This window comes from Marinilabilia salmonicolor JCM 21150, assembly GCF_000259075.1.
Taxonomy (GTDB): domain Bacteria; phylum Bacteroidota; class Bacteroidia; order Bacteroidales; family Marinilabiliaceae; genus Marinilabilia; species Marinilabilia salmonicolor.
Map to the genome: position 1 here is coordinate 1 of NZ_AJKI01000035.1, position 46,986 is coordinate 46,986.

Here is a 46,986-nt window from a genome sequence, read left to right on the forward strand (position 1 = left end):
GATGAATGCCTTAAATATCAAGGAGTTTAATGATTGTATAAATATTTTGTCATGTACTTAGATATTTTTTATACCATTTTACTAAAACTTTATTACGTCGTTCTTGATAATTGGAAACAGACATTCTTTGATATTCTTCAGCAGTATCAAATGTTTTGGGGGTTATAACCGGAGCATCCACTAAAAAACAGGAAATAAAACTCATTATACCATAAACATTTTCAAAATCAGAATTACGATCTACTGGATGAGGCCCCCTTGCCCAGCTAGGAACATCTTTATAATGTATATCATAAAATTGAAGCCTTAATTTCTGACTTCTAATATCAATATACTTTCCCGATTGGTTATATACAACCAATAACTTTTGCTTATTAAAAGAAACTTTTGGCATCCTTTCACTCCAGCATCGACCTTCATAAGGCCCCGCATCAATTGCTGCACCAGAAATTGCATCGACATCACTTAATAAACCATGCTCTTCCCTACTAACATTCTTCCCTTTACCTATACCATTTATTTTTTCTTGAAAACTAAGATAGTCCAGCAATTCCAATTCTTCCCCAGACAAAATCCGGTCACCTCGTCTCTCCCCCTCCCAATCGATACCGGAATTCGCATCTTTAATAGATTGAATTGAAATACCATAACACTCAATGCTAATTAGAAGGCTTGCTATACTGTTGACGTCCATACTTCTCGTTAAGATGATCCAATATTCCTAAAAAATTTTCATTTAGCAAGTTGTCATCATACCCGAAGGCCTTTAGAAAATATTTCATATGTTGTTCAAATAAATCGAAATCCTCTGTAGGAACATAATTGTTTGCCTCACTTGCAAACCAAACAAAACAATATATACTATTAAAATATTTATAGGGATTAAGACTAGCCTTGCAGTAATTGTATAACAAAAGCCAATAACTTCCTTTAAAACTAAAGAAATCGTTAAAATTATCATTAAGATATTTAATCAACGTTGTGGCTCTTAATATTTTTTCATAGCCTAAATTTGCAAACGAATAATCTACAAAATCATAATAATTTGGGGCATTATCAAAATAGCACTTAATCCTGGTTAACTCCTGGTGATCATAAATTACGCTTAAATCATCATCATATCCCAAAAAATTCATTCTAAACTTAACAGAATCATAATCCTGAAATTCTGCATAATAAGTATAACATAGCATTGATAAAACTACCTTATGCGACTCATAATCGAGATAAAATCCCTGCATGCTACTTGCTTTGTATAAAATATTTATATAAAGGCAGTTAGAAGCCTCATTTACATGAGTTGTATTATTAAGTTGCCATTCGTTAAGCTGATCCGTTATTTCTAAACTAAATCTCTGATTGTATCGCTTTTCAGACAAAAAAACACATGAAATAATACCCCCAATAAGAAGAAAACAAGATATGCTCAAAATTAAATTATGCTTCATCATTACTTATACTTCTCAAGTTCATTTTCTCCAATTCCTTTTTCACGAAGAAAGTCATCCCTACCAGTAAGGGTAGGATCATTGGCAGCTCTCTTTAACGAATCTCTAGGTGAAAGTCCATACACCACTTCATTAGGGTACCTATCATGCCTATAATAGAAATCCCCATTTCTGTATTCATTTACTGAGCGACTTCCTGAATAACCAATTGATAACCCACAACCAAATCCCCTGGCGACCCAAATCTTTTCCTGTGTTTTTGGATCTAAGCCTGTAAATTTTGAATAATTCAATAAAAACTGCCCTGATGCGATTGAAACAAGTCCTGACTTGTTTGCCCAATCCATCAATGATGAAGCTTCTATATTTTTTAGAATTTTTATTTCACCTCCCATCGCAGTTACAACTCCGGAAGATGGACTTAAACCAGTACTGAAATTAATCCCGGTAGTTAAAGTTGTTTCCCAAAAGCCAGTAACTGCATCCATGTCAGACATTATTGCCATTTCCCCAAGAGAACCAAATGGTACACTAACTGCATCCATTACCTCAATTCTAAATTTTCCATTATGCGTTTTAGCTGAAACTGTAACTTTTGTATTTTCACATTCATTTTTTTTATTTCCAATAGGTTGTTTTAGTGCTCTCGGCAACTCCAACTTCTCTCCGGCAAAAATCCGGTCACCCTTCCTCTCCCCCTCCCAATCAATACCAGAATTTGCATCCATAATAGACTGAATGGAAACACCATACTTACCAGAAATCGAAGTTAGCGTATCACCCGTTTTTACCTTATGTTGATACTTTACGCTCATCAAACACACCTCAGATGATGTATCAAGATACTGAACAAAACCGTTTTGGAAAAAACTCTCATCATCGGAAACTCTGCCGGGTGGGTTATATTTCTGAAAGTGTATTGGAGGGATGGTAAAATTGCTTGTGTATGCGTATCCTAGTCCTTCTACAAATCCATCGTAACGCATTCCATGGTGCAGGCATATTTCAAAGTCTTGTGGACTAATGTAAACATCGTTGTAATGTGGCATACCGTTAATACTTTACCCAATGATTATCAAAACTTCTCCCGTTAATGATTATTTCCTCAGGCGAAATGGTCAGTGATGTTGAAACGCCACCGCCTATTGAGTTGATTGAACGATTAAAATTTAGACAATAAGCGTTGGAGAACTCAATTTTCATAGGTGAACTGCCACTTTCTATACGGAAATCTATTTTGCCCTCCTTTGTGCTTGACTGCATAGCCCAATTGTACAGACTTTCCGGCAATGTTTGATTTAAAGTCATCGTCATTTGACCACCGCGAACATGATCTTGAGGTTCTCCTTTGCCATCAACTCCCTGGAAAAACGAAATGTCGAATTGAGAAACTTCATATTCTTGTCCGTCCAATGAAAACCAAACGGTAACTTTGCTATCAACTTGTGGTAAATTATACATGATTCAATTATTTAATGTTAACCCATCTTTTTTCAATTGAGACATTACCAACAGAAATTTTTCGAACATCAACCTGGATATTAGTTGACACATATCCGTTTCCACTTTGTTGATATCCAACTTTCATATTGGTACATACCCCTTTCTCAAAATACACCTTCTCCAGCGGCACATCATTCGAATCGCAAATTACAATGGCACCGTCTTCTACTTTGCCAGATTTCAGCATCCAATCAACAATCTCTTGTGGGGGAACATTGGGATATACCATATTTATAGTTCCTCCACGTACTTCCGACTGGGCTTTACCATTGCGGTCGGCCCCCTGTGCAAACCCATACTCGCACGAGAGCAGTTCGTAGCTGTCGCGATAAAGGCCGTTGATGCTGCTGTCTTCGAGCGGTCCTATGCGTAAAAAACATTTGTGTCCAAACATATCTTTAAGTATTAGAATTCATAAGATTTTTAGATATAAGTAATTTAGTCGTTAGGCAGTAGGCAGTAGGCAGTAGGCAGTAGTTATTTCTCTTGATAAAGACATACCCAAAGAACAAACAAAATCATATAAATTGCACATTATAAAATGCTTATGACTTTACTTAGATGAAAGATTTAAGTAGCCAGGCAGAAGCGAATCAGGCAGAAGGCAGAAGAAAACAACCGAAGCATTACAAATTCCTGACAACTGAAAAGTCATGGCAGCCTGATAAGCAAAAATCCAACCCTCTTATTATTCAAGTGTGAATAAGCACCTTGTGACTTAAACCACATAAAAGACAATTAATATCACCCTGATATTCTGTGGCTTAACAAACAGCACCCACTAAAAACAAATACCTGACTTGAAACATGTTGAAAAAGCACAGCGGGGTGTCACTACCATCAATAAAGACTAATATTCAACGACTTACACCATTCATCAACAGCCAAGATATCATTCAAAAAAAGATAAGTCTTCGACACGGACAGTCCCAAAGTATTTCTTTGCTGACGTCACAATTGCTTCTCCAAAAAATTTAGATGATAGAACTTTGCACTTAATCTTATTCACATGCAAAGTTCTGTAAAGGACTCCGGCCGGGAATGTTTACAAGCAATACAGCCAGAGACTTTTACAAAACGGCCCTTGATAATTAATAAGTTCATTCAACAAGCTAAACACTGGGTATTAGGCTTGCTCATAATCCGAATTCCATTCGGCACCATCATCCCCTTTAATACCATCGAGTTTAATCACAAAGCTCTTTGCAGGAAAATAAGGAGTTAGATGAATATCCAGGAAAATGCGGTCTTTCTGGTTTGGATCCTGCTCGAAACGCTTAATTTTAAACTTCTCAATCAAACGATCAGGGCCCTGCACACTGTCCAGAAACTTAACAATCTGTCCGCGCAGGTCACGCTCAGTCTTTGAACTCCAGTTTTCAAAAGAACGCCGGTTTAAGAAATCAAATAACACCTTGGTAATGTAATCGAACACCCGAACCACAGAGTAAGTCTGGAGACCAAGGTTATCACCGTTAAATAAAGTCTTTGCAGAAAAAGCCATCACTTTTCCGTATTCATTAACCATGGGAATGAGTCCCATTTTTTCGAGTTGCGATATTTCACTCTTTTTCAGGGGAAAGACCACGCCGTCAACTTCGTTGATGCTACCGAATTTCTTACCGGCAGTAACCTGCGACATCAGGGTTTGATATACCTTTCCTGCCAGTGCGGCAGAAGGTGAAATATGCAGATCATCCTCTTCGCCCAACTCCTGGTATTTTGATCTTCCTACCAACCAGTTACAAGACATGGTGGTATTACATTTAAAAGTATCACCACCGGCAAGATTGGAGGCAAAAAACATCTCAACAACATCATCAGGCTTATCCAGGTCGGCAAAGTCGGTAAACAACATGGCCTTATTGTCATGTGCAATTTTGGACCATTTTTCAACCACCTTGTTGGATCCCAGATACCCGGGAACTGCCAGGATGGAATAGTTCATTCTCAGGTCGAGTTTATCAAAATTTTGCTTCAATTCATTGGCTACAAAATCGATAAAACGGGTATTGTCCAGGTCGGTAATCTGCTCTTCCGAAGCGTTTACAATAGAAAGGTTGGGCACCTTATCAGCTTCGGTATTTCTGTAAAAAAGCATAACGCCCCTGTAAGCCTTTTCCAGGTCACGCACAGCATTTACCGCAGTAAACAGCGATTCGGCAAGTTTTTGAGTAACAACCTCAGATTTTTCCTTACATGCTTCAATCATGTCGTTGATACTCTCAGAGTCCTTCAACATCTCTATCCAGAGACCAATCTTGCTATTAAGACTGTCTCTCTCAACTTTCTTCTGACTATCCGTTAAAAATATACGTTTTCTGGCCTTTCTTTCAGGATTCAGGTTTTGAATACCATCCACAGAAGATTCCAAAAAATTAAAACCTCCATATTTGGCCAGATTATTTATGGATTCCTCAAATCGTGATTGCTTACCATTTCCTTCGGCTTTACCGACGGCAGCTTCAGCGGTTTGAGCAGCTTTAGCAGTTGTTTCAGCCATTGTACTGTGATTTAAAACATTAATAATTTCAAGATTTCAATGAATCGTTGGATAGCCTCTATTTTTCTGCATCCAGTTCTTTCTTCAACTCTTCAAGGGCAGCAATTAAAGCCTGACGCGATTCTTCATTTTGGAGTGCTCTTTGCAAAACTTTATTGGTACGAAGTTGCTTCATAAAGCTTGCATAGAAGTTCTTCTTTTCGTTCAGATCATTCAGAAATTTACTCTGAACAGTCAGGTTCTTCAGGTTAAAGTCTCCAACATTTGAAAACTTAAAATTTTCCTTCACGGGTTGTCCTGTTTCATCCTGAAATTCAACATCCACATTGGGTTTGAAGTGATCAAAAACATCCTCAACGGAGGTAAGCCCTTCAGCTTTTTCAGGATTTACTGGGTCATCCGAAGTAAGCTTCTCAACCAGAAGCGTTCTGTTTTGTGGAATATCCGCAATACCTTCTCCTCCTTCAATCTTCACTTCATTTCCACCTATTTCATAATCAAGAATTGCCATCTCAATTTTTTTTATAAGATTTGTAACACATTAAATTAAAACGAGGGAGGTGCCGGAAGCTAAATCAGTTTCAGCGCGCAAGCTTTATTCTGAAAAAGTTTCCGGCTGCCTTCCTCTTCACAGTACTATCGTTACTGAGGCCAGTTCTGCTCAAATTCAGCACCACCAATTTTCAACACCTGCGCAGAGACTTCAAATGTCGTTGACATAGGAGAGCTGCCACTAATGTCGATACCCTCTTCAAAAGATGTGATGTAGCCATTTTCCCACATCAGTTCTTTCATTTTGGATTCTTCATCGCCTTTTTTGAAGATAACGCTGCCCGAAACCGGCTTGAACTGGTTTACCATTTGTTCAAGAATGGAGGTATCGTCAGTAGATTCAACGCGAACGCGAACTTTTCCACCGTAGATGTTAGACGCGGGACGTCCTTTAACATCCACATCTCTTTCCAGTTTGTAATTACAGTCCAGGACATCAAACTCTTTGCCTCCCAGACTTAAAGTTGCTCTAAAAGCCATAAGTAAAAATTTAAATAATTAAACAATTAAACAATTAAAAAAAACATCTCTGCGCAGAGATAAAACATTGTATTTCAATATATTAATCGAAACCAGAATACATTATTAGTCAAAGGCATAACCCAAACTCATCCCTTCAAAATTTCCCTGTCAAACTGGGACGTAAACCAGAGGCATACCAGGATAGTGCTTCTCACCCCTACATAATAAATCAGTCTCATTGTCGGAACAATTTTCAAAATCAGAATCCCCTGTTCGTTTCATAACAGACTGTTTTGTGTAACCCAGTAATAACTTTGCCCCAAAGAGTTAAAACCCTCAAAATCAGCGGATTCATATTTGTCTTTTTGATCTTCGAAGTAGCCGATTATTTCTTCCAGAGTTTTATCTGAAAGGGTATTTTTATCCATCAAATCCCGAATCCTAAATTGATTCAAAAACTTCCAGTTAACAGGCATTCCCGTACTCATCTCCAATGCATAACCAATGCTTAGATTCTGAACAACAGGCGCAAGCGAGGATTTTATTTTTCCATGCAACAACCTTCGTGTAAGCAGTTCTTTCAGATGGCCCCGTACTTTTACATTGGAATGGTAAACAGGAGATGGAGTGGTCACATTAGTCCCAACCCCCTGATCTGCCGGGAGAGAAAACATCTCTGCCCCGGAGACCCGGTGGGCCGATGAATTAGAAGTCACCGTGAAACGGGTTAACTCATCATAAAAATTCTGTAAGTCATCAAATTCCTGCTGATTCAGCAAAAGAGAGAAATCAATTTCCTTTTTAAAAAACGATTTTTCCTGAGGATATACCCAGAACGGGGTAACCTGTTTAAAGTTCTGTGACAACTCCTCTTTAAACAGATCGGGCGAAGTCAATTCAAAACTTCTGAGAAAATCTTCATCACAACGATTCTTGCTGTTTCCCAAATCGCGAAAAGCATTTTGATAACTATCAATAAGAAGCTGATTGTCCGCTTTCACTTCAGTGATAAAAGAATCCAGCGAAGAAGAAAACATTTCAAGAGATAACATCTTTTCTTTCTCCGGAAAAACAATTGCACCCTGAGTCATACTTCGCTCAGGATAATCCAGCCTGAAATAATTCTTCTGACTTTCGGTAAAAACATTTTCAGAACAAAACTGGCTGGCATCCACAATTAGGTCTTTCTTTTTGTCCGACACTAAATGAGCATACTTTTCAATTATTTCAGTCAATTGCAGGGAAAAGTTATTATACCTGTTTGCACCGCCACTATATACCTGATTACAAAATAAGCGGCAGTTATTATTTCCCAATTGAAAAATCAATGATGAATACGATTGATTATAGTATTGTCCGTTTTCTCCGATAAGCACAATGACATTGGTAGCATCAGGATCCTGACCAGCCATTTTCACAGCTTTCCTCAAACCACTCCAGGCATTTGTACTATTAATAGGTTTGTAGTGGCTCAACTGTAACAATCTGCCAGACACAAAATTGAATATCCCCGCATAATCATCAACAAGACCATAACTATCAACCATCAAATCATTTCCCATTTTCATTGCCATAACTGCTCCAAACCGGTAATTAAATTCAGTGGTATCGTTGGCAAAAAGCATCTGAAGATTTTGTACACTATTCACGAGAGAAGGAAACTGCTCCATCGTATTTTGGGCCGCCTCAAAAACAAAAATCACATTGATGTCATGCAATTTTCGCTCGAGTTCTTTATATTCCGGATAATAAACAGGATTACCATTCACATTAAGAATAAAGTTCTCAGACCGGTCAATCACAGGATGAAAATCACCGGTTTTAATTCTGACACTGTCTTCGAGCCCTGATCTGGAATAAACCGGGCTGTATGTCGTTATACCGGAGTAATATTCAACCATTGAATTGGCTGAATCAGGTTTACTCCAACGGCAAAACAATCGTTCTCCCAAATTCTGAATAAGCGAAACACTGGTCCACCCGGCAGTTATCTGATCAATTTCCTCCACTGATATCTCCGGTTTATTTGTAATAAAAACCTTCTTCCGGTCGACCGATTTTTGCATCACATATACAACCTCATGAAAACCGATCTTACCGACAGGCTTTTTAAGATTCTGATTTGCAAAAAGAAGCACAGAATCGTTTTGAATTAACCTGGAAGCATTTGAAAGAGAAAATGTATCGGTAATGGCAGTAATTGTTTTGTTTTTAAAGCCCGAATGAGGATTTGTAAAGGAAGATGATGAAAGAATCATTTTAGATTGATGAATCCATCCCATATACTCAGCCTTTTTCCGATCAGGTCTTCTACCTCTTACGATTTCAGGATTATACTTTATCAATTTAAGAAAATCCCCTCTTTGCCTTATCACATAAAATGGTTCCAGTAAAGAAATATCTTCCTTCTTTTCCAGCTTCCGGGGCCGCGTCACAGTCTGATTGGACAGATTGGCAGAATAGACAATCCATGGGTCATTGTTTTTATCACTTTTAGACTCAACCTGATGGGAGCCGTAAAAATTGTGGGAATACTCTCGGGGATAAGGATTAATCCGCGTGATTCTGTTCACCGGAGCGCAGGCTCCCATAATAATCAGGAAAGCAAACAGAGAAAAGCTATAACAAAAAGTTGAGCCTTTCGTGCTAGCGGCAGCTTTTAGGATCCGTTTCATTCCGGGATGATTGATCCCCTGAAAGAAACATTTGATTTTACCTTTAAAAGCACCACTGATTCCCGGGGAAACAATAGAAAATCCGCCTTCAGGATAAATATGAAAGTCTTTGGGTCGGGTCATAATATCATGATTTAACAAGCATTACCTGCTAACTATCCAATTGAAATACAAAAATTTTACTGATTTTCTTCTCTTCTTTATCTGATAACTCCACAGAAACTTTTTCAATAATGGTATTGTTGTTTCGTCCAACAATGCGCAATCCCTGGCAATAGGAATAAAAATCATTGTAACGCTCATTATTAACAATAACTATCTTATCCGGATTATTGTCCAGATATTCATGAAGAATATAATTGTAGTTAATGTTAAAGGACTTGCCATCGACAATATTTTGAAGTTTCTCTTTGATTTCTCTACAAATTCCGGCCAATACATCGCTGGTGTCATCTTCGTGATATTTGGGCAGAATTTCTATCTGATGTCTGACCGGATATTTTGTTTTTTCGGTGTTAATCATCACCTCATAAATTCCAGGTTCTGAATACACATAAACAGCACTCCTGGATCTGGCATCCACCATACCACTTTTGCCAAATTCCCAGCGCCATTGCTCTGCATCTCCAAACCCCTCAAACAAAATCAATTCTCCTTCAAAGGCAACATCAGGTGCATGAATTGAAATCATTTGATCCTTCATTTCCTGAAATCCGGAATTCACTGTAATAAAAAAATAACTTTCCATCTTTTTATTCACTGTCAGCCTCACCTTATATCTTCCGGGATTTTGAAACATATAACTCACCTGTTGCCTAGTGGAGGAATTCCCATCTCCAAACTCCCATAACCATTCCTGAGCATTATAGGTACTATCTGAAAACATAATCGTTTCCCCAGAATCCACAATTGTCTTTGACACCTCAGCATCAATAATATTCTGCGGAGCAAATGACCTGAGGATGAAGATAAATAGAACCATCGTCGCGATCACGCCGAAAACAATCCAAAACACGAACGTATTGTACTTATTTTTCATCTTTTGCTTTTAATACTAATTCGTCTGATTAATTTTTCTTCAGTTCCCGCACTCCCATTTCACAATCCTGCAAGTTGATGGTAAAATCTCTCAGGTTTTCTTTTTGACACCAAAGTTCTTTCCTGTCCGTCAACCACATATCGTACAGAGTAGAAATCTGCTCAAACATCTTATATCGCCGGTCCCAACTGTTTTTCAAATAGATACCCTTCAAATCGTTTAATTCATACCTGATGTCATTCTCCTCATAACTGGCATAAACATTCGGTTTAAATTTTTTGATACCGGCGTATAACGTATCACACTGCAGTGCGGCCATCGTTTGCAATTCTTTAAATCTTTCAATATTCTCCATTCTTGAAACCAGCTTTTCTTTTCTTCCAAAAATCCTTGAACTACTATTGTTCTTCAGGAAGAAAAAACCAGTAATACTAAAAAGCACTATAAAACAAACTGAAACATAGACCATAGCTATACGCTTCTCTCGCTGATTTACATAGTGTTTAGAAACTACTCGCTCTTCTTTCTTCATTGCTTTCCTTTGTTTTGAACTATTCAATCTCAGTATTATACACAGTGGCATTTTTATTGGACTCAATGCATCTGATTAAATCCTCTTTAACCATTCTAAGTTCTGTAGAAACACTACGAATAGAATCTTTAACTCTCAGAAAATCGGACAACTGCAAAACCATCATTAAATGCAATCTGATATTTTCATCTTCAGTATTTTCGAGAAACTTTTGAAGTGACAATTTTTTCCTGCTTACAACATCCAACAACAACCCCTCATTGAGATTCTTGTTGCTTCCCAGTAAAGAGAGCTGATCTATTAAAGAGTCAACCTTTGTAACCGCGTCCAACTGAACTGATCTAATGGCATCATACTCTCTGGTTTTTAATGCAATATTCATATATTCTGCATCAGCAGTTCTGAAAAAAAAGAACATTGACAAAACAGTGATAAATACTGTCACAACTAAAAAAACTGCAAACTTCAGATAGGAATTAACAATCTCCTTGTGATTTTTTGCTCTCATTTGCTTAAAATATCATTTTGTATTTATCCAAATCTAATTGATCATAGTCGTATTGATGCCCAGGAAATTATAGGACACCCCTCCCTTCTGTCCTAAAATAAATCTGTTAGATTCAGTACTCATCTTGTATTTCACTTCAATATGTTTATTTGCTGAAAACAGATTGTCTGACAAACAGTTGACAATCTTACAATCAATACCTCCAGGTAAAAAATTTGGCATTCGATTAGCATCAACGGGGCCAATCATCACTTGGATGTCCTGAAGCCCTTCATCACAAGCCCCCTTGAACACAAAATTTTGTCCAAGTTTTATTTCCCCTAGTCCCCCATTATCCAATTCTATCAATTGTCTGTACTGTTTCCGCACAATTCTGATTTCAACATCAACCCCGGTAATTAAAGACATCACATCAGAAATTTTACCAAAGCTGTTTCGAATAGATGAAAAGAAAGGCACCATCCTGAGAAATAAGATTGCCTTGTGCAAAGGAATCTCACTCAAAACCGGCCAATAATCTGAAAAGATTTCAACAAAATTCCTCCTATGGTTTTTCTTATCATAAAACAATTCAAGTCGATGCGCCAATACCGAGGTTCGATCACATTCAACTTCAAACAAGCAAAAAAACCTTCGGGCAAAAAACTCCTCTTCACGGTGCTTGTTAAACTCATACAAGACCTGTTGCTTTGACTTCCCCTGATTGTGTTGAGTGGTCTTGTGAAAAATTCCTTCAGGTAACCCGTCGTAAATCCCCCTTCTGTTAACACCTATTTCAACATACTTTTCATAAAATCCTTCACCAAGGTTTTTTAGTTTTACCATATTGATGTCTTTCGAGAAGCCTCGCTTTGCACCTCCTTTTCGCAGAAAAACAAACTGGTCATAACCAAACCCCTGATCAACCAGTAAGGCGGCAACCACTTCCGGTTTAAAATCAGATCCGGAGCGGTTAATATTCTGTAGGAATCCTATTTTCTTCAGGTCAGGTTTCATCAATATAAATTCATCTAAGTTATTGATCTTATGGAACTCGCGAATATTTTACACATGGCTTTGTTTGGCTGGTTTCTTTGTAAACAAAGCAGCAAAGCCGATGGAGAAATCAAAGCTCCATGTTCGTATCATTCGTTTAAAATTTTATTTACGCATAAACTAATTATAAATCTAAAGACAACTAGAGCCGCTTTGCTCTTGCATAATATTTAATCAAGGAAAGTATATCCGGTTTTGGACTCCTTTCCTGCCATTTGAATTCTTTCCGAAACAACGATATTCTCTTTATGCTTTCCAATAAATTCAAGCTGATTGAGCTTACCCCATAATTCGGTAAAAACCCTTAAAAATCCTTCCACCTGTAACATCACAGTTCTGAGATTTTCGTGATCATACTTTAGATCAACCATATTCGTAAGAATCTCTTCAAAGGAACCCGGTGTAACATCACTCCACTCATAAAAATATTTCAATAACTCCTCTTTATCAGATTCTTTAAAAAAGCTAAGAGACACATAAATGGTATGTGCAAGAGATGAAAAATGAATAACCGTTTTAAGTGGAGATTCCTTTAGACCGTTGTTTCGAAAGTCAAAATAAATCCCTGAACAATAACGCAATATCTCTTTACAAACAAGATTTATATTATCGGCCAGAATCTGATCCCTGGGTGAATTTTGAATTTTAGAGATAATAGCTTTGGAGCTTCGAATAAGACTCTGCAATAAATCACTAAACTGATGATAATAGCTATTCAATGCTTCATTTCCTGACATTGTAATACAGGCAGGTATATAATTATGATCTATTTCATAATGGTGAGAATTCTTCCTGATACGTCCAATTACAAGAGAATGCCCTTTTATTTCTATGGCAGATCCATCAGTCGGAACAACGGTCAGCGAATAGGAGAAATCAGTATCCGGCTGACGAGGGGGAGTTTCCATGGGATCCAGTTGTCCTGATGGTGTGCGATTGAAAGGCTCTGATGTTAGAATAATATTCCAAAACTGCAGCTTTTTATGATAGTTGTTTTCTTTGGATGTATTATTTAAAACAGCATTCAATCTGTATCCGTCAGTTTTTGCATTAAAATCGAACAATATCCCTGAAGAGGTGATCGCCTGACAAAACAAAACTTCTATCACAACACTTTCATCAGCTTTTCCGGTAATCCTTATCATTTCCTCCGCGACAAGGCCGGAAGATGGTAAAAAACCATATACTCCGGGCAGTAGATTCAGCTTGAAGGCATTGCTTATATAATCCAGAAAGAAATCTTCAGTCTGACGAAAATGCATAGAAGATACATTCATACAGTCCTGCCAGTTTACTAACTTTAAATTTTGGTGCTGTCCCATAATTTATTCCTCATCAATTTTATACAATTCAACCCTCTTGGCGACAATTTTATATCGTTCTCCAATTTTATTCTCCTTGAAGGTCTTATCATAATCAATATAATTCCTTGATTTAAAAAATGATTCTTTAATGTAAAATATCCATCCCTCTTCATCTCCCTGAGTTTGATAAACAATGGGTTCGGAAGGTGATTTCTTATTATAATCCATAAGTACCTGTTTAAACCACATTCCTAATGGAATATCTTCCGGGGCTTTTGCATTAATTGTAATGGGGCCGGAATCACTTTGCTTTTTAAAGAGTTCAAGCTGAATTACCTGTAGCTTATTGTAATCTATATAATCATACCCTTCAAACTTCTTACTTTTATTGTAATCCCAAACTTTATGTATCTCAGCAGGAATGTCGGTAAACGCCAGAAATGTCTTTCTAAAAAAGGAAGGAAGAATAAAGAGAATCAAAGAAGTTGAAGCCCAAAAACCATAATTCAACTCATTGAAAAGATTGAACAGAAAACCATAAGCAATCATTGCAATTAACATAAGAAAACTAAGGAGTATTATCTCAAACAGAAATTCAGATTTGTTTTTTTTTACCCATTTCACTATAGGTAAAGCAATTAAACCAAAAAATAAATAAATGAAAGCGGATAAAATATAGCCATAAGGCATAAAATTATAATCCAACAAGGCCAATAGTACCGGAACACAAAGAAGAATCATAGACAACAGAATAAACAATATTAGTCTCTTGTTTTTTAAAAGTTTATTTTTCCTGGCAACGATGATACCAATCAAAATTAAAAGGATTCCCAGTATTGGATATAAGATATATTTAATTAACATAGTATTTAACAATTTTCTTTTCCGACAGTTGACTAGATATCAACAAAAAATACAGAAATATCCTGTCCCAAGGGGTACTTAAAACATGTCCTTAGAGCATTTAAAGCGAAAAACACAAGAAATAGACCTCTCTCCTACAATCACTTCAAACAATCAAAAAAATGAATTATTAGATGTCTGGAATTTCTATAATTCCGGTACTCACAAATATTTATTTTATGCTAAACCTCTTTCATGAAAACCTGTCAGGCCCAAAAAACAGATTGAGAGAGTTTTTAATGAACAAAGCTTGTTCTATCCTGAATATCCACTACTGAATCAATCTGAAAAGCATTCGTAAAGTTACTTTCTGTGGATTAACACTCAAAAATAAGACAGTATGCTATTTTTCAGAATGTAACAGAAGAAAGAATAATTACCTTTAAATTCAATGACACCAGTAACCAAGGAAAACATCACTACTTATTCTTTTCTGCAATAATTAAGAGGGAGTAAATTGTTTTGTACAATTCAGGTAATGAAAAAAAGATTGGATAAATCCGGAGAACAGCAGACGCTGATTTTGATTCCTTCTCATTTGGGTTAGTTTTATTTAGGATTAGTAATTAAAATCTTGAGCAAAAATATTGCGGACTATTTTAAATGTCAAGGGTAATTAAAAAAAAACCAATAATCGATTTGCCAAAAGAATCCTTCACACGGCTATATTAAAGGGAAAGTCGGTTTGCAAAAAAATCTATCACCAAAAATATTTTTAACCTGGTCTATTAATAAGTTTTCGTTATGAGATGTTCAAATACCAATAAATACGGACAACCGCAAAGAAAATTAATGAAGGGAATAATAATTTATTTTTAAGTCATTTTTTTTGAGGGCGCCTGTATTCTGCCGGTAGTTGAACATTGTAATAGATAATCTATGAATAGTTGAGGTTAAGATTATCGGTGATCGGAGAAAATTATTTCTTAAATAAAACCTGATCAGGGATTTTATCCATAACAAATTTATATCCCAAAGAAAAATCAAATAAATAATAGAAATAAAGCACTAACAGGTCAATTTTGGCCATAAAGCATTAAAAAAGGGATTATTCCCAAATCGGAATAATCCCTTTCACAAATTCTTTATACTCCTTTACTCTTCAAAACCCAGTTTCTCCAGCAGCGGCTCGATAGAGGGCTCCTGTCCACGGAATTTCTTATATTGTTCCATGCCTTCGCCTTCTCCAACTTCCTGCAGACAGTGTTTGCGGAATTTGGCAGCCAGTTCTTTGTTAAACAAATCACCAGACTCTTTGAATGCATTGAAAGCATCAGAATCCAACACTTCGGCCCACTTGTACACATAGTAACCGGCAGAATAACCACCACTGAAAATGTGGGCAAAATACGTGGAACGGTAACGAGGCAGGATCTCAGGAATCAGCCCTATTTCGTTCATGGAAGCCTCTTCAAAAGCATTGACATCTTCCACCTGATCTTTGGAGGCAAGCGTATGCCAGTCCATATCAAGCAATGAAGCAGCCAGATACTCCACATTGGCAAAACCCTGATTAAACAGGCTGCTGTTTTGCAATTTCTCAATCAACTCATCGGGCAACACTTCACCTGTTTCATAATGCTTGGCGTATTGGCGAAGCACCTCTGGCTCTCCACACCAATTTTCCATGATCTGAGAGGGTAACTCTACAAAATCACGGGGTACATTACCGGCGGTACGGTTGTATTTTCCTTCCGTGAAAAGTCCATGCAAACCATGTCCAAACTCATGGAAAAGGGTGTTCACCTCATCCCAGGTAAGTAATGAAGGGGTATCCCCCGTAGGTTTGGTGAAATTACAAACAATAGATACCAACGGGTCTACCACTTCACTGGTTTCATGATTGTATCCGGCATCGCGGAACCCGGTACACCAGGCTCCTACCCGCTTGCTCTTTCTGGGGAAATAATCAAGATAGAGCAATCCAATATGTGAGCCATCACTCTCTTTAACTTCAAAAACCTCCACATCTTGGTGGTAAACAGGAATATCTGAACGTTTCTCAAAAGTAATATCGTACAACTGATTGGCGACCCAAAACATACCATCCCTTACATTCTCTAATTTGAAGTAAGGCTGCATTTGTGATTCATCAAGATCATATTTTTGTTTTCTAAGTTTTTCGGCAAAATACCACCAATCCCAGGGTTCAATATCAAAGTTCCCGCCTTCAGCATCAACGATAGCCTGCATTTCAGCCAGTTCTTCTTTTGATTTTTCCAAAGCAGGATTCCAGAGTTTGTGAAGGAAATCATAAACCGCTTCCGGCTCTTTGGCCATATTAACATCAATCACATAATCAGCATGATTCTCAAAACCTAACAGTTCAGCTTTTTCAGCACGCAAAGCAACAATTTGTTTGATGATCTCCTTATTATCATACGCATCGTTGCGATCTCCACGCATGAAATAACCACGATACAACTCTTCACGCAACTCACGGTTTTCGCCATAAGTCAAAAAGGGAATCCAACTTGGTTTCTGAGCATTGAACAACCATTTACCCTCGTATCCGGCAGCTTTGGCAGCATCGGAAGCTGCACTTTTCACGCCATCAGGCAATCCGGCAAGTTTGGATTCATCATCAATCACCAACTCAAAATTTTCATTCGTCTCAGCCAGCAAATGCTCTCCAAACTCCAATGTAAGCGAAGAAAGTTCAGTATTAATTGCCTTCAGACGCTCTTGTTCCTGCGGATTCAAGTTGGCACCACTGCGTACAAAATCCTGATAGTACTTGGTAACAACACGTTTTTGAGAGTCATTTAATCCGGCAGCATCCATATTTTCATAGACCTCTTTTACCCTTGCAAAAAGATCCATGTTCATCATCACTGCGTCACGGTGTTGACTCATCAAAGGAGAAATTTCGCGTGCGATGGACTGTATGCTGTCGTTACTCACGGCAGAACGTAAAGGATAAAACACGCTGCTTACTTTGGTCAGCAACTCACCGGATTCGTCAAGCGCCAGGATTGTATTCTCAAAAGTTGGTGCCTCGGGGTTAACAGCAATGGTTTCCACCTCTTCCTGTGCCTGTTTGACACCTTCCTTAAAGGCCGGTAAATAGTGTGATTCCTCAATTTCATCGAAAGGAGGTGCCTCAAAAGGCGTCTCATACTCTGCAAAAAAAGGATTCAACTTCTCCTCAGAGTCCTTACTCTGGCAGGAAGCTAAAACCCCTACTGCCAGAGGGATTAAAAATAGTCTCTTCATAGTCATTTTTTTTGTATAATCTCAAAAATAAAAAATATGAGAAATATCAACAATGACATTGTGCAGGTAGGGACAGAAAAAAAGGTTGCCGGCAAGCCGGCAACCTTTTTTCTGTTCTGGTGTCATGATTGTATTAAATCAAATCGATGCTTCTTTTTACGAAACGGTTCAATGCTTCACCTTTCAGCATGTTATTGGACAACAATGCCAGGTCAATAAGTTGTGAAACCAGTTTGTTTTTAGAAGCAAAGCCTTTGAGCGATTCATCTTTCTTACCACGGAGTTCAGTGATTTTTTTCTCCACATCTTCCAGCTCTTCTTTCTCGGCCTGGGGAATTTCTTCCTCTTTCTTGTCTGCTTTTGCTTTCTCAAGTTCGGATTTACGTGATTCCAGACTCTCCATTTTTTTACGGACAGAACCAACACTTTCACCTACCTCTTCTTCACAATCCTTCACAATACGCTGAACAAGAGAATGATTACCATTGACCACAAGATTGTAGCTATCAGGCATTTCGCCATAGAAAGCCATGGGGCCGCCACCATTCTGACTCATCTCTTTCATCCGGCGCATAAACTCCTGCTGGGTAATCATCACCGGTTTGTCATTTGCCGACAACGCCTCAAATGAAACGACAAAATTGGCCTTGTCCATATTAGGAATCTGAGAACTGAAAATGGTTGTCAGATTGTCTTTCTCAGCATCAGACAATTTAAGTTCTGTGGCTTCTTCCTGAGGAATCAGTTTCTCGGGAACATCACTGTCCACTCTCACAAAACGAGCTCCTTCAAATTTCTGCTCCAGATGATTGATGAAATGTGTATCCAACTGACCATCCATCAGCAACACATCATATCCTTTGTTTTTGGCAGCTTCGATGAAAGAGTACTGCTCTTCGGCATCGGTCGCATATAGATATACCAGCTGCTTGTCTTTGTCGGTCTGACTGTCTTTGATGATGTCCTTGTATTCATCGAAAGTAAAGAACTTACCATCTGTATTTTTCAGCAGGGTAAATTTCTGCGCACGATCGTAAAATTTCTCATCGGTCAGCATTCCGTACTCAATAAAAACTTTCAGGTCGTCCCATTTAGCTTCGAAAGAAGCACGGTCAGTTTTGAAAATCTCATCCAGTCGGTCAGCTACTTTTTTAGTGATGTGACTGGAAATTTTCTTGACATTAGAATCACTCTGCAGGTAAGACCGCGATACGTTCAGTGGAATATCAGGAGAATCAATTACTCCGTGCAACAAAGTGAGAAATTCAGGTACAATACCTTCAACCGAATCGGTTACATACACCTGGTTACAGTAGAGCTGAATCTTATTTCGCTGAATTTCAATATTGTTTTTAATCTTGGGAAAATAGAGAATCCCGGTCAGATTAAAAGGATAATCCACATTCAGGTGAATATTGAACAACGGATCCTCGGCCATTGGGTAGAGCTTCCGGTAAAATTCCTTATAGTCTTCATCTTTCAGGTTGGAAGGAGACTGTGTCCACAATGGATTGGTATCATTAATGATATTCTCCTCGTCTTTCTCAACCTCTTTTCCGTCCTTCCACTCGGTTTGCTTACCAAAGGCGACAGGTACAGGCAGGAATCCGCAATATTTCTTCAGCAAACGATTGATTTCATCCTTACTGACAAAATGCTGATTCTCATCGTCAATAAAAAGCACTATATCGGTACCCCGCTCCTTTTTATCAATCTCTTCAAGGGTATATTCAGGACTTCCGTCACATTCCCACTTCACTGCCTTTGCGCCGTCTTTATGCGAAAGAGTATGAATCTCGACCTTTTTGGACACCATAAACGAGGAATAGAATCCCATACCGAAGTGCCCGATAATGGCATTGGCATCATTTTTATATTTTTCCAGAAACTCGTTGGCTCCTGAAAAAGCTACCTGATTGATGTACTTCTCAATCTCGTCGGAAGTCATTCCGATACCCCGATCAGAAATAGTAATGGTTTTCTTTTTTTCGTCGATGGATACCCGAATGGTAGTATCACCAACCTCCCCTTTGTAGTCGCCGATACGGGCCAGGGTATTTAATTTTTGCGTAGCATCCACAGCATTGGAAATCAATTCACGCAAAAAGATCTCATGATCAGAATAGAGATATTTTTTAATAATCGGAAAGATGTTCTCGGTACTAATACCAATTTTTCCCTTTTGCATAGCTATTTTGTTTAATTTGATTAGACGAAAATTTCGACGTCAAAAAAGCAAAGCGTATGCCAAAGGGGGTGAACTGACAGATAGGCAGAGTGCAGGTCTATTCTGTCAGCAACGTGGCTTCCTCATGTTCCAGTTGTGTCAGCAAATCTTCAATGGTTCTGAGCTTCTGAATCTTTCCATCGGGACCGGTCAACAGGTATTCGCGTTTCCCGTCAGACTTCACCTCCACCTGAAAACCGCTAAAGGGCTCATCGGAAGCAGCAAACCCACGGCGGGCAAGCGCTCTGCTCACCCATTTGTATTCTATCCCCTTCCCAACAATGCGAATGGTTTTGACTTTTTGTTTTTCCACAGTAAACTGGCCTGTGTCGTTGTCGAAAAGAATGCCTTCTCGCTCAAAAAAACGACGGAATTCGTTGGTCAGCACCAGGTCTTCAGGTGTTCCGGTTTCCATTTGGCGTCCTTCAGCTAATAGCCAGACTTTATCAGCCATCTGGAGAGCCAGGTCCAAATCGTGTGTAGAAAGCAGTATTGCTTTGTTATGCTGATGCGCCAGTTTGCGCAACAGATGCATGATTTCAATGCGACTGGGCAAATCCAGAAAAGCAGTAGGTTCATCTAAAACAATCAGCGGCGTTTCCTGCACCAGAGCTTTCGCAATCATCGCTTTTTGACGCTCCCCGTCACTCATATTGGTAATGAGTCGTTCTTCAAATCCCTCCAACCCGACAGACCGGATCGCTTCGCTCACCAATTCCAGATCTCTGCTTTTCAGGCGTCCAAAAAAGCCGGTGTAGGGCGTTCGTCCCAAAGAAACCAGGTCGAAAACCGTCATATTAGAAACAGTAACCCGCTCTGTCAGCACCACACTCGCCAACAATGACATTTGACGGTTGGAAACTTTATCAATTTGTTTACCAGCAATACAAACATCGCCTGACAAACGGGGCAAAAAGCCACAAACAGTTTGCAACAAGGTGGATTTTCCGGAACCATTGGGTCCAAGCACACAGGCAAACTCACCCGCTTCGAGTTTCACACAGATATTGGAATGGAGCACTTTCTGCCCGTGTCTTGGGTGATGATAGCCTATCGACAGGCTCCTGGTCTCAATTAATGATTTTTTTTCATCATGCATAATGTCTCCTTTGCTTAAACCCCGGGGGTTCTTAAGTTCTTTCCTTTTAATATCACCCAAATTACAACCGGAGCACCAATCATACTAGTCACTGCATTAATAGGTAATGCACCGTCAAATCCCGGCAACCGGGCAATCAGATTTGAGAAGAGGGCGACGGCAATTCCGGCAAGGATCACCGCAGGGATCAATACTTTATGGTCCGATGTGCGAAACAATCCTTTGGTCAGGTGAGGTACTGCCAGTCCCAAAAACGCTATCGGCCCGCAAAAAGCGGTGATAGTCGCAGTCAGCAATCCTGTGCAGAGAATAATCAAAAGCCGGGAAAGGAAGATATTAATCCCGAGATTACCGGCATATTGTTCTCCCAGCAACATCACATTTAACGGTTTAACAAGGAAAAAGGATCCGAGCAAACCCAAGGTTACCACTGGGAACAAAACGCCCATTTGTGACCAGGACACAGTGGAAAAACTGCCCAATCCCCAAATCACATAAGCATGCACATCTTCTTTCATGCTGTAAAACTTGAGAATTCCTACAAGGGCTGAGGCCGCATACCCCACCATAATGCCTACAATCAACAACATGGCATTGTCTTTCAGATGCCTGGACAAGAAAAGGACCATGGTCAGCACCAATGAAGCACCTGCAAAGGCAGCCAAAGCCACAGACAAATGCCCCGTAAACCCCAGGTGACTGAGAGCTACCCCACCGATTTTTCCGGCTACCAATAAGACCAGTGCCACCCCCAGCCCTGCTCCCGAACTAATACCTAAAATTGACGGACCTGCTAGTGGATTGCGAAACAATGTTTGCATCTGAAGGCCGCCAACGGCAAGCCCCGCTCCTGCCAAAATCGCAGTAATTGCCTGTGGAAGGCGACTTTTCAGAACAATCAGGCGCCAGCTGTCATCCATCTGCATATCTCCTGCCAGGGCCTGAATAACTGACCAAAACGGAATATTTACAGACCCCAAAATAAGGTTAAGTACAAAAAGGGTTAGTGACAAAACAGCCAACCCACTCAACCAAAACACAGTCAACTGTCTGCCGGACAAATATTTTTCAAGAAACTGTTGCATCCGGCTATTCGTTCAAAAATTCAAAATAGACTGGCTCATAATCAGGATATATTTCAGGATGAAAACAGCCCACCAAATCTTTCAATACAACATCAGGCTCTACAATTCCACGTTCAAAAAACATTGAATAATCAGTATTGGAAAAAATCACCTGATTATCTTGAAAAGCCTCAAAGTCGCCATATCGTTCATCCATCTGCAGAAAGTCTTCTTTTGTAAAACGACCATCATGGTTAACCGTAATCAACCAGAAATCGCTTTTCCTGAAATCGTTGAATACGGTCTCAAAGTCAAGCGCCAAAGAACCTGTTCCCGGATTGTCACCGTAAGCATATTCTGTACCGGCATCTTTAAAGTAGGCCGCCATATAACTATCACCAGCAGGAATATACCACACATCATTGAAAAGCGTTCCGGTTAAAACAGAGGGTGTGGATGCTGATTTTTCCACCTCTTTTTTGATGGAAATATAGCTTGAAGCAATGTCGGAGAAGAGCCCGGCAGCCATTTCTTCCTTATCAAAAAAAGCACCGAAAAAAACCATCCATTCCGCTCTTCCCAAGGGAGAAGTCTCCAGATATCCACAATCATTAATCAATAATAATCCTGTCTCTTTGAGCGTTCCATAACGGTTATCCTTAAATGGGGAAACAAAAACAAACTGAGGTGCCGAAGCCAACAACACTTCTACATCGGCAGCACTTGCCAGTCCCACATCCCGAATTTGGCCTTCCTGAAGTTGTTTCTGAACAAAAGCATTAGAAATATAATGGGGTTCTGCGACACATTTCAGAGATTCCAATTCACCTATCTTCTCCGCAAAAACCACCTGAGTAGAAGAAAAAGCGCCCCAACTATTTACAGGATATTCGACAAAAGGGATTCCCGACTTCCTGTATTGTTCAGATGTTTGTTTGTCGCCTACCAGTACATAATCACCAACAGCAGTGCTATCCCATGGATCAACAACATGTACCAGTTTCAGATCATCATAATAAGCAATTGAAAAACCTTTTGCATACGAAGGGATGTAAACCGAATCGGGATGTTGCGAACCAAACAATTCATCCACAGGATTTTTTTCAGCGCCGGACTGACATCCGGCAAAAAACAAAGAAAGCGCCAATGCGCCAAGGAAAAATCTAAATACCATCACTTTATCTCCCGAAAGCTTTTTTTTGGTTAAAAATAAAATGCACAGGCAGGTCTTCTGGCTTGCTCAGGATTGAATAGCCTTCCCGGAAAAAAATGATCAATGATCATTGATCAGTTATCAATTGATAATTGTTGATTGATAATTGGTAATTACTTCCAGTGGCATCAGAGTATTCAACCCATAAAAAAGAGCTTACAGCTGCGGGTACAGCTCCGGACTTTAACCGGATTCCCTGTTAGGCACATAAAGCACCTGTTACATCCATTGCAAAATTACATTAATTTGACAGATTTACAAGCTGCCTAACGGTTTCGAAGTTCCACATTCTTCTCCAGCACCCATTTTCCTTTTTCCCACTCCAGCACATCGTAGGAAAAGTCGGGGCCATAATAACTATAGTTACCTTCATACATAGGTTCCATGGGAGCTAGATGATCCATCACAATACGGTCTGACCTGTCATCAAATCTCAGCATCATATTTGCTTTATTGCTGTATTCATAAATAAGACGCCTTTTTGTCCTGCCATGATCATCAAATATTAACGCACCAAAACGGGGACGTCCGCTACTGCCCAAAGTGATAACGTCAACAACACGAAGCCTCGAAAAGGCATCATTTCCGTGATATCCCAACAATGTATAAAACGTATCGCCCCTGTATTTTTCCGTAATAACCTCATAATACACTGCACCAAACCATTTATCAGGGCTGAGTCCGGCATATTCAGGTGAAGCAATATTATCACTTTTATCCTGGAGATTGAATACCCTTATCCTATCTTCAACCCGGACTGCAACAAGCCCAAAAAGGTGATGATCCCCGTTCATCTCTTCCACATTCCAGGTAACCAGTTTGAGCTGTTCATCAGACGAAATCAATGTAGAAACCCCTTGAAGATCTGAAAAATTATGTTCGAAAAAATCAGGGTTTTGCATCAATAAATTCATTCTTAACCTCAGAGATTCTGCAAGATTAAAAACCGTTTTTACACCTCTGCTTTGCCGGATACTCTTCAAAATAAATACAGATTTCAAGTCAGGAACATCCAGAAGTTTTTTTTTATCATCAAAAATCTTTACGGAATTCAGATCATCAAAACTTTCCGATTCAATAATCAAATCAACCTCTTCTGTTTCCGATTCAACCTCCTTATAGTCAACAATGGCCACATTCTTTTCATTATCTACAAAACAGTAGATCAATCTGTCGGGACGCATTTCAAAGTCCACAAGAGCAGCACAGGCAGATAAATTATCTGATAATAAATCAACTACCGTCCACTCCTCAGGAAAATTGCGTTCACTGAAAGTATTATCTTCCTGAAGAAGATCCTGTTCCAGAAAATCCAAAAATGAACTAAACCGATAATCTTTTTCATTGTCATCAGCCTTTATCAAAACCTCCCAGTTGTCAACCAGCGTATGGTTGATCTGACTAAAACCAATAGAGGAAAACAATAAAAAGAACAAAACAGAAATTCCGAAAAACATTTTCCACATCATCAGGAATACTTTTAATTATCTATATTTTTAAATACATCTTATTTTAGTTACTTTTGTGTCAGCAAATAATATGCAAAAACAAAAAGAAATGGAGAACAAAGAAACAAAAAAAATACCGCGACTCTTGAAAATAAGTCTTGGATTAGTAGTTGGAGCAGCGTTGGGGTATGGATATTATTATTTTATCGGATGCAACGGAGGTACTTGTCCCATTACAAGCAATCCGTGGAATAGTACCATTTCGGGCATGATTCTCGGGGCTATCTGGACCATCAAATGATCTTTCACAGATAATATACAATAAAAAAGACGCACGTCTGTGCGTCTTTTTTATTGTTTTATGTTATTCACTCAAGAGTCAGTTTCTTAATCCCAATTCAGGATTACTTTTCCGCAGTTACCCTCCTCCATGATATCAAAACCTTTTTGGTAATCATCAACAGAAAACCTGTGTGTAATCATCGGAGATAAATCGAGACCAGACATCAACATCTGTTCCATATGGTACCAGGTCTCAAACATCTCACGTCCGTAAATACCTTTCAGCATCAATCCTTTGAAAATAATGGTATTCCAATCCACCACTGTTGAAGGAGGTAAAATACCCAGCAAAGAAATCTTCCCCGAGTTATACATGTGGGCAAGCATCTGGTTAAATGCAGCCTCCGATCCGGAACACTCCAGTCCTATATCAAAACCAATCATTCCCAGATCACGAACCACATCAGAAAGATTTTCCTCTATGGGGTTGACCACTTTTGTAGCACCCATCTTGCGAGCCAGATCAGCTCTGAATTCATTCATTTCAGTAGCAACAACATAACGGGCCCCTGCGAATTTTGCAATGGCTACACACATACTACCGATAAGTCCGGCTCCGGTAACGAGGACATCTTCTCCAATCAACGGAAATGACAACGCAGTATGAGTAGCATTCCCAAAAGGATCCATAATAGCGACAATTTCATCGGGAATCTGGGGATTAATTTTCATTACATTGTTGGAAGGAACTTTCACATATTCTGCAAAAGCACCATCTGTGTTAACACCAATGCCCACTGTTTTTTCACAAATATGCTGACGCCCGCGGCGGCAATTACGACAGTGTCCACAGGCAATGTGCCCTTCACCGGTAACACGATCTCCTTCTTTAACATTGGTCACTTCCGATCCAACAGCAGCAACATACCCCACATATTCATGTCCTATAATCATAGGAGTGTTTATGGTTTTTTGCGCCCATTCATCCCATTTATAAATATGCAAGTCGGTACCGCAAATAGCCGTTTTGGTAACGTTAATAATGACATCGTTATGACCGGGAACAGGAACAGGCACTTCTTTCATCCAGATTCCTTTCTCAGGTTTTGCTTTTACAAGGGCACGCATTGTATTCATTCCCATCGAAGTGATTTTAAATAATGAAACGATATAGCCTGACAAAATTTGCACCCTATCTCAGACAATTAAAACATCTGAAAACAGAAATACAATCAGTATGCAGGCAAAAAAATCTATAAAAGCAGGCTTGTATTATCGGCCTGAAGCAAATTTAGTTCTACAAATTTACGCAGCCGGAAGTCCTGAAACAACAACAAAAATCAGCTTTCAGAGACTTTTATCCCATTTTTCAGAACTTCACCTCCGACTTCGTGGTTGATACGATTAAGATAATTGTAAAACTCAATTTGTGAGCGAATGGGCTTTTCACCTTCAGCAGGTTTCTTTAATCTGTTGGACAATTCATTATCCAGAATCCTGGCAGCACTGGTATCTTTCCATTGAATCCGGAACATATTCAAAAGCTCGTTTTTAAGATTTTCATCATAAACCGGACACGCAACTTCTACCCGTCGATCAAGGTTCCTCGCCATCAAATCGGCAGAAGCAATGTAAATGCGTTCCCGCTCACCTTTTCCAAAAACATAAAAACGACTATGCTCAAGCAATCTGTCAATCAACCCGATAGACGGTATTGGATTTCCATTATTGTCATAATCAGGAATAAGAGAAAACATTCCCCGCACATTCAAGCGAACATCCACTCCTGCTCTGTGGGCTTCATACAGCCTTTTAATGATTCTGTAATCTGCCAGGTTGTTTACTTTCAACCAAATGCGGGCTTCCCCTCCCTGCCTGGCAATTTTAATTTCCTGATTTACTAATTCATTAATTCTTTTTCGAAGAAAGAATGGTGACACCCACAAGTGGCTGTAGCGAGCTATTCTGTAATTTTTATCAAAAAATTCGAAGACAGACCCCACCTCTCTGGCGATTCCATCATGAGCAGTCATTAACAAATGATCGCTAAAAATACGGGCCGAATCCTCATTGAAGTTCCCGGTTCCAACGCATGCATAACGTTTTAGTTTACCTTTTTCTTTCCGGGTCACATAACAAAGTTTGGAATGTACCTTGAGCCCTTTAACGCCATATATCACTTTAATTCCTGCATCAGCAAGTTTGTTGGCCCATTTTATATTATGCGCCTCATCAAAGCGTGCCTGCAGCTCCATCACCACGGTAACTTTTTTCCCGTTATGGGCAGCATTTATCAAAGCATCCATCACATTGGAATGCTTCGCAACCCGGTAAATAGTGATTTTCATATCCCGAACCAACGGATCAATACTCGCTTCGCGAAGAAAATCTATAAGATGAAGAAATGAATGATATGGAAAATGCAACAAAATATCCCGCTGGTGTAATACCGGAAAAACTGACTGACCATCTGGATAATATTCATGTCTGATAGGCGGAAGCGGATCATAAACCATGTCGGTTCCCCCTATCTTGGGAAAGTCCATAAAATCTTTAAAATTGTGGTAACGACCTCCCTGAATAATGGTATCATCCTTTGAGAAATGAAGTTTTCGAAGCAATATCTCCAACAAATCCTCAGGCATCTCCTTATCGTACACAAAACGAACTGGCGGGGCATCCTTTCTGCGCTCCAGGCTCTGCACAATGGCACTCACATAACTTTCAGAAATATCGTCATCTATATCCAATTCAGCGTCGCGGGTCAACTTAAAAGTATAAGCTCCAATCTCATCAAAATCAAACATATAAAAGATATCCTTCAGCTCATAACGAATAACATCATCAAGCAAAAGCATACTTGTAGTTCTTTCGCTGGAGGGTACAATAAAAAAACGTCCCAATGCATCAACAGGAAGTTCCAAAAGAGCATATATCGATTTTCCTGTCTTGTGTTTTCTCAAAATCACCCCAAGATAGATGGCGTCATCCTCCAGATCAGGCAACGGTCTGCGTTTTGAAATAATTATCGGCATCAATTTGGGCCTGACCTTATGCTCAAAAACACGGCGCACATATTCACCCTGTTTCTGATTCAGGGACTTTTCATCGAGCATATAAACGTTGTGCGCTTCAAGCTCATGAATTATTTGTTCATAGATTTTTCCAAATTCAAGCCCCTGCTGACGAACAACCCTGTTTACTTCGCGCAATGTTTCGAGTGGCGAAGTACCATCAATCTCCGAATCCTTACGAAGTTGGACAAGCCTCTTTAAAAGAGCCACACGAACCCTGAAATATTCATCCAGATTATTGGAATAAATACCCAGAAACTTAATGCGCTCAATAAGAGGAACTTCCTTTTTAGAAGCCTCCTGAAGCACCCTTCCGTTAAAAAAGAGCCAGCTCAATTCTTTAGACCTGTATTTGGAATATATCATGTATTCTACTTTTAGCAGACATAAGAAAAACTAAAATATAGATAATTTGTTGAAGTGTTCCAAGAAAATAATATCGAATATTGTTAATATTGACTATTTCGGATTTTTTCCTCCTGATATATTAAACCTTTTAATAATTATATCGTTTCTATCACGTAACAACTTTATCAGGTCTGATTCAACTCTTCCGGAGACCAATCACAAGAAACCGGGACACTAAATTGTCAGGGACATCTGATAATCAATAAACCAAATAATATTTTAATCTTTTCAGCATCATGAATGAAGTATCCGAAGCAAACAAAATTTCCACAAAATTGCATGAAATATTGGAAATGCGTCATTTGAACGATTCCACATTTATAGTAAAAATTGAAAAAAACAATTTGGAATTCAAAGCCGGACAGCATATAAATGTTGGTCCCGCCAACAGTATTCATACCAGAGAATACTCCATCTACAGTGGAGAGAAAGATGATTATCTTGAAATTCTGGTAAAAGAAGTTTCTGATGGGTTCATCTCCCCGGTACTGAAAAAGCAGCTACCGGGCAATATGTTGGTTGTTGAGGAACCGGTTGGGTATTTTTCACTTCCGGTGAAGGAAAATCCCGAAGAAAAACTGCTTTTCATTGCCAGTGGAACCGGCATCTCACCGTTTCACAGTTTTATCAAATCAAACCCCGAATTGAATTATACATTGATACATGGTATTCGTGACAATTCCGAAAGATATGAGGCGGACTTTTATGAGCCATCACGGTATATTTCCTGTACTTCCAGACAGAAAAGTGACAATTCATACTTTGGACGTGTCACCAACTGGCTGGAAGACCACCCTGTCGGCCCTGACATCCGATGCTATTTATGCGGAAACAGCAGTATGATACATGATGTATATGACATTCTGGAAGCACAGGGAGTTCCCTCCGAAAAGATTCATGCAGAAGTTTACTTTTAAAAAAAGGGGAACAACCTGACCTGAATAGTTGGCTGTTCCCCTTTAATATTTATAGGATATCTACTTCTTCTCCTCAATCCATTTTCTGGCATTCACAAAGGCTTCCATCCAGGGAGTGACTTCATCCTCGCTGCGATCTTCAGGATAATACCCCCATTGCCAGGGGAATACAGCCCTTTCAAGGTGGGGCATCATGGCCAGATGACGCCCGTCGGCTGAACAAATAGCGGCTGCATTGTAATCACTTCCATTGGGATTTGCAGGATAAGCCTCATAAGAATACTTTCCGGGGATATGGTAAGCATTTTCCTCCAGTGGCAGTTCAAATTTTCCTTCTCCATGAGCCACCCACACACCTATCCGGGATCCGGAAAGAGACTCAAGCATTACAGAGTTGTTCTCCTGTATGCTCATGTTCAGGAAAATGGATTCAAACTTATGTGAATCGTTGTGAAGCATTTTGGCTTTCTTTTCATGTTCCGGGTTTACCAAATCAAGATTTACCATAAGCTGGCAACCATTACATATTCCAAGACTCAGCGTATCGGGTCGCGCATAAAAATCATCCAGTGCCTTTTTTGCCTTCTCATTGTAAAGGAAAGCCCCGGCCCAACCTTTTGCAGAACCCAGTACATCTGAATTAGAAAATCCACCGACAAACACAATAAAGTCAATCTCTTCAAGCGTTTCCCGTCCGCTGATAAGATCGGTCATATGCACATCCTTAACGGCAAAACCTGCTTTGTAAAGTGAATAGGCCATTTCCCTGTCACCATTAACTCCCTTTTCGCGAATGATGGCAGCCTTCGCCTTTCTGGCAGGTTTAATTAAATCAAGTGAAGCCTCTGATCCAATAAAATGAGACGGAAACTGATAAGAGAGCACCTGATTCTTATAGTTCTCAAACCTCTCCCTGGCCTTTTGAAGTCCACTCTGGTTCTTGTCCAGCAGATAGGAGGTTCTGAACCAGACATCGCGTAACTCATCAATATCGAAAACAAATGCTTTTACAGCTGTAGTTACTTTCAAACGACGTTTCTGAACCGGTTTTCCAATTACGCTAAACTGCACACCAGCCTCTTCCAGAATTGCTGAAACTTTCTCCAATTCCGCTACTTGAATAACAACAGCCGGATTTTCACTGAACAGTAGTTTTACCGGATCCTTTTCCTCCATTTCAGAAAGATTGGCACTAATTCCAAAGTCTTTATTGGCGAAGCACATTTCAAGAAGGGTAGTTACCAAACCACCTGCAGAAACGTCATGTCCCGCAAGCACCAACCCTTTTCTAATCAGTTTCTGTATCGTTTCGAATCCATTTTTGAAATAGTCTGCATCAGTAACAGTCGGTGCTTCATTGCCGAGTGTATTAATGATCTGTGCAAAGCTGCTACCTCCAAGTTTTAGTTTGTCGAACGAAAGATCGATGTGCAACAAATAGGTGTTTTCATCTTTTTTCAGCAATGGAGTAACAATCCTGCGCACATCATCCACTTCTCCTGCCGCACTAATAATCACCGTGCCGGGAGACATCACAGCTTCTCCGTCGGAATATTTCTGGGTCATGGAAAGTGAATCCTTTCCGGTGGGAATATTGATTCCCAAATCACAAACAAAATCACTCACTGCTTCGGCAGCATCATACAACCGGGCATCTTCTCCTTTGTTTCGGCATGGCCACATCCAGTTGGCACTCAGGCTAATTCCCTCAATCCCGTGCGTTAATGGGGCCCATACAATATTGGTTAAAGATTCGGCAACTGAAACCAATGCACCTGCAGAAGCATCAATAAGACCAATTCCGGGAGCATGGCCCACAGAAGTAGCCATTCCTTTGGTGCCTGAATAATCAATAGCAGTGGCTCCCAGGTCACTCAGAGGCAATTGAATTTCTCCGATGGTTTGCTGACGAGCCACTTTCCCTGTAACAGAGCGATCGACCTTATTCGTAAGCCAGTCTTTACACGCAACTGATTCCAATTGAAGAACAGCCTCAAGGTAAGCTTCAATCTTATCAGCAGAATAATTCAACTCCTCAAATTTTCGATCCACACTCACGTCATTCATGACTGTTTTGGGTGGATTTCCAAACATATCGGCAAGCTGAAGATCTATCGGTGCATTGCCCTTATTGTCTTCGAACTTAAACTGCATATCTCCCGTTGTTTCTCCAACCACATAAAAAGGAGATCGTTCCCTTTCGGCAACCCTCTTTAATATCTCCACATGGTCCTCGTGAAGCACCAGTCCCATTCTCTCCTGCGACTCATTCCCAACTATCTCCCGAGCAGAAAGAGTCGGATCTCCCACAGGAAGTTTATCCAGGTGAATGGTACCTCCTGTTTCCTCTACCAGCTCCGACAAACAATTAAGATGACCACCTGCACCATGATCATGAATGGAAATAATTGGATTCTCATTCCCCTCCACCATGGCACGGATCGCGTTCATGGCACGTTTTTGCATCTCCGGATTAGAACGTTGAACAGCATTCAGTTCAATGGCATTGGCAAATTCTCCGGTTGCCACAGAGGAAACAGCACCTCCACCCATTCCAATCCGATAATTATCACCACCCAAAACAACCACACGATCACCTTTGGAAGGTGTATCTTTCAAGCTGTCGGACTTTTTTGCAAAACCAATTCCACCCGCCAGCATTATTACTTTATCAAAAGCAAATTTAAGCTGGTTTTCAAAATGCTCGAAAGTAAGAACAGAGCCACAAATAAGCGGTTGACCAAATTTATTTCCAAAATCACTTGCTCCGTTTGAGGCCTTGATTAATATCTGTTCCGGAGTTTGATAAAGCCAGGGACGAGCCTTAAATTTTTCTTCCCAATTCCGTCCTTCCTCCAATCTGGAATAACTTGTCATATAAACAGCCGTACCGGCGAGTGGCAAACTTCCTTTACCTCCGCCCAAACGATCACGGATTTCGCCTCCGGAACCGGTAGCAGCACCGTTGAAGGGTTCCACGGTGGTGGGGAAGTTATGCGTTTCAGCCTTTAATGACAGTACCGACTCAATCTCTTTCTCCACAAAATAGTCTGCCGTATCCTGACGTCCGGGAGCAAACTGTTTCATTACGGGTCCCTGAATAAAGGCTACATTATCTTTATAAGCAGAAACCAAATAATTGGGATTTTCCTTAGAAGTACGCTTTATGAGCTGAAAAAGAGAACTCTCTTTCTCTTCCCCGTCAATCACGAATGTTCCGTTAAATATTTTATGACGACAATGCTCAGAATTGACCTGAGAGAAACCAAACACCTCGCTGTCGGTCAGTTTTCGTCCAAGCCGCTCGCTCAATCCGTTGAGATAACCTATTTCTTCCTCGTTTAAGGCCAGGCCCTCTTTAATATTATAAGCTTCAATATCATCAATAAAAACAATCGGCTCCGGTTCTTTATCAATGTGAAAAATCTCCTGATCCAGACCTTTGTACCGAACCTGAAGCATCGGGTCGAATTGAGCATTTTCGTTATCCGTCTCAAAAAACTCTTCAATACGCTCAATCCCGTCAATTCCCATGTTTTGGGTAATTTCAACCGCGTTGGTACTCCAGGGAGTTATCATTTCCCGTCTGGGACCGATAAAAAAGCCATCCAATTTGTTTTCAGACATCAGACGCGCTCCGTCAAAGAGCCAGGTAAGTTTTTCCAAATCGGTTTGAGTAAGGGTTTTATAACAACCTACCGCTAACACCAGCCGGTTGTCCCCCTGAAAGAAAAGGATCATGAGATTTTCAGTTTTATGCAGTTTGTACTTTGAAGTTGCAAAATTAACACAAATAAGGGAATTATTATATGAAATTGTTCTTAACCTGTCACAGTCCTATTCATTTTATTGAGGATTATTAAAAACAACAGAAAAGGTTTTATCAGAAACCAGCAACCTGTTTAAAATCCTTCCAAATTGTAAAATTTGTTTACTTTTGCTGTTGCAGATGTTAGTCACTTTCTATATTTTAAAGAAATTTTTAATACAAAGTAATTCTTTTCAGTAGTTATTTTGTCAACATACCATTGTGGAATTCCCAAAAGGTAACAGTCCTTATTCAGCAATACTCTGACACATAACCTACGAGAAGCCAATTTCATACATCAGACAAAAAAACTGTTTTCATATAAGGCGTAACACAATTCGTAAATTATTTATGAATTACTCAGAGAAAAGCATCAATTAAAGAAAATTAAAACACTCAACATGAATATTAAAGAACATAATGTATCCAATGAAGCCCAGAAACATTCTGTTAAGTTGTTTGAGCTAACAAACGATGAAGGCACAACCATTTACATCACCAATGCAGGGGCAGCAATAACCCGTATAGAAACTAAAGATAAAGACGGCAAATTTGCCAATATTGTTCTTGGTTTTGACGACCCGATGCAATACCTCGCAAAGAACTATCTTGACAATTGTGTTTTTCTTGGAGCCACCGTTGGACGTTTTGCCAACAGAATAGCACGGGGTCAATTTGAACTTAACGGCAAGAAATACAAACTCCGCATCAACAACGGGAATCATCACCTTCACGGAGGCCCCACTGGTTTCCATTCCAGAATCTGGTCACCTAAGATCGAAGACACTGACGCAGGTCAGGTGCTTATTATGCGTCTTAAAAGCCCTGATAATGACGAAGGGTACCCTGGAAATCTTGATGTGGAAGTCAGATTTTATTTAAGCAACGAGAATGAACTCATCATTGACTACAATGCATCAAGTGATGCAGCAACCCCTGTAAATCTGACCAACCATAGTTATTTTAACCTGTCGGGTGATAAAAGTAATATTCTGGAACATGATGTGATGATTTTTTCGGATGATTACACTCCGAGAAAAGATGACGTACCCATAGGAGAGATTATTTCTACAAAGGGAACCCCATTTGATTTCAAGGAATTTCACAAAGTAGGAGAACGTCTCAATCATCTTCCCAAAGACGCTTATGACCACAATCTGGTAATCAGTGGTAATGAAGGCGATTTGAGACGCGCAGCAATAGCCAAAGAGAGTCGGTCGGGAAGGCTGATGGAAGTATATACGACCATGCCCGGAATGCAGTTTTATTCAGGTTATCATCTGGATGGCAGCTATGAAAATGCAGAAAGAAAATTTGATCGTTTCTCGGCCATGTGCTTCGAGACCCAGTACTTTCCGGATTCTCCCAACCATCCTTCTTTCCCCTCCTGCATTGTGACCCCAGAAAAACCATACAGTCACACCACCATTTTTAAGTTTGGTGTAGAATAGAAAAATCTGACCGGTTTGTTTTTAACATTCCGGTCATTTTTTTTATCAGAAAGCAGCTTTCCCTCAGTGTCCTTTTCCAACAAAGAAGTTTGACAATATCAATTAATCAGGTTTAAACAATTTTTCTATTTTTGCATATTAACAAATTTTAAGACCATGGTTAGTATTATTGACTATTTCGAAGAGAGAGTAAATAAGTATGGTGAAAACCCGCTTCTTTGGGAGAAAAGCGAAGGACGTTTTCAGCCTACCACATATAAGGAGACCAAAAATCTGGTCATGGATCTTGCAGCAGGCCTGATTGAACTAGGCATAAAGAAAGGAGATCGCCTTGCATTGTTATCTGAAGGCCGCAACCAATGGCTTATTTCCGAACTTGCCATTTTGTATTGCGGGGCCATCAATGTTCCGCTGAGTGCAAAGCTGGAAGCAGACCAGGATTTAATATTCAGGTTGGAACATTCTGAATCCAGAATGATTATTGTTTCCAGAAACCAACTTCCAAAAATTCGTGAAATTCTTCAAGAACTTACTTTCCTTGAAAAGATCATTGTTTTAGACGACATTGAAGATACGCAGGAGAAAGAGCTCATTTACAGTAAATTAATCAAATCAGGAAAAACTTTCCTGGAAACCCACCGACAGGAAGTTGAAGAGATAAAAAATGCCGTTCATTTCAATGATATAGCCAATATTTCCTATACATCCGGAACCACCGCACAACCCAAGGGAATCATGCTTTCACACCGGAATTACACGGCCAACGTGGAGCAGGCCTTTAGCTTCATCGACATTCCGGCGCACTTCAGAACATTGGTTGTCCTTCCCTGGGATCATGCATTCGCGCATACTGCAGCACTTTATGCCTTCATGTATAAGGGAGCTTCCATTGCATCAGTAGAAACGGGTCGAAATCAGATTGAAACATTAAAGAATTTCTCCAACAACATTATGGAAATTCAACCGCATGTTTTAATGAGCGTACCTGCGATGGCAAAAAACTTCAGAAAAAACATTGAAAAAGGAATTGCTTCCAAGGGGAAAGTGGTGTCAGGACTGTTTAACTTTGCAATGAACTATTCGATTTGGTACAACGGAAGCGGAAATGACAAAGGCAAGGGATTAAAAAAAATAACAGCTCCTCTGTATAAACTTTTCGACAGGATACTTTTCCAAACCATCAGGGTTCGTTTTGGGGGCAATCTCCAGTTCTTCATCGGTGGAGGAGCTCTCCTGGATATTGATTTGCAACGATTCTTCTACGCCCTGGGAACCCCAATGTATCAGGGGTACGGACTAAGTGAGGCAGCCCCTATTATATCGGCCAATACACCTGATCATCATAAACTTGGTTCTTCAGGACCTATCGTACAAAATCTGGAAGTGAAAATTTGTGATTCCGACGGGAATACCCTTCCTGCCGGAACTTCCGGAGAGATTGTGGTGAAAGGAGAAAATGTGATGCTGGGTTATTGGAAAAATCAGGAAGCAACCAATGAAACCATTATAGATGGCTGGCTCTTCACAGGCGATCTGGGTTACCTGGACAACCAAGGTTACCTTTACGTTTTGGGACGCTTCAAGAGTCTGCTCATTGGCTCCGATGGGGAGAAATACAGTCCTGAAGGTATAGAAGAAGCGATCATAGATCACTGCCCACTAGTTGACCAGTTTGTATTGCACAACAATCAAAATCCTTACACCATAGGGTTAATTGTTCCCAGTTCGGAAAAGGTCAATCAGTTATCTAAGGAGTTGGGTGACGAAATGTCGCAGGAGGAAAAAGCAAAAAAAATACTGCAAACCATCCAGGAGCAGATGGCAGAATTCAAAAAAGGAGGCAAACTTGAAGAACTGTTTCCGGCAAGATGGCTGCCCGCTGCCAGTATTATTCTTCCAGAACCCTTCACTGAAAGCAATAAACTTCTGAATAGCACTATGAAAATAGTTCGTCGAAAAGTTGAAGAGTATTTTTCTGATGAAATCAATTATCTTTACACCGCAGAAGGAAAAGAGTTTATATCGGAAAAAAACAAAAGCAACCTTGCCAAATTTATTCACAAATAACCTTTTAGGATGTTCATTAGTCACCATGGCAATGATTTTGTGAAATTACAACTGGCAAAAACTTCGATAAAAACAATAAAATCTGTCTATATTTAAATCAACATAAAAATATAGTTCCTGTTTTCAGGAAATTTAGTATTTTGCTCATCAATATATAATCAGGTGACTATTTAAACATATTTTTTGTTACTGATTACATGTAAAAAACAAAGACAGTGAAATAACTTTTTCGGCATTTTGTAAAAAAGATAAGGAAAAAAGCCAACTTTGCCGACAAACCAACGTATGTAGTTTTTGTATTAGTAAAGTTTTTCCCATTTTTACAGTCGGTTTAAGACACACTAACTTATACTGTTCATGCATAAAAGCGCAAAAATTGCCATATTAATATTTGCTATAACACTCTTGTTTTCAAGCAACAGCCATTCTCAGCGAAGAGGAGGATCGTTAAACTTACTTGAAGGTATGAGTGTTACAGCCCGAGGTGGTTACAACATGTTTTTCGGCGATTTGGTAGATAAATCCCGGGGAAGTTTTTCTGTTGGAGGACTGGTTGACCGCGAAATGAATGAAATGTTGTCAGCCCGGGTTCAGCTTTTAGGAGGGAAAATGCAAGGGACACAGGTGTTCCCCACTTCAGGTCTAGAATATGCCTATTTCGATAATATTTACACTGAATTTTCTATTGGCGGAAGTTACAAACCGCTCAATCATATTATGGGGTATTTTCGTCAACGTACTTTTCAACCGTATGTGCATTTGAATGCAGGGCTTGTTTACTATTCTTCAACAGAGTACTGGGGAGAAATTGGAAGTGGGCCACAAGATGAAGAATGGCGATCTGCATCAGAAATTGCACCTATGGTTTCTGCGGGTGGTGGAGCTTCCTTTTGGATAAATCCCATGATTAGTGCTAACATAGAAATAACTGGCGCGCTTCCTTTTACTGACCGAATGGATGTGCATGACGTGTGGTATTCGGGAGATGATTGGCAAACAGAGGTAAACCCGGTATCTACCGATCCCTATGACGTTTATTACAACTTCATGGTGGGTGTTACTTTCGTCATTCAGGACAGCAAACTACGAAACGATCCAAAATACAACCGCAAAAGTTACATCAAAACAAGACAGTTTTATCAGTCTAAATCACGCCGAAGTCCGGCCAGAAGACCTAATAAGAAACGGTTTTTGTTTTTCTAGTCTGAAAAATAATGACCTGAGGAGCAGGTTTTATCAGACATTCAATAAATTCTCTTAAACTGCTTTTACATAAGCCAGATAAGGTGTAAACAGGCTGAAAGCCTGCGAGCAATAGCCAGGGCAACGTCTTGGGGTTAGAAGTATCCCCACCGCCCTCTCATTATTAATGGCGTCGCCACCAATAATGAGAGGGCGGTGTATTTACTACAATTTTCCCGACTTTATAGACGGGCACTACTTACAATGTTACTCATTTCTTTGTTTTATTTCTTTTAACCTCTGCAGGTGCTTCTGACTTATTACCATACACCACTACCCCTTCTTCTTTTTCAACAATTTTTCCAACCGAAACATTTCGTCCCTGTATTGAGCAGCCTGAATAAAGTCCAACTCTTTGGCGGCTTTCTGCATAGCCTTTTTTGTTTCAGCGATGGTTTTTTCAAGTTTTTCGGCCGACATATAAGACAAAACAGGATCGGCAGCTGCATCCACTCCCTGATCTTCAGGACCGGAATATACATGGGAAGTCCCCGGAACGTTCTCTGCTTCTTCCTGATTTTGAAAAGCACTACTGCGCTTTTTAATAATGGCGGCCGGAGTTATCCCATGTTTTTCGTTGTAAGCCAGCTGTTTTTCTCTCCGGTAATTGGTTGCATCGATGGTTTCCTGCATCGATTTGGTAATTTTATCGGCATACATAATAACCGTTCCATTCAGATTTCGGGCAGCACGACCGGCGGTCTGGGTTAGTGAACGGGTAGAACGCAAAAAGCCCTCCTTATCAGCATCCAAAATTGCCACCAGGGAAACTTCTGGCAGGTCAAGACCTTCCCGTAGCAAGTTGACACCAACCAATACATCAATAACACCATTTCTCAGGTGTTCCATAATTTTAACCCGCTCAAGCGTATCCACATCTGAGTGAATATATTCTGTCTTAATATCCAGTCTTTGAAGATATTTGGTCAGCTCCTCAGCCATCCGCTTGGTAAGTGTAGTCACCAGAACACGCTCATTAGCGTTGACTCGTACTCTGATTTCTTCCAGAAGATCATCAATCTGATTAAGACTGGGGCGAACATCAATCACAGGGTCAAGCAATCCGGTGGGACGGATAACCTGTTCCACAACCACTCCCTCACATTTTTCAAGTTCATAATCTGCAGGAGTAGCACTAACAAAAATTGTTTGATTGGTAATGCGTTCAAATTCATCAAATTTCAATGGACGGTTATCCAATGCAGCCGGCAAGCGAAACCCATACTCAACTAGATTTTGTTTACGGCTATAGTCTCCCCCGTACATCGCTCTTACCTGAGGCAAGGTAACATGGCTTTCATCCACTACAGTCAGAAAATCATTGGGAAAATAATCCAAAAGGCAGAAAGGACGTGTTCCTTCGGCGCGACCATCAAAGTAACGGCTGTAATTCTCAATTCCGGGGCAGTGTCCTAGTTCTCTGATCATTTCCAGATCATAGTTGACACGTTCATCCAATCGTTTCGCTTCAAGAGGTTTCCCAATCTCACGAAAATAAGCCACCTGTTTCACCAGGTCATCCTGGATCATTCTGATGGCCTGGTTAATCCGTTCTTTAGTGGTCACAAAAATATTGGCCGGATATATCAAAATTTGATCTGTAGAAGAAAGGGTGATGTTGTTAATTGGATCAAAAGTTTCGATGGTCTCAATTTCATCTCCCCAGAAAATAACCCTGCAGGCATGATCAGCATAAGCGAGAAAAATCTCAACAGTATCCCCTTTGACTCTGAAGTTCCCACGTTGAAATTCAACTTCATTTCTGGAATACAAAGCCTCCACCAAGTGCCGCAGGAATTTATTTCTGCCAATCTCCTTCCCCACCTCAAGTGGAATTACATTGGCATGAAAATCCTCAGGATTTCCAATACCATAAAGACAGGAAACAGATGATACAACGATCACATCCCGCCGTCCCGACAGTAATGCTGAAGTTGCACTCAGCCGAAGCTTTTCAATTTCATCATTGATGGACAAATCCTTTTCAATGTAAGTATCTGATACCGGAATATATGCTTCCGGCTGGTAGTAATCGTAATAAGAGACAAAGTATTCAACCGCATTTTCCGGGAAGAAGCTTTTAAACTCACCATATAATTGAGCCGCCAGTGTTTTGTTATGGCTAAGAATTAAGGTAGGTTTTTGTACCTTTTCAATAAGATTTGCAATAGTAAAAGTTTTACCCGATCCGGTCACTCCAAGCAATGTCTGAAACGGATTCCCACTGTTAACCCCCTCAGTTAACTGACGAATAGCTTCAGGCTGATCACCTGTCGGCTGAAAATCTGATATTATTTTTAAATCCATTTAAACTGATTAAGATCTTAGTTAGAGGAAGACTTTGGCATCAATACTTCCTTCAAAAACATGCCTGGCCGGCCCTTTCAACCAAACATTTTCAAAACCTCCTGTGTTTACAACATCAAAACTGACAGTAAGTTTACCTCCCGGCACTTTCATGTCGTAACAGTTGCCTTCACCACTCCTGATATAAGTGGCAATTGCAGAGGCTACCGCACCGGTTCCGCAGGACCAGGTTTCATCCTCCACCCCACGTTCAAAAGTCCTCATGGATACTTCCCCCCCAACAGGTTTTCCCACAAAATTAACATTGGTCCCTCCGGGTGCAAAAACATCATGATTTCGCCAAAAACTACCTTCGTTAAAAACATCGATCAACTCAGGATTATCTACAAATTTTATAAAATGCGGCGAGCCGGTATCCAAAAACAAACCCTCTTCTTTCTCTTCGTAGCCCGCGACATTAATCATCTTGAGACTAACCATTTCTCCATTCACAAGAGCCTCATGAACACCATCCACAGCATCGAACGAAAAATACTCATTTTCAGCGACTACACCTCGATGAACCGCAAAGGCTGCCAAACAACGACCACCATTGCCACACATCGTTGCCTCTCCCCCATCGCTATTGAAATAACGCATGGTAAAAGAATAGCTCTCCGAAGACTCCAGCAACATAAGACCATCTGCTCCAACTCCAAATCTCCGGTGGCACATGGCAGAAATCAGGTGATTATCATCTCCGTCAAAAGACCCATCCCGATTATCAATCAAAATAAAATCATTACCTGTTCCCTGATACTTAGAAAACTGAATTTTTGTCATCTTTACCATTTGTTTATCATTTGACATTCAACAACTCAACTCCATCAACATCACTCCCGGCAAAACCAAAGTGAATTATTATATCCACAAAATTACGAATAGAGAAGCCCAAAATAAAAGGAAATATTTGACAAACCCACCAGATGAGTTGTAAATTAATAAAACAGATAATTTGTCAACCATTACAAAACAGCCCCGGCAAATGTTGCTTTCCGGTTTCTTAGGGTTAGGGTTACGGGGAGCATCGTCTGGGGCTCTTTTGTGACCTTTAAAGGGTTTTAACCAGCTTGTTTCTAATAACAAACTGAAGCCAGATGAATACTGATGTTCACAATAATAAACGGCCCTGTTCCTTAATCCAATCGCTAACAAGAATTAAAAAAAGTTAAGTTTTACAACAGTTGCAATAAAGGCATATCATTTGATTTGCTAAAACCGTAAATTGTTAAACCAAAAAAATTCTGAAACATGAATACAAAAAAAATATTTTCGGTATTTGCAATTGCTGTTATTAGTGCATTGGTATCCGTAATTGCCTACTCATATTTTGTCAAACCAGAAACACGAATCATAGAAGTTCCGGGAGAGCATACACACGCAGCACGATATACCTCTCTCCCATCGGGACCAACCGGAGAATATCCGGATTTCACAAAAGCAGCTGAGAATTCAGTACATGCGGTTGTCCACGTCAAGACAGTGAGTACGCAGACTCAATCCTATTCAGGAAGTCCTTTGTTTGATTTCTTCTTCGGACCGGGCAGTCCTATGCCCCGGCAACAGCAGCCCGTCATGGGGTCAGGCTCAGGAGTAGTTATTACAACCGATGGATATATTGTAACCAACAATCACGTCATCGACAAGGCCACCAACATTGAAGTGACCCTGAACGATAACCGCACCTATAAAGCAGTTATTGTTGGAACGGATCCATCCACAGATCTTGCTCTATTGAAGATTGACGAAGAGGATTTGCCTTATATGCGATACGGCAACTCGGACAATCTGAAAATCGGAGAATGGGTATTGGCTGTTGGCAACCCGTTTAACCTGACCTCAACCGTTACTGCGGGGATTGTAAGCGCCAAATCGAGAAGTATTAACATTTTGGCAAATCAACAAGGAACACTGGGTATAGAGTCATTTATCCAGACTGATGCTGCAGTGAATCCCGGGAACAGTGGCGGCGCACTGGTTAACACAAAAGGTGAATTAATTGGAATAAACACAGCCATAGCTTCGCAAACAGGCTCCTACACCGGGTATTCTTTTGCAGTGCCGGTAAGCATCGTCAGCAAGGTAGTGGCAGACCTGATGGAATTTGGAAAAGTCCAAAGAGGAATTTTGGGAATCAATATTCGCAATGTAAACAGCCAATTATCAGAAGAACTGGATCTTGAAGTAAGCCAGGGAGTTTATGTGGCCAATGTAATAGAATCCAGTGGTGCCGAAGAGGCAGGTCTGAAAGAAGGTGACGTGATTACCAGTGTTAACAATGAAGAAGTAAAGAAAGTCTCCGAGCTTCAGGAAAAAATCAGCCGCTTCCGCCCCGGGGATAAAGTTAACGTCACTGCATTGAGAGATGGAAAAAAGAAAGATTTTTCTGTCACTTTGCGAAACATTTATGGCTCCACTGACGTTGTAAAAGCAGACAAATCACTTTCGATTCTGGGAGCATCGTTTGAAAAAGTTTCAGACGAAGATAAAGCGCGTCTCAGAATCAGCAACGGAATCAAAGTATCTAAGCTGGAAAACGGGAAACTCAGAGATGCGGGAATTCAGGAAGGATACATCATAACAAAAGCCAACCGGGTACCGATTAACAGCACAGATGATTTACGTAAAGTTGTGGAAATGGTAGAAGAAGGACTATTCCTCACCGGAATTTACCCCAACGGACAGGTTGCTTATTATGCAATAAACTTAGACAGATAACTGAACGTAACAGATAAGGCACTCCCGGCGGCTTGCAATAGTCACCGAATTGTTGTACTTTTGCGGCGTATTTTTGGGAAATTTTTATGAGACAATTAAAGATAACTAAATCGATCACTAACCGCGAGAGCGCGTCGTTGGACAAATATCTTCAGGAAATTGGCCGCGAAGACCTGATTTCCGTGGAGGAGGAAGTTGAATTGGCACAGCGGATAAAGAAGGGCGACCAGATCGCACTTGAGAAGCTTACCCGTGCCAACCTGCGCTTTGTGGTTTCAGTGGCCAAACAATACCAGAATCAGGGGTTAAGTCTTCCTGACCTCATAAATGAGGGTAACCTTGGATTGATTAAGGCTGCCGAAAAATTTGATGAGACCAGGGGATTCAAATTTATCTCCTATGCTGTTTGGTGGATTCGTCAGTCCATTCTTCAGGCACTGGCAGAGCAGTCGCAAATTGTGCGTTTGCCGCTGAATCAGGTGGGATCCCTGAACAAGATCAACAAAGCCTACTCAAAGTTTGAGCAGGAGCATGAACGCAAACCCTCACCGGAAGAATTGGCAGATCAGCTGGAAATCCCTGCAGAAAAAGTGGCAGATACGTTGAGAGTTTCCGGTCGTCACATTTCTGTAGATGCACCTTTTGTAGAAGGTGAAGACAACAGTTTGCTGGATGTACTGGTAAACAGTGATTCTCCAAATGCTGATAAAACACTGATCAACGAGTCACTGGCCCGTGAAATAGAGCGTGCTCTGGCTACTCTTACCGAAAGAGAAAGCGACATTATTAAGCTTTTCTTCGGGATTGGCTGCCAGGAAATGACGCTGGAAGAAATAGGAGAAAGATTCGGTCTGACTCGTGAACGTGTTCGTCAGATTAAAGAAAAAGCGATTCGTCGTCTCAGGCATACTTCAAGAAGTAAACTCTTGAAATCTTATTTGGGATAAATGAATTCACAAATAACAGAGCCTTTCGGAAAAACTCCGGAAGGCTTTTTCTTTTATAAGTAAGGTTCATCATAAAAATGCGTACTTAACCTAATTTATTTGAGAACAATAGACTATCCAAGAGGGATTTCAGCCCTTAAACCCTGAATTACTTTTTTTGTCTATTATATAACTTAGGTTACTTACGCAGCACTTTTCGGTTTAGAAAGCTGTTTTTCAAGGGCTTAAACTCTTTTATTTTTCCAAACCATTTGCCATTCAATTCTTATAGTGTTATCGTATTCTTGACACAAAAAAAATAATCAAAAAAAATATTTCATGATTATTGCTACGTTCGACAATATTCAAGAAAGCTTGATATTGTTCTCTCTTATCGCAATAATCCATGAGAGCGCCAACTTTCGCTCTAAAAACTACGGTTCTTCCATCGAAATCATTTAGCCATTTTTTTCACATAACTTATGTAATAAACTTTTTCAAATATGCATTCTGATGATGATTTATAAATAAAAAAAACCGCCCTGTACAAAGGACGGTTTTATTTATTTATGTTTCCTCTTAGGCATCAATATTGGCATAAGTGGCGTTCTTCTCAATAAACTCTCTGCGAGGTGGCACATCGTCCCCCATAAGCATGCTGAAAATACGATCTGCTTCAGCGGCATTATCATAAGTCACCTGTCTCAACAGACGGTTTTCAGGATTCATGGTGGTATGCCAAAGCTGTTCGGCATTCATCTCACCAAGACCTTTATAGCGCTGTATGTGAACAGAATCCTCCTTGCCGTCCGCAAATTTTTCAACAAATTCACGACGTTGAGCATCGGTCCAGCAATACTGCTCATTTTTCCCCTTCTTGAGGAAGTAAAGCGGAGGTGCAGCAATATAGAGATATCCGTCCTTGATAAGTTCTTTCATATAACGGAAAAAGAACGTCATAATCAACGTGTTAATGTGACGTCCGTCCACATCGGCATCCGTCATAATCACAATCTTATGATAGCGAAGTTTCTCTGTATTGAGTGCCTTACTATCGTCCTCTGTTCCGATATTTACCCCCAGAGCAGTAAAGATATTTTTTATCTCATCACTTTCGAACACACGGTGTTGAAGCGCTTTTTCCACATTAAGAATCTTACCTCTCAAGGGCAAAATAGCCTGAAAACGACGGCTTCGTCCCTGCTTGGCGGTACCTCCCGCTGAATCTCCCTCAACAAGGAAAATTTCGGATTGAGCAGGATCTTTTTCGGAGCAGTCAGCCAGCTTACCGGGCAAACCACCACCTGTCAGTACACTTTTCCGTTGCACCAATTCTCTGGCTTTTCGGGCAGCATGCCGGGCAGTAGCAGCAAGAATCACCTTATTTACAATTGCTTTGGCATCCTTAGGATTCTCTTCCAGATAGTTGTTAAGCATTGTACTTACAGCCTGGTCAACAGCAAGACTAACTTCACTATTTCCAAGCTTTGTTTTGGTCTGTCCTTCAAACTGAGGTTCAGCCACCTTTACAGAAATAACAGCTGTGAGACCTTCACGGAAGTCATCGCCACTGATGTCAAACTTAAGTTTGGAAAGCAAACCGGATTTATCTGCCCAGTTTTTAAGAGTTCGTGTCAATCCACGACGGAACCCTGTAAGATGAGTACCTCCTTCAATGGTATTGATATTATTTACATAGGAGTATATATTCTCGTTAAATGAGGTATTATACACAATAGCAATATCAACAGGCACATCATTCTTTTCAGTAGAGATGCTGATTGGCTGATCAATGAGATGCTCACGATTGACATCAATAAACTTCACAAATTCCAACAATCCTTCATCAGAATAAAAACGTTCAGATTTCACATTCCCTTCATCATCAACTTCACGTTTATCGATAAGAACGATTTCCAATCCGGCGTTCAGAAACGAAAGTTCCCGCATCCTGTTGGCAAGAACACTGTACTTATATTCTGTTTCATTGAAGATACTGTCATCCGGTTTAAAAGTAATCCAGGTACCGTTAATATCGGTAGTTCCGACCTCTTCAATACTGGAAAGCGGCTTTCCTTTTGAATATTCCTGACGATAAATCTTGCCATCCCTATGAACTTCAGCCTTAAGGCTAATAGAAAGAGCGTTCACACAAGAAACACCAACACCGTGCAAACCACCGGAAACTTTGTAACTGTCCTTGTCAAATTTACCCCCGGCATGAAGCACTGTCATTACAACTTCAAGAGCTGAACGTCCTTCTTTTTCGTGAAAATCAACAGGGATACCGCGACCATTATCTACCACGGTAATGCTGTTATCCTCATTTATAGTAACTCCGATTGAAGTACAATACCCGGCCAAAGCTTCATCGATGGAGTTATCAACCACCTCATAAACCAGGTGATGGAGTCCTTTATATCCGACATCTCCAATATACATTGCCGGTCTTTTACGAACTGCTTCCAGGCCTTCAAGCACCTGAATACTACTGGCACTATAACCATTCGTTTTCTCCAGGTTGCCCTCGTTAATGTTATCACTCATTTTACTAAGTTATTTATTTGTTATCCGACTACTTACCGGACAATCTTTTTTGCCACACAAATATAACAAAATATGTGTTAAATGCCGTGTAAAACCAACACAATTTTCGGATCACAAGCAGCGATTAAACACCTGATTTACTGGCCTTTATTCACACAAAGAATAATAAACAAAAACAGGCAAATATCCATCGATCATTCAACGATAGAAAAAGAGCACAATTAATGAAAGTGCCCTCCTGTATCTGTTTTGATACCGAAATTTCCTTCGTTTAAAATTTTGTAATTAACTGACAAAAAAAATAATTAAAAATTTGAGAACGAATGGAACCGCTTCACTCTTGCATAAGGAAGATTCCAGAACAAATCAGACAAAAAAATTTCCCTGATAAATGTAAACAATGTGAAAAAATATCTTCATTTTTACCCTGCACCCATAAAAACAATCACCCAGGATAAAAAAAAAAAAA

At 40.0% G+C, this 46,986-nt stretch carries 34 protein-coding genes and 1 riboswitch; of the genes, 7 read left to right on the forward strand and 27 right to left on the reverse strand.

Features of this window, described 5'->3' with window-relative positions; genetic code table 11:
• Positions 1–49: 49 nt before the first annotated feature.
• From W7W_RS0115905 to W7W_RS0116030, 21 genes are all read right to left on the reverse strand, one after another.
• Positions 50–694, reverse strand: a complete 645-nt coding sequence (locus W7W_RS0115905) for a hypothetical protein (protein WP_010664687.1) — start codon at positions 692–694, stop codon at positions 50–52.
• Complete coding sequence (locus W7W_RS0115910; RefSeq protein ID WP_010664688.1) at positions 660–1,451, reverse strand: hypothetical protein; 792 nt, start codon at positions 1,449–1,451, stop codon at positions 660–662. Before W7W_RS0115910 ends, W7W_RS0115905 begins: the two co-directional genes overlap by 35 nt.
• Entirely contained in the window at positions 1,451–2,497 is a 1,047-nt protein-coding gene (locus W7W_RS22360; protein WP_081485194.1) for a LysM peptidoglycan-binding domain-containing protein, read from the reverse strand. The genes W7W_RS0115910 and W7W_RS22360 overlap by 1 nt, the downstream gene beginning before the upstream one ends.
• Positions 2,498–2,501: 4 nt before the next feature.
• On the reverse strand, positions 2,502–2,909 hold the full coding sequence (tssD, locus tag W7W_RS0115920; RefSeq protein WP_010664690.1) for a type VI secretion system tube protein TssD: 408 nt from the start codon (positions 2,907–2,909) through the stop codon (positions 2,502–2,504).
• 7 nt (positions 2,910–2,916) lie between these two features.
• Positions 2,917–3,345, reverse strand: coding sequence for a type VI secretion system tube protein TssD (tssD, locus tag W7W_RS0115925; protein WP_010664691.1), 429 nt, complete (start codon positions 3,343–3,345; stop codon positions 2,917–2,919).
• A 732-nt stretch (positions 3,346–4,077) separates the two neighbouring features.
• Positions 4,078–5,454 carry a DUF5458 family protein gene (locus W7W_RS0115935; RefSeq protein ID WP_010664692.1) on the reverse strand — a complete coding sequence of 459 codons (1,377 nt, stop codon included), beginning with the start codon at positions 5,452–5,454 and terminating at the stop codon, positions 4,078–4,080.
• 58 nt (positions 5,455–5,512) lie between these two features.
• On the reverse strand, positions 5,513–5,965 hold the full coding sequence (locus W7W_RS0115940; protein WP_010664693.1) for a hypothetical protein: 453 nt from the start codon (positions 5,963–5,965) through the stop codon (positions 5,513–5,515).
• Between the two features lie 131 nt (positions 5,966–6,096).
• Positions 6,097–6,486, reverse strand: coding sequence for a type VI secretion system tube protein TssD (gene tssD, locus W7W_RS0115945; RefSeq protein ID WP_010664694.1), 390 nt, complete (start codon positions 6,484–6,486; stop codon positions 6,097–6,099).
• Between the two features lie 260 nt (positions 6,487–6,746).
• The gene (gene tssR, locus W7W_RS0115955; protein WP_010664695.1) at positions 6,747–9,266 is read right to left on the reverse strand and encodes a type VI secretion system protein TssR domain-containing protein; all 2,520 of its coding nucleotides are present in this window, start codon (positions 9,264–9,266) and stop codon (positions 6,747–6,749) included.
• Positions 9,267–9,294: 28 nt separating this feature from the next.
• Complete coding sequence (locus tag W7W_RS0115960; protein ID WP_010664696.1) at positions 9,295–10,182, reverse strand: PKD domain-containing protein; 888 nt, start codon at positions 10,180–10,182, stop codon at positions 9,295–9,297.
• Between the two features lie 28 nt (positions 10,183–10,210).
• Positions 10,211–10,714, reverse strand: a complete 504-nt coding sequence (locus W7W_RS22365) for a type VI secretion system transmembrane protein TssO (protein ID WP_010664697.1) — start codon at positions 10,712–10,714, stop codon at positions 10,211–10,213.
• A gap of 19 nt (positions 10,715–10,733) precedes the next feature.
• Positions 10,734–11,222 carry a type VI secretion system TssO gene (locus tag W7W_RS0115970; protein WP_010664698.1) on the reverse strand — a complete coding sequence of 163 codons (489 nt, stop codon included), beginning with the start codon at positions 11,220–11,222 and terminating at the stop codon, positions 10,734–10,736.
• A 33-nt stretch (positions 11,223–11,255) separates the two neighbouring features.
• On the reverse strand, positions 11,256–12,218 hold the full coding sequence (locus tag W7W_RS0115975; RefSeq protein WP_010664699.1) for a hypothetical protein: 963 nt from the start codon (positions 12,216–12,218) through the stop codon (positions 11,256–11,258).
• A 209-nt stretch (positions 12,219–12,427) separates the two neighbouring features.
• Positions 12,428–13,534, reverse strand: coding sequence for a type VI secretion system membrane-associated complex protein TssK (locus W7W_RS0115985; protein WP_148660888.1), 1,107 nt, complete (start codon positions 13,532–13,534; stop codon positions 12,428–12,430).
• Between the two features lie 48 nt (positions 13,535–13,582).
• Positions 13,583–14,425 (reverse strand): TssN family type VI secretion system protein, encoded by an 843-nt coding sequence (locus tag W7W_RS23670; RefSeq protein WP_010664702.1) that lies wholly within the window; start codon positions 14,423–14,425, stop codon positions 13,583–13,585.
• A 1,134-nt stretch (positions 14,426–15,559) separates the two neighbouring features.
• Positions 15,560–17,680 carry a M3 family metallopeptidase gene (locus W7W_RS0116000; protein ID WP_010664703.1) on the reverse strand — a complete coding sequence of 707 codons (2,121 nt, stop codon included), beginning with the start codon at positions 17,678–17,680 and terminating at the stop codon, positions 15,560–15,562.
• Positions 17,681–17,813: 133 nt separating this feature from the next.
• Positions 17,814–19,868: a molecular chaperone HtpG gene (gene htpG, locus W7W_RS0116010; RefSeq protein ID WP_010664704.1), complete on the reverse strand. Its 2,055-nt coding sequence runs from the start codon at positions 19,866–19,868 to the stop codon at positions 17,814–17,816.
• Between the two features lie 97 nt (positions 19,869–19,965).
• Positions 19,966–21,006 (reverse strand): ABC transporter ATP-binding protein, encoded by a 1,041-nt coding sequence (locus W7W_RS0116015; protein WP_010664705.1) that lies wholly within the window; start codon positions 21,004–21,006, stop codon positions 19,966–19,968.
• Positions 21,007–21,020: 14 nt separating this feature from the next.
• Positions 21,021–22,091, reverse strand: coding sequence for an iron ABC transporter permease (locus W7W_RS0116020; protein ID WP_010664706.1), 1,071 nt, complete (start codon positions 22,089–22,091; stop codon positions 21,021–21,023).
• A 4-nt stretch (positions 22,092–22,095) separates the two neighbouring features.
• On the reverse strand, positions 22,096–23,244 hold the full coding sequence (locus W7W_RS0116025) for an ABC transporter substrate-binding protein (protein ID WP_010664707.1): 1,149 nt from the start codon (positions 23,242–23,244) through the stop codon (positions 22,096–22,098).
• Positions 23,245–23,274: 30 nt separating this feature from the next.
• A riboswitch (cobalamin riboswitch) is annotated at positions 23,275–23,518 on the reverse strand.
• 31 nt (positions 23,519–23,549) lie between these two features.
• Entirely contained in the window at positions 23,550–24,752 is a 1,203-nt protein-coding gene (locus W7W_RS0116030; protein ID WP_029510641.1) for a hypothetical protein, read from the reverse strand.
• A gap of 88 nt (positions 24,753–24,840) precedes the next feature.
• On the opposite strand from W7W_RS0116030, the gene W7W_RS0116035 reads away from it, so the two are divergent.
• Positions 24,841–25,032, forward strand: coding sequence for a DUF6132 family protein (locus W7W_RS0116035; RefSeq protein WP_193770776.1), 192 nt, complete (start codon positions 24,841–24,843; stop codon positions 25,030–25,032).
• 86 nt (positions 25,033–25,118) lie between these two features.
• On the opposite strand, the gene tdh is transcribed toward W7W_RS0116035, so the two are convergent.
• Positions 25,119–26,156 (reverse strand): L-threonine 3-dehydrogenase, encoded by a 1,038-nt coding sequence (tdh, locus tag W7W_RS0116040; protein ID WP_234408724.1) that lies wholly within the window; start codon positions 26,154–26,156, stop codon positions 25,119–25,121.
• A gap of 197 nt (positions 26,157–26,353) precedes the next feature.
• Positions 26,354–28,453 (reverse strand): polyphosphate kinase 1, encoded by a 2,100-nt coding sequence (ppk1, locus tag W7W_RS0116045; RefSeq protein WP_010664711.1) that lies wholly within the window; start codon positions 28,451–28,453, stop codon positions 26,354–26,356.
• Between the two features lie 278 nt (positions 28,454–28,731).
• Here ppk1 and W7W_RS0116050 point away from each other — a divergent pair, with 278 nt between their 5' ends.
• Positions 28,732–29,412 carry a ferredoxin--NADP reductase gene (locus tag W7W_RS0116050; protein ID WP_010664712.1) on the forward strand — a complete coding sequence of 227 codons (681 nt, stop codon included), beginning with the start codon at positions 28,732–28,734 and terminating at the stop codon, positions 29,410–29,412.
• Positions 29,413–29,472: 60 nt separating this feature from the next.
• Here the strand turns inward: W7W_RS0116050 and purL are convergent, their stop codons facing one another.
• On the reverse strand, positions 29,473–33,153 hold the full coding sequence (purL, locus tag W7W_RS0116055; protein ID WP_010664713.1) for a phosphoribosylformylglycinamidine synthase: 3,681 nt from the start codon (positions 33,151–33,153) through the stop codon (positions 29,473–29,475).
• Positions 33,154–33,621: 468 nt separating this feature from the next.
• On the opposite strand from purL, the gene W7W_RS0116060 reads away from it, so the two are divergent.
• The 3 genes from W7W_RS0116060 to W7W_RS0116070 all read left to right on the forward strand — a co-directional run bounded on the left by W7W_RS0116060 (position 33,622) and on the right by W7W_RS0116070 (position 37,941).
• Positions 33,622–34,671, forward strand: a complete 1,050-nt coding sequence (locus W7W_RS0116060; RefSeq protein WP_010664714.1) for an aldose epimerase family protein — start codon at positions 33,622–33,624, stop codon at positions 34,669–34,671.
• Between the two features lie 156 nt (positions 34,672–34,827).
• Positions 34,828–36,738 (forward strand): AMP-dependent synthetase/ligase, encoded by a 1,911-nt coding sequence (locus W7W_RS0116065; RefSeq protein ID WP_010664715.1) that lies wholly within the window; start codon positions 34,828–34,830, stop codon positions 36,736–36,738.
• 465 nt (positions 36,739–37,203) lie between these two features.
• On the forward strand, positions 37,204–37,941 hold the full coding sequence (locus W7W_RS0116070) for a hypothetical protein (RefSeq protein ID WP_010664716.1): 738 nt from the start codon (positions 37,204–37,206) through the stop codon (positions 37,939–37,941).
• Positions 37,942–38,253: 312 nt separating this feature from the next.
• Here W7W_RS0116070 and uvrB read toward each other — a convergent pair whose 3' ends face one another.
• Together uvrB and dapF are read right to left on the reverse strand one after the other, a co-directional pair.
• Positions 38,254–40,287: an excinuclease ABC subunit UvrB gene (uvrB, locus tag W7W_RS0116075; protein WP_010664717.1), complete on the reverse strand. Its 2,034-nt coding sequence runs from the start codon at positions 40,285–40,287 to the stop codon at positions 38,254–38,256.
• Between the two features lie 21 nt (positions 40,288–40,308).
• On the reverse strand, positions 40,309–41,109 hold the full coding sequence (gene dapF, locus W7W_RS0116080) for a diaminopimelate epimerase (RefSeq protein WP_010664718.1): 801 nt from the start codon (positions 41,107–41,109) through the stop codon (positions 40,309–40,311).
• A 468-nt stretch (positions 41,110–41,577) separates the two neighbouring features.
• On the opposite strand from dapF, the gene W7W_RS0116085 reads away from it, so the two are divergent.
• Together W7W_RS0116085 and W7W_RS0116090 are read left to right on the forward strand one after the other, a co-directional pair.
• Entirely contained in the window at positions 41,578–43,044 is a 1,467-nt protein-coding gene (locus tag W7W_RS0116085) for a Do family serine endopeptidase (RefSeq protein WP_010664719.1), read from the forward strand.
• Between the two features lie 86 nt (positions 43,045–43,130).
• Positions 43,131–43,991, forward strand: a complete 861-nt coding sequence (locus W7W_RS0116090; RefSeq protein WP_010664720.1) for a sigma-70 family RNA polymerase sigma factor — start codon at positions 43,131–43,133, stop codon at positions 43,989–43,991.
• Between the two features lie 558 nt (positions 43,992–44,549).
• On the opposite strand, the gene gyrB is transcribed toward W7W_RS0116090, so the two are convergent.
• Positions 44,550–46,517, reverse strand: a complete 1,968-nt coding sequence (gyrB, locus tag W7W_RS0116100) for a DNA topoisomerase (ATP-hydrolyzing) subunit B (protein ID WP_010664721.1) — start codon at positions 46,515–46,517, stop codon at positions 44,550–44,552.
• Between the last annotated feature and the right edge of the window lie 469 nt (positions 46,518–46,986).

Bases quoted from the DNA above. Each gene is read 5' to 3' on its own strand.
- tdh (WP_234408724.1), bottom strand. From the start codon at position 26,156: ATGGGAATGAATACAATGCGTGCCCTTGTAAAAGCAAAACCTGAGAAA.
- W7W_RS0115940 (WP_010664693.1), bottom strand. From the start codon at position 5,965: ATGGCAATTCTTGATTATGAAATAGGTGGAAATGAAGTGAAGATTGAA.
- tssD (WP_010664694.1), bottom strand. From the start codon at position 6,486: ATGGCTTTTAGAGCAACTTTAAGTCTGGGAGGCAAAGAGTTTGATGTC.
- W7W_RS0115910 (WP_010664688.1), bottom strand. From the start codon at position 1,451: ATGATGAAGCATAATTTAATTTTGAGCATATCTTGTTTTCTTCTTATT.
- tssR (WP_010664695.1), bottom strand. From the start codon at position 9,266: ATGACCCGACCCAAAGACTTTCATATTTATCCTGAAGGCGGATTTTCT.
- W7W_RS0116030 (WP_029510641.1), bottom strand. From the start codon at position 24,752: ATGATGTGGAAAATGTTTTTCGGAATTTCTGTTTTGTTCTTTTTATTG.
- tssD (WP_010664690.1), bottom strand. From the start codon at position 2,909: ATGTATAATTTACCACAAGTTGATAGCAAAGTTACCGTTTGGTTTTCA.
- W7W_RS0116050 (WP_010664712.1), top strand. From the start codon at position 28,732: ATGAATGAAGTATCCGAAGCAAACAAAATTTCCACAAAATTGCATGAA.
- W7W_RS0115970 (WP_010664698.1), bottom strand. From the start codon at position 11,222: ATGAGAGCAAAAAATCACAAGGAGATTGTTAATTCCTATCTGAAGTTT.
- W7W_RS0116085 (WP_010664719.1), top strand. From the start codon at position 41,578: ATGAATACAAAAAAAATATTTTCGGTATTTGCAATTGCTGTTATTAGT.
- W7W_RS0116090 (WP_010664720.1), top strand. From the start codon at position 43,131: ATGAGACAATTAAAGATAACTAAATCGATCACTAACCGCGAGAGCGCG.
- W7W_RS0116070 (WP_010664716.1), top strand. From the start codon at position 37,204: ATGAGTGTTACAGCCCGAGGTGGTTACAACATGTTTTTCGGCGATTTG.
- W7W_RS0116000 (WP_010664703.1), bottom strand. From the start codon at position 17,680: ATGAAGAGACTATTTTTAATCCCTCTGGCAGTAGGGGTTTTAGCTTCC.
- htpG (WP_010664704.1), bottom strand. From the start codon at position 19,868: ATGCAAAAGGGAAAAATTGGTATTAGTACCGAGAACATCTTTCCGATT.
- dapF (WP_010664718.1), bottom strand. From the start codon at position 41,109: ATGACAAAAATTCAGTTTTCTAAGTATCAGGGAACAGGTAATGATTTT.
- purL (WP_010664713.1), bottom strand. From the start codon at position 33,153: ATGATCCTTTTCTTTCAGGGGGACAACCGGCTGGTGTTAGCGGTAGGT.
- W7W_RS0115960 (WP_010664696.1), bottom strand. From the start codon at position 10,182: ATGAAAAATAAGTACAATACGTTCGTGTTTTGGATTGTTTTCGGCGTG.
- W7W_RS0116065 (WP_010664715.1), top strand. From the start codon at position 34,828: ATGGTTAGTATTATTGACTATTTCGAAGAGAGAGTAAATAAGTATGGT.
- W7W_RS0116035 (WP_193770776.1), top strand. From the start codon at position 24,841: ATGGAGAACAAAGAAACAAAAAAAATACCGCGACTCTTGAAAATAAGT.
- W7W_RS22365 (WP_010664697.1), bottom strand. From the start codon at position 10,714: ATGAAGAAAGAAGAGCGAGTAGTTTCTAAACACTATGTAAATCAGCGA.
- W7W_RS0115935 (WP_010664692.1), bottom strand. From the start codon at position 5,454: ATGGCTGAAACAACTGCTAAAGCTGCTCAAACCGCTGAAGCTGCCGTC.
- W7W_RS23670 (WP_010664702.1), bottom strand. From the start codon at position 14,425: ATGTTAATTAAATATATCTTATATCCAATACTGGGAATCCTTTTAATT.
- W7W_RS0115985 (WP_148660888.1), bottom strand. From the start codon at position 13,534: ATGAATGTATCTTCTATGCATTTTCGTCAGACTGAAGATTTCTTTCTG.
- uvrB (WP_010664717.1), bottom strand. From the start codon at position 40,287: ATGGATTTAAAAATAATATCAGATTTTCAGCCGACAGGTGATCAGCCT.
- W7W_RS0115905 (WP_010664687.1), bottom strand. From the start codon at position 694: ATGGACGTCAACAGTATAGCAAGCCTTCTAATTAGCATTGAGTGTTAT.
- W7W_RS0116060 (WP_010664714.1), top strand. From the start codon at position 33,622: ATGAATATTAAAGAACATAATGTATCCAATGAAGCCCAGAAACATTCT.
- W7W_RS0116015 (WP_010664705.1), bottom strand. From the start codon at position 21,006: ATGCATGATGAAAAAAAATCATTAATTGAGACCAGGAGCCTGTCGATA.
- ppk1 (WP_010664711.1), bottom strand. From the start codon at position 28,453: ATGATATATTCCAAATACAGGTCTAAAGAATTGAGCTGGCTCTTTTTT.
- W7W_RS0115975 (WP_010664699.1), bottom strand. From the start codon at position 12,218: ATGAAACCTGACCTGAAGAAAATAGGATTCCTACAGAATATTAACCGC.
- W7W_RS0116020 (WP_010664706.1), bottom strand. From the start codon at position 22,091: ATGCAACAGTTTCTTGAAAAATATTTGTCCGGCAGACAGTTGACTGTG.
- W7W_RS22360 (WP_081485194.1), bottom strand. From the start codon at position 2,497: ATGCCACATTACAACGATGTTTACATTAGTCCACAAGACTTTGAAATA.
- W7W_RS0116025 (WP_010664707.1), bottom strand. From the start codon at position 23,244: ATGGTATTTAGATTTTTCCTTGGCGCATTGGCGCTTTCTTTGTTTTTT.
- gyrB (WP_010664721.1), bottom strand. From the start codon at position 46,517: ATGAGTGATAACATTAACGAGGGCAACCTGGAGAAAACGAATGGTTAT.
- tssD (WP_010664691.1), bottom strand. From the start codon at position 3,345: ATGTTTGGACACAAATGTTTTTTACGCATAGGACCGCTCGAAGACAGC.